The organism is Bordetella tumulicola (genome assembly GCF_965138755.1).
Classification (GTDB): domain Bacteria; phylum Pseudomonadota; class Gammaproteobacteria; order Burkholderiales; family Burkholderiaceae_B; genus Bordetella_A; species Bordetella_A tumulicola.
Window position 1 is genome coordinate 456632 of sequence record NZ_CBCSFP010000001.1, and the last position, 56611, is coordinate 513242.

The 56611-nt window shown below is 59.7% G+C and carries 54 protein-coding genes and 2 pseudogenes (2 of these 56 cut by a window edge); 28 read left to right on the plus strand and 28 right to left on the minus strand.

The genetic code is table 11. The features are described from left to right. On the minus strand, window positions 1-452 hold the 5' portion of the coding sequence (locus tag ACNAZS_RS02155; protein WP_415785680.1) for a ParB N-terminal domain-containing protein. The gene continues 415 nt to the left of window position 1, outside the view; 452 of the gene's 867 nt are visible here — the first part of the coding sequence; its start codon is at window positions 450-452; its stop codon lies off the left edge, out of view. 145 nt (window positions 453-597) lie between these two features. On the opposite strand from ACNAZS_RS02155, the gene ACNAZS_RS02160 reads away from it, so the two are divergent. Then, a complete protein-coding gene (locus tag ACNAZS_RS02160; protein WP_415785682.1) occupies window positions 598-1227 on the plus strand; it encodes a DUF937 domain-containing protein in 630 nt (209 codons plus the stop codon). Between the two features lie 18 nt (window positions 1228-1245). Here the strand turns inward: ACNAZS_RS02160 and ACNAZS_RS02165 are convergent, their stop codons facing one another. After that, a complete protein-coding gene (locus ACNAZS_RS02165) occupies window positions 1246-2922 on the minus strand; it encodes a SulP family inorganic anion transporter (RefSeq protein WP_415785684.1) in 1677 nt (558 codons plus the stop codon). 119 nt (window positions 2923-3041) lie between these two features. Here ACNAZS_RS02165 and ACNAZS_RS02170 point away from each other — a divergent pair, with 119 nt between their 5' ends. The 4 genes from ACNAZS_RS02170 (at window position 3042) to ACNAZS_RS02185 (ending at window position 5788) form a co-directional block, all read left to right on the plus strand. After that, window positions 3042-3395, plus strand: a complete 354-nt coding sequence (locus tag ACNAZS_RS02170; protein WP_415785686.1) for a YciI family protein — start codon at window positions 3042-3044, stop codon at window positions 3393-3395. Window positions 3396-3540: 145 nt separating this feature from the next. Continuing rightward, window positions 3541-3951 carry a VOC family protein gene (locus ACNAZS_RS02175; protein ID WP_415785688.1) on the plus strand — a complete coding sequence of 137 codons (411 nt, stop codon included), beginning with the start codon at window positions 3541-3543 and terminating at the stop codon, window positions 3949-3951. Next, window positions 3948-5225, plus strand: coding sequence for an RNA polymerase sigma factor (locus ACNAZS_RS02180; RefSeq protein ID WP_415785690.1), 1278 nt, complete (start codon window positions 3948-3950; stop codon window positions 5223-5225). Before ACNAZS_RS02175 ends, ACNAZS_RS02180 begins: the two co-directional genes overlap by 4 nt. A 134-nt stretch (window positions 5226-5359) precedes the next feature. Continuing rightward, the gene (locus ACNAZS_RS02185) at window positions 5360-5788 is read left to right on the plus strand and encodes a DUF4168 domain-containing protein (RefSeq protein WP_415785692.1); all 429 of its coding nucleotides are present in this window, start codon (window positions 5360-5362) and stop codon (window positions 5786-5788) included. 49 nt (window positions 5789-5837) lie between these two features. On the opposite strand, the gene ACNAZS_RS02190 is transcribed toward ACNAZS_RS02185, so the two are convergent. The 3 genes from ACNAZS_RS02190 to ACNAZS_RS02200 form a co-directional block, all read right to left on the minus strand. Further along, window positions 5838-7595, minus strand: a complete 1758-nt coding sequence (locus ACNAZS_RS02190; protein WP_415787027.1) for an ABC transporter ATP-binding protein — start codon at window positions 7593-7595, stop codon at window positions 5838-5840. A 4-nt stretch (window positions 7596-7599) separates the two neighbouring features. Next, entirely contained in the window at window positions 7600-7818 is a 219-nt protein-coding gene (locus tag ACNAZS_RS02195; RefSeq protein WP_415785694.1) for a SlyX family protein, read from the minus strand. 177 nt (window positions 7819-7995) lie between these two features. Continuing rightward, a complete protein-coding gene (locus ACNAZS_RS02200) occupies window positions 7996-8574 on the minus strand; it encodes a TetR/AcrR family transcriptional regulator (RefSeq protein WP_415785696.1) in 579 nt (192 codons plus the stop codon). Window positions 8575-8696: 122 nt separating this feature from the next. Here ACNAZS_RS02200 and ACNAZS_RS02205 point away from each other — a divergent pair. The 5 genes and pseudogenes from ACNAZS_RS02205 to ACNAZS_RS02225 form a co-directional block, all read left to right on the plus strand. Continuing rightward, a partial coding sequence (locus ACNAZS_RS02205) for an SDR family NAD(P)-dependent oxidoreductase (RefSeq protein WP_415785698.1) occupies window positions 8697-8898 on the plus strand: 202 nt, incomplete at its 3' end. A gap of 1 nt (window position 8899) precedes the next feature. Beyond that, window positions 8900-9431: pseudogene (locus ACNAZS_RS02210) on the plus strand (SDR family NAD(P)-dependent oxidoreductase); the annotation flags it as partial. A gap of 64 nt (window positions 9432-9495) precedes the next feature. Further along, window positions 9496-10263: an SDR family NAD(P)-dependent oxidoreductase gene (locus ACNAZS_RS02215; protein ID WP_415785700.1), complete on the plus strand. Its 768-nt coding sequence runs from the start codon at window positions 9496-9498 to the stop codon at window positions 10261-10263. Window positions 10264-10290: 27 nt separating this feature from the next. Continuing rightward, window positions 10291-10887, plus strand: a complete 597-nt coding sequence (locus tag ACNAZS_RS02220; RefSeq protein ID WP_415785702.1) for an NADPH-dependent F420 reductase — start codon at window positions 10291-10293, stop codon at window positions 10885-10887. 121 nt (window positions 10888-11008) lie between these two features. Continuing rightward, window positions 11009-12856: a choice-of-anchor I family protein gene (locus ACNAZS_RS02225; protein ID WP_415785704.1), complete on the plus strand. Its 1848-nt coding sequence runs from the start codon at window positions 11009-11011 to the stop codon at window positions 12854-12856. 30 nt (window positions 12857-12886) lie between these two features. Here ACNAZS_RS02225 and ACNAZS_RS02230 read toward each other — a convergent pair whose 3' ends face one another. From ACNAZS_RS02230 to ACNAZS_RS02240, 3 genes are all read right to left on the minus strand, one after another. After that, window positions 12887-14146: a multidrug effflux MFS transporter gene (locus ACNAZS_RS02230; RefSeq protein WP_415785706.1), complete on the minus strand. Its 1260-nt coding sequence runs from the start codon at window positions 14144-14146 to the stop codon at window positions 12887-12889. A gap of 237 nt (window positions 14147-14383) precedes the next feature. Next, the gene (locus ACNAZS_RS02235; RefSeq protein ID WP_415785708.1) at window positions 14384-14791 is read right to left on the minus strand and encodes a YbaN family protein; all 408 of its coding nucleotides are present in this window, start codon (window positions 14789-14791) and stop codon (window positions 14384-14386) included. Window positions 14792-15188: 397 nt separating this feature from the next. Continuing rightward, a complete protein-coding gene (locus tag ACNAZS_RS02240; protein WP_415785710.1) occupies window positions 15189-16589 on the minus strand; it encodes an aminotransferase-like domain-containing protein in 1401 nt (466 codons plus the stop codon). Window positions 16590-16746: 157 nt separating this feature from the next. On the opposite strand from ACNAZS_RS02240, the gene ACNAZS_RS02245 reads away from it, so the two are divergent. From ACNAZS_RS02245 to ACNAZS_RS02265, 5 genes are all read left to right on the plus strand, one after another. Continuing rightward, entirely contained in the window at window positions 16747-18033 is a 1287-nt protein-coding gene (locus ACNAZS_RS02245; protein ID WP_415785712.1) for a hydroxymethylglutaryl-CoA reductase, degradative, read from the plus strand. A gap of 66 nt (window positions 18034-18099) precedes the next feature. Next, on the plus strand, window positions 18100-18552 hold the full coding sequence (locus tag ACNAZS_RS02250) for a hypothetical protein (protein WP_415785714.1): 453 nt from the start codon (window positions 18100-18102) through the stop codon (window positions 18550-18552). A 14-nt stretch (window positions 18553-18566) separates the two neighbouring features. Then, a complete protein-coding gene (locus ACNAZS_RS02255) occupies window positions 18567-19949 on the plus strand; it encodes a tripartite tricarboxylate transporter permease (protein WP_415785716.1) in 1383 nt (460 codons plus the stop codon). A 145-nt stretch (window positions 19950-20094) separates the two neighbouring features. Further along, on the plus strand, window positions 20095-22212 hold the full coding sequence (locus tag ACNAZS_RS02260) for a TonB-dependent receptor domain-containing protein (protein ID WP_415785718.1): 2118 nt from the start codon (window positions 20095-20097) through the stop codon (window positions 22210-22212). Window positions 22213-22252: 40 nt separating this feature from the next. Continuing rightward, window positions 22253-22474, plus strand: coding sequence for a TonB-dependent receptor domain-containing protein (locus ACNAZS_RS02265; RefSeq protein WP_415787029.1), 222 nt, complete (start codon window positions 22253-22255; stop codon window positions 22472-22474). A gap of 55 nt (window positions 22475-22529) precedes the next feature. On the opposite strand, the gene ACNAZS_RS02270 is transcribed toward ACNAZS_RS02265, so the two are convergent. From ACNAZS_RS02270 to ACNAZS_RS02290, 5 genes are all read right to left on the minus strand, one after another. Next, window positions 22530-23855: an ankyrin repeat domain-containing protein gene (locus ACNAZS_RS02270; RefSeq protein ID WP_415785720.1), complete on the minus strand. Its 1326-nt coding sequence runs from the start codon at window positions 23853-23855 to the stop codon at window positions 22530-22532. Window positions 23856-24093: 238 nt separating this feature from the next. Beyond that, entirely contained in the window at window positions 24094-25692 is a 1599-nt protein-coding gene (locus ACNAZS_RS02275) for a GMC family oxidoreductase (RefSeq protein ID WP_415785722.1), read from the minus strand. After that, a complete protein-coding gene (locus tag ACNAZS_RS02280; RefSeq protein WP_415785724.1) occupies window positions 25692-26498 on the minus strand; it encodes a shikimate dehydrogenase family protein in 807 nt (268 codons plus the stop codon). Before ACNAZS_RS02280 ends, ACNAZS_RS02275 begins: the two co-directional genes overlap by 1 nt. A gap of 81 nt (window positions 26499-26579) precedes the next feature. Then, a complete protein-coding gene (locus ACNAZS_RS02285) occupies window positions 26580-27560 on the minus strand; it encodes a transketolase family protein (RefSeq protein ID WP_415785726.1) in 981 nt (326 codons plus the stop codon). Between the two features lie 2 nt (window positions 27561-27562). Further along, window positions 27563-28378, minus strand: coding sequence for a transketolase (locus ACNAZS_RS02290; protein ID WP_415787031.1), 816 nt, complete (start codon window positions 28376-28378; stop codon window positions 27563-27565). Between the two features lie 155 nt (window positions 28379-28533). Between ACNAZS_RS02290 and ACNAZS_RS02295 the strand changes: the two genes are divergently transcribed. Both ACNAZS_RS02295 and ACNAZS_RS02300 read left to right on the plus strand, forming a co-directional pair. After that, the gene (locus tag ACNAZS_RS02295) at window positions 28534-29238 is read left to right on the plus strand and encodes a GntR family transcriptional regulator (RefSeq protein WP_415785728.1); all 705 of its coding nucleotides are present in this window, start codon (window positions 28534-28536) and stop codon (window positions 29236-29238) included. A 9-nt stretch (window positions 29239-29247) separates the two neighbouring features. Then, complete coding sequence (locus ACNAZS_RS02300; protein WP_415785730.1) at window positions 29248-30315, plus strand: glycerol dehydrogenase; 1068 nt, start codon at window positions 29248-29250, stop codon at window positions 30313-30315. Between the two features lie 148 nt (window positions 30316-30463). Here ACNAZS_RS02300 and kce read toward each other — a convergent pair whose 3' ends face one another. The 4 genes and pseudogenes from kce to ACNAZS_RS02320 all read right to left on the minus strand — a co-directional run bounded on the left by kce (window position 30464) and on the right by ACNAZS_RS02320 (window position 33128). Next, a complete protein-coding gene (gene kce / locus ACNAZS_RS02305) occupies window positions 30464-31399 on the minus strand; it encodes a 3,5-dioxohexanoate:acetyl-CoA acetone transferase (protein ID WP_415785732.1) in 936 nt (311 codons plus the stop codon). Beyond that, on the minus strand, window positions 31386-32100 hold a 715-nt coding region (locus ACNAZS_RS02310), incomplete at its 5' end, for a 3-hydroxyacyl-CoA dehydrogenase (RefSeq protein ID WP_415785734.1). The genes ACNAZS_RS02310 and kce, both read right to left, overlap by 14 nt. A 1-nt stretch (window position 32101) precedes the next feature. After that, window positions 32102-32330, minus strand: a pseudogene (locus ACNAZS_RS02315) (3-hydroxyacyl-CoA dehydrogenase NAD-binding domain-containing protein); the annotation flags it as partial. Between the two features lie 15 nt (window positions 32331-32345). Then, window positions 32346-33128 (minus strand): SDR family oxidoreductase, encoded by a 783-nt coding sequence (locus ACNAZS_RS02320; protein ID WP_415785736.1) that lies wholly within the window; start codon window positions 33126-33128, stop codon window positions 32346-32348. A 334-nt stretch (window positions 33129-33462) separates the two neighbouring features. Here ACNAZS_RS02320 and ACNAZS_RS02325 point away from each other — a divergent pair, with 334 nt between their 5' ends. The 6 genes from ACNAZS_RS02325 (at window position 33463) to ACNAZS_RS02350 (ending at window position 39924) form a co-directional block, all read left to right on the plus strand. Beyond that, on the plus strand, window positions 33463-34662 hold the full coding sequence (locus ACNAZS_RS02325; RefSeq protein WP_415785738.1) for an ABC transporter substrate-binding protein: 1200 nt from the start codon (window positions 33463-33465) through the stop codon (window positions 34660-34662). Between the two features lie 100 nt (window positions 34663-34762). Beyond that, a complete protein-coding gene (locus ACNAZS_RS02330; RefSeq protein WP_415785740.1) occupies window positions 34763-35629 on the plus strand; it encodes a branched-chain amino acid ABC transporter permease in 867 nt (288 codons plus the stop codon). 13 nt (window positions 35630-35642) lie between these two features. Further along, window positions 35643-37424: a branched-chain amino acid ABC transporter ATP-binding protein/permease gene (locus tag ACNAZS_RS02335; protein WP_415785743.1), complete on the plus strand. Its 1782-nt coding sequence runs from the start codon at window positions 35643-35645 to the stop codon at window positions 37422-37424. Next, entirely contained in the window at window positions 37417-38121 is a 705-nt protein-coding gene (locus ACNAZS_RS02340) for an ABC transporter ATP-binding protein (RefSeq protein ID WP_415785745.1), read from the plus strand. The genes ACNAZS_RS02335 and ACNAZS_RS02340 overlap by 8 nt, the downstream gene beginning before the upstream one ends. A gap of 40 nt (window positions 38122-38161) precedes the next feature. Beyond that, entirely contained in the window at window positions 38162-39157 is a 996-nt protein-coding gene (locus tag ACNAZS_RS02345; protein ID WP_415785747.1) for an NAD(P)H-quinone oxidoreductase, read from the plus strand. A gap of 5 nt (window positions 39158-39162) precedes the next feature. Then, window positions 39163-39924: an SDR family oxidoreductase gene (locus ACNAZS_RS02350; protein WP_415785749.1), complete on the plus strand. Its 762-nt coding sequence runs from the start codon at window positions 39163-39165 to the stop codon at window positions 39922-39924. A 157-nt stretch (window positions 39925-40081) separates the two neighbouring features. On the opposite strand, the gene ACNAZS_RS02355 is transcribed toward ACNAZS_RS02350, so the two are convergent. From ACNAZS_RS02355 to ACNAZS_RS02380, 6 genes are all read right to left on the minus strand, one after another. Continuing rightward, on the minus strand, window positions 40082-40825 hold the full coding sequence (locus ACNAZS_RS02355) for a FadR/GntR family transcriptional regulator (protein ID WP_415785751.1): 744 nt from the start codon (window positions 40823-40825) through the stop codon (window positions 40082-40084). Further along, window positions 40812-41573 carry an SDR family NAD(P)-dependent oxidoreductase gene (locus ACNAZS_RS02360; RefSeq protein ID WP_415785753.1) on the minus strand — a complete coding sequence of 254 codons (762 nt, stop codon included), beginning with the start codon at window positions 41571-41573 and terminating at the stop codon, window positions 40812-40814. The genes ACNAZS_RS02355 and ACNAZS_RS02360 overlap by 14 nt, the downstream gene beginning before the upstream one ends. Window positions 41574-41595: 22 nt before the next feature. Further along, complete coding sequence (locus ACNAZS_RS02365) at window positions 41596-43026, minus strand: dihydrolipoamide acetyltransferase family protein (protein WP_415785755.1); 1431 nt, start codon at window positions 43024-43026, stop codon at window positions 41596-41598. Continuing rightward, a complete protein-coding gene (locus ACNAZS_RS02370) occupies window positions 43026-45290 on the minus strand; it encodes an alpha-ketoacid dehydrogenase subunit alpha/beta (protein WP_415785757.1) in 2265 nt (754 codons plus the stop codon). The genes ACNAZS_RS02365 and ACNAZS_RS02370 overlap by 1 nt, the downstream gene beginning before the upstream one ends. Window positions 45291-45316: 26 nt before the next feature. After that, window positions 45317-46123, minus strand: coding sequence for an SDR family NAD(P)-dependent oxidoreductase (locus ACNAZS_RS02375; protein ID WP_415785759.1), 807 nt, complete (start codon window positions 46121-46123; stop codon window positions 45317-45319). Between the two features lie 245 nt (window positions 46124-46368). After that, on the minus strand, window positions 46369-47577 hold the full coding sequence (locus ACNAZS_RS02380; RefSeq protein ID WP_415785761.1) for an RNA-guided endonuclease InsQ/TnpB family protein: 1209 nt from the start codon (window positions 47575-47577) through the stop codon (window positions 46369-46371). Between the two features lie 137 nt (window positions 47578-47714). Between ACNAZS_RS02380 and ACNAZS_RS02385 the strand changes: the two genes are divergently transcribed. The 4 genes from ACNAZS_RS02385 to sorU all read left to right on the plus strand — a co-directional run bounded on the left by ACNAZS_RS02385 (window position 47715) and on the right by sorU (window position 52269). Then, complete coding sequence (locus ACNAZS_RS02385; protein ID WP_415787034.1) at window positions 47715-49199, plus strand: SulP family inorganic anion transporter; 1485 nt, start codon at window positions 47715-47717, stop codon at window positions 49197-49199. A 178-nt stretch (window positions 49200-49377) separates the two neighbouring features. Beyond that, window positions 49378-50439 carry an NAD(P)H-dependent flavin oxidoreductase gene (locus ACNAZS_RS02390; protein WP_415785763.1) on the plus strand — a complete coding sequence of 354 codons (1062 nt, stop codon included), beginning with the start codon at window positions 49378-49380 and terminating at the stop codon, window positions 50437-50439. Between the two features lie 193 nt (window positions 50440-50632). Beyond that, window positions 50633-51874: a SorT family sulfite dehydrogenase catalytic subunit gene (gene sorT, locus ACNAZS_RS02395; RefSeq protein ID WP_415785765.1), complete on the plus strand. Its 1242-nt coding sequence runs from the start codon at window positions 50633-50635 to the stop codon at window positions 51872-51874. A 14-nt stretch (window positions 51875-51888) separates the two neighbouring features. Continuing rightward, the gene (sorU, locus tag ACNAZS_RS02400) at window positions 51889-52269 is read left to right on the plus strand and encodes a SorU family sulfite dehydrogenase c-type cytochrome subunit (RefSeq protein ID WP_415785767.1); all 381 of its coding nucleotides are present in this window, start codon (window positions 51889-51891) and stop codon (window positions 52267-52269) included. Here sorU and ACNAZS_RS02405 read toward each other — a convergent pair. From ACNAZS_RS02405 to ACNAZS_RS02425, 5 genes are all read right to left on the minus strand, one after another. Then, a complete protein-coding gene (locus tag ACNAZS_RS02405) occupies window positions 52250-53068 on the minus strand; it encodes an HpcH/HpaI aldolase family protein (protein WP_415785769.1) in 819 nt (272 codons plus the stop codon). The genes sorU and ACNAZS_RS02405 overlap by 20 nt on opposite strands. Window positions 53069-53076: 8 nt before the next feature. After that, entirely contained in the window at window positions 53077-53394 is a 318-nt protein-coding gene (locus ACNAZS_RS02410; protein ID WP_415785773.1) for an NIPSNAP family protein, read from the minus strand. Then, window positions 53391-54359: a Bug family tripartite tricarboxylate transporter substrate binding protein gene (locus ACNAZS_RS02415; protein WP_415785779.1), complete on the minus strand. Its 969-nt coding sequence runs from the start codon at window positions 54357-54359 to the stop codon at window positions 53391-53393. Before ACNAZS_RS02415 ends, ACNAZS_RS02410 begins: the two co-directional genes overlap by 4 nt. A gap of 62 nt (window positions 54360-54421) precedes the next feature. Continuing rightward, window positions 54422-55315 carry an SMP-30/gluconolactonase/LRE family protein gene (locus ACNAZS_RS02420; protein WP_415785781.1) on the minus strand — a complete coding sequence of 298 codons (894 nt, stop codon included), beginning with the start codon at window positions 55313-55315 and terminating at the stop codon, window positions 54422-54424. A 32-nt stretch (window positions 55316-55347) separates the two neighbouring features. Then, window positions 55348-56079: an RraA family protein gene (locus ACNAZS_RS02425; RefSeq protein WP_415785783.1), complete on the minus strand. Its 732-nt coding sequence runs from the start codon at window positions 56077-56079 to the stop codon at window positions 55348-55350. A 167-nt stretch (window positions 56080-56246) separates the two neighbouring features. Here ACNAZS_RS02425 and ACNAZS_RS02430 point away from each other — a divergent pair, with 167 nt between their 5' ends. Then, a protein-coding gene (locus ACNAZS_RS02430) for an IclR family transcriptional regulator (RefSeq protein ID WP_415785785.1) crosses the window boundary here: on the plus strand, window positions 56247-56611 show its 5' portion. Its footprint extends 433 nt past the window's final position; 365 of the gene's 798 nt are visible here — the first part of the coding sequence; it begins with the start codon at window positions 56247-56249; its stop codon lies beyond the right edge, outside the window.

Consider the following 56611-nt stretch of genomic DNA (forward strand, 5'->3'; position numbering starts at 1 on the left):
GCCGCACGGGCCAATGCCTGACGATTGGGGATGACCACCGGCTGCGCGGGTGCGGGCCCGTCGCTCGCCTGATCCGTCTCGGCCTGCTGTGCCTGACGAGCTTGCAATGCCTGCTGCCGCTGCTGCAGGATTTCCTTTTTTCGCAACGCCAGCACGCCCCGCTGGAAATCCGACACGCTGCGGCGGCCGAGGTGATTTTCAATCATCCACAGCCGTACATCATCCATCGAGGTAAAACGGGTATTTTGAATCGTCTTGAACTCAATGCCATGTTTGGTGCATAACGCATAGCGATTATGCCCATCCACCAGGACATCCCCCCACAGCACCAGCGCATCGCGGCACCCTTCGGCCAGCAGGCTGTGCTCTAGTGCCTCGTATTCCTCCGCACTCAGGGGGTCAATATAGGTTCGTAATTCTTCGTTAATCTGGATAGTCATCGTGACGATCATTTGTCGGTCAACTGCGCGACCGCTATTAGAACACCGAGCGCCTGCTCACGCTGCGCCCGGACCATATGTCAACAAGTGTTAATAACGCCCACATGACGCGGCCCGGTGGTACGCTTTCCGTACCTTTACCCAGGAAGAACACACCATGAACTCCCCTGCTACCCTTTCCGACGAATTGCTGGCGCAGCTGCAAGGCGGACCGATGCAGCAAATCTCTCAACAACTGGGCACCGATACCGCCCAGACGCAGGATGCCGTCAGTGCAGCCATCCCGATGCTGTTGGGCACGCTGGGCCAAAACGCATCACAGCCCCAAGGCGCTCAAGCTTTATTCGGCGCCCTCGAGCGTGATCATGCTGGTGGTGGCGCCGACCTGGGCGGCCTGCTGGGTTCATTGCTGGGCGGCGGCGCGGGCGCAGGCGCCAATGCCGCGCAAGTTGACGGTGCCAGCATTCTGGGCAACATCTTTGGCGGTAACCAACAACGCGCCGAAGAAAATCTAGGCCAGGCCACCGGCCTGGGCGGCGGCAACGCCTCGAACCTGCTGCAGATCCTCGCCCCTATCGTCATGGCCTTCTTGGCCAAGCGCATGCAGGGCAACAACATGGATGCCGGCAGCCTCGGCTCCGAGCTGGGCCAGGAACGTGATGCCGTTCAACAGCAAGGCGGCCTGGGTGGCGGCCTGCTGGGCTCGATGCTGGATCAGGACGGCGACGGTCAAGTCGGCCTGGGCGATCTGCTGAAGATGGGCGGCGGACTGTTCGGCAAGCGTTAACTCCGCACGACACGCAGACTATGCCGTGGCCGCCCGCGGCGTAGTCTGTGACGATTGGCCTGCCACCAGAGCCTGCGCCAGCGTCTCAAATATCGCCTGCGGGCCGATCAGCTCCGCAATCATGGCCTTGCGCAACTTGCCTTGCACCCGCGGATTCGCCTCGGCCAGCAACACGCGTACACCGCGGGCACGCAGACGCACGATGACGTCCTCCAGGACCTGCAATCCAGTCACATCCACAAACGGTACCCGACGCAAGCAAATGACGAGTACTCTGGGTTCCGTTTTGCTAAACGCCAGCGTCTGCTCGAAATTCTCCACCGCCGCAAAAAACAGCGGCCCCTCGACGATATAGACCATCACATCGTCGGGCAGATCGTCCATACTGTGCGTCGTCAATTCACGCCGCAGTTCATCGTGACCCATTTGCCGCACCCCCACGCTGGATGCCATGCGACGCAGAAAATGCAGTGTCGCCAGAATCACGCCGATATTCACCGCCACGACCAGATCGGCAAACACCGTCAAGGCAAAGGTCACCAGCAAAATCACCACGTCGGCACGCGGGGCGCGTCGCAGCATTTTGACGACGTGCCGTAAATCACTCATGTTCCAGGCGACCATAAACAGAATAGCCGCCAAGGCCGCCAACGGCACATTCTCCGCTAATGGCGCCAGCACCACGATGATGGCAATCAGTGTGACGGCATGCATGATACCGGCCAGCGGGCTGGTTCCCCCGTTACGAATATTCGTCGCCGTCCGGGCGATCGCACCCGTGGCCGCAATGCCGCCAAACAGCGGCGCGGCGATATTCGCAATCCCCTGGCCGATCAATTCCTGATTAGAGTTGTGGCGAGTCCCCGCCATACTATCGGCGACCACCGCCGACAGGAGCGATTCGATCGCACCCAGCATGGCAATCGCAAAGGCGGGGCCGATCAACTCGATCACCCTGGACAGGGTCACCTCCGGCCATTCCCAGGTCGGCAGCCCCTGAGGTACCCCGCCAAATGCCGAACCGATCGTCGCCACGCCGTCAAAACCGAACACTGCCTGCAGCGTCGTGGCCACGATCAGGGCAATCATTGGGGCAGGCACGCGTTTCAGATAGGCAATCTTGGTAGACACGATCAACAACGCCAGACTCAGCACGGCAAGCGCCGTCGTCGCCACATGCAAGTTCGGAAAGGCCTGCAGTAATTGCCAAAATTTCTCGTGAAAGTGTGTCCCGGTAACGTTGGACAGTCCAAAGAAGTCTTTCCACTGCCCGACCCAGATAATGACGCCGATACCGGCCGTAAAACCCACAATCACAGGTGCGGGGATGAACTTGATCACCGCTCCCATGCGTGCCACACCCAACAACATCAGGATCACGCCCGCCATCATGGTCGCAATCTGTAGCCCGCCCACGCCATGCTCGGCGACGATCGCCGCCAGAATCACGATGAATGCACCCGTTGGGCCGGCGATCTGCAGTCGACTGCCCCCAAAGATAGACACCGCCAAGCCCGCCACAATCGCGGTATACAGACCTTGTTCCGGCTTTACCCCTGAGGCAATGGCAAATGCCATCGCCAACGGCAAGGCCACCACCCCCACAATCACCCCTGACACAATATTCGGCAGCCAATGCTGACGTTGAAACAGACCCGCCCTGTAAGCTTCACGCAACGCAATCACGTCGTCCATCCTTGGATACGAATATGCCGCCCGGCCCGGGCTTCAGTACAGAATGTCACAGTCTACCGCTACGCAGCACTGAATTCTCCCGGATAGACTTCAGCTTTCTACTCGCCCCGGAGATTTCCATGTCTTATATGCTGCTTATTGTCGAACCCATCGGCCAACGCGCGCAGCGTACACCCGAGGCGGGCCAGGCCGCCTACGACAGCATGCTGCAATACGCCGCCGATCTGAAATCCCGCGGTTTGCTGCAAGACGCACAATCCCTCAAATCGGAAACCGACGGCGTCAAACTACAGGTCCGTGACGGCCGGCAACGCCTGCTGGACGGCCCGTATGCCGAAGCCAAAGAAATGATCGGCGGTTTTTTTCTGCTGAATTGCGAGACGCGCGAACAGGCCGTCGCCATCGCGGCCGAATGCCCCGCTGCCCAGTGGTGCACGGTCGAAATACGCGAACTCGGTCCCTGCTTTGCCTAGGCCGGCGGGCATCACATTGTCATATATCGGGTTTTCCCTATTAATTCCATTTTGATGTCGTTCTTGAGAAGGTTGCTTCGTCGTAGACATAACAGCCGCCCTTGATGGGCAGTTGCCCTGAACCCTACTTTACGAGCCATCCATCATGCATAAACAAATCTTCGTGAATCTGGCCGTGGTTGATCTACCCGCCGCCATGGATTTTTTCCGGAAACTGGGGTTGGACTTCAATCTCCAGTTCACCGATAAAAATGCCGCTTGCCTGGTGCTCGGCGAAAACCTGTACGCCATGCTCCTCACGCGGGAATATTTCAAGACCTTTGTCAACAAACCCCTGTGCGACCCCAAGGAAAGTACCGAGGTCCTTGTGTGCCTGTCTTGCGAAAGCCGCGCCGAGGTTGACGATCTGGTGGCACGCGCCGTTGCGGCAGGCGGTACCGTGCCGCGAGAGGCCCAAGACTATGGCTTCATGTATGGGCATGCTTTCGAAGACCTGGACGGCCATATCTGGGAACTCATGTACATGGATCCCAACGCCGAAATGCCGACCGAATGACATCACGTGACGCCGTCCACCAGGCTATCGAAACCGTCTGGCGCAGCGAGTCCGCCAAGGTCATCGCCAGTGTCGCGCGCGTCGTGCGTGACATTGGCCTGGCCGAAGAACTGGCACAAGACGCGCTGGTCGCGGCACTCGAACATTGGCCTCGCGACGGCATTCCGCACAAACCAGGCGCCTGGCTGATGACCACGGCTAAAAACCGCGCCCTTGACCGGTTACGGCAACATGCGCTGCACGAACGCAAACATGAGCAATTGGGTTATGAAATGGATGCCTTGCAAACCCATGTCGAACCCGATTTTGTCGACGCGCTGGACGACGCTCGGCAAGACGAGATCGGCAACGATCTGCTGCGGCTGATATTTACGGCATGCCACCCCATGCTATCGGCCGAAGCGCGGGTGGCGCTGACGCTGCGTCTGCTGGGCGGCTTGCGCACCGACGAAATCGCGCGCGCCTTCCTGGTGCCCGAAGCCACAATCGCCCAACGTATCGTTCGTGCCAAGCGTGTGCTGCGTGACGCTCGGATCCCATTCGAGGTCCCCCGAGGCCAGGCACTCACCGCGCGCTTGGCCTCAGTACTCGAAGTCGTTTACCTCATTTTCAACGAAGGCTATGCAGCGACGGCAGGAGACGACTGGATACGTCCGGGACTATGCGACGAGGCATTGCGACTCGCACGTGTCCTCGCGGAACTGGCCCCACAAGAAGGCGAGGTACATGGACTGCTCGCATTAATGGAGCTGCAGGCTTCGCGGCTGGCCGCCAGAACGGATGCACAAGGTCAACCCATCCTGCTGATGGAACAAGACCGCGGCCGCTGGGATCCACAGCAGATCCGCCGTGGTCTGGCCGCACTGCAACGCGCCCAAGCACAACAAGAGCCCTTAGGTCCGTATACGCTACAAGCCGCGCTTGCCGCCTGCCATGCGCGCGCGGCGCACCCCGACGACACGGACTGGCCGCAGATCGTCGCCTGGTATGACGCCCTGATACAAGTCGCCCCTTCCCCTATCGTCGAGTTAAATCGCGCCGTAGCAGTGGGGTTTGCCGTTGGCCCACAAGCCGGGCTGGCACTGGCGGATGCGCTGACCACCGACCCCGCGTTAGCCCACTATCACTTACTGCCCAGCGTACGAGCCGATTTTCTAGAACGCCTCGGCCGCCGCGCCGAAGCCCGCGCCGAGTTCCAACGCGCTGCCGATCTCACACGGAACGCCCGTGAAAAAGAGTTTCTACTGGCTCGCGCCCGGAAACTCAACTCCTGATCCCCCTTGAAACGCCCTGTAATATTGCTCCCCCTGTAGGCAGACACATGCGTAAACATCCGAAAGCTTGAACCCAAGCGGGTGAACTTGTCATCATGGACCTCTACGAAGTTTACTTAACGAAGGAGGTCTCAATGCCGCGTTCGACCCACGCTTTCTTTGCCGCTGCTGCCATTGTTGCTGCGAGCTTTTCGCCCGCTATCGCTTTGGCTCAAACGGCACCGGCTGCGCAGCCCCCTGCCCAAGCACCCGCAGCAGCACAGCCGATCCTCAAACCGACCGATAGCCAACTGGAAAAATTTGCCAGTGCCTCACAAAAGGTCGCGATGGTCGCCGATGAATACCGGCCCAAGCTGCAAGCCGCCAAAGACGATCCCGCTCGCGAACAGGTTTATCGCGAAGCCGATGAAAAAATGGTCAAAATGGTCCAAGCCGATGGCTTGACCGTGGATGAGTTCAACGGCATCGGACAAGCTGTCGAACAGGATCCGGCACTGCGCAAGCGTGTCATCGACATCGCACAGAAAAATGCCCCCGCAGGCGGCGCAACGACACCGCAATAAACGCATCGCTTAGCGATATCAGGGTCGCCCCGGTGGCGACCTTTTTTTATTACTGTTGCGGCACCGCTGGCCGTTCGCCAATCTGCTGACGCCACATGGCGTAGTACAAGCCGGTTTGCGCCAAGAGCTCGGCGTGCGTCCCGCTTTCGATGATGCGGCCCTTTTCCAGTACAAAGATCGTATCGGCATGCATGATCGTCGAGAGTCGATGCGCGATCAACAACGTGATCTGCCGCCGACTGGCCGAGATGCCACGCACCGTATCGGATATTTGCTCTTCCGTCAGCGAATCCAGTGCCGAGGTAGCCTCGTCGAAAATCAGCAATCTCGGTTGACGTATCAAGGCGCGTGCGATGGATAGCCGTTGCTTTTCGCCTCCCGAGAGCTTCAACCCCATCTCGCCTATCGTGGTATCGAGGCCGTCGGGAGACTTGTTCAGCAGATACGCACAGGCGGCCTGCTCCATCGCATGCGTGATTTCCTCATCGGTCGCATCAGCGCGCACCAGGCGAATGTTGTCGCGCAGTGTCCCGGCAAATAAATAAGGCTCTTGTGTCACCAGTCCTACCTGGCGACGCGCCCGGTTATAGCGCAGCACACGCGTGGAAATATCGTTGTAGAACACCTCGCCTTGCGCGGGCGTATAAAGCCCCAGCAGCAGCTTGACCAACGTCGACTTACCCGAGCCCGATGGTCCCACAAACGCGACGGTATCTCCCAGTGCCACCGAGAATGACACGCTATCCAGGGCATTATCGCGTGCGCCCTTGTGGCGAAAGGTCACCTTGTCAAAACGCAATTGCGTGATGGGCCCGCAATCTTGCGCCGCCTCCGGGCGTCGATCGATGGGCGTTTTCATCAACGCCTCAAAATTCGACAACGAGGCCTCGGCCTCTCGATACGCCAGAATGATATTGCCCAACTCCTGCAAAGGCGCAAAGATCGCCACAGAGATGAATTGCATGGCGATCAATTCACCGGTACTCAGCACATTGCGAAAAATCAGCCACAACAAGGCAAACAGAATGGCCAGCTTCAACAGGCTGAGCGTCACGCCCTGCAAAAACGACAGCAACCGAATTCGTTTGACCTTCTGCATCTCGAGTTCAAAGATGCGGACGGTCTGCGCCTGCAAGCGCCGGATTTCGGGAAAAGTCAGACCCAGACTCTTGATCAATTCGATATTGCGCAGCGACTCGGAAATGAACCCGGCGCTGCGATTGGTCTCGCGCACAATGGAACGCTGCTGCGTCTTGATCTCGCGGCTTAATAACCCCGTCAAACCACCCAACACCAGCACGCCAATCAGAAATACCGGGACCAGCAGCCAATGCCGTGCGACGGCATACCACACCAGAAACCCCACCCCCACCAGCGCGGCAAACACCGTATTAATGAACGTATTGATAAGGCGCTCGCAATCACTGCGTACCTTTTGCAGGAGCGACAGCGTCTCACCGCTGCGAAGGTCTTCGAATTCCTGGAATTTCAGGCGCATGGCCTGCCTCAGGCCGTCATTGAATAATTGCGTACCAAATTTCTGCACGACCAGCCGCGTCGTGTATTCCTGCAAGGCTTTGGCCAACCGCGACAACACGGCAATCAACACCGCCAACCCCAACAGCATCAACACACCCGACACCAGTTCGTCGTCGGTCTTGCCTGCACGATTAATCGCGTAATCGTCGATGATCTTGCCAAAAATGATCGGATCGATCAGTGCCAATACCTGGCTAGCGGCTGCCAGCAGTAAGGCCAGTATCGCTAGGCGCCCGTGGGGCCGCAGATAAGACCACAGAATGCGCATCGGATCAGTAGTGCGGCGGAATTTCGTCACGCAAGCTACGGAAACTGCCTCCTGCGCCCTCGGGTACTTGTTGCCGCAACTCGCCCAGCTCGCGGGCCAAGCGCTCGATCAATTGTTGCTGACGAAACAGCGCCTGATTCAGTTGGTCCAGCATATCGTCGGCCAAGCCGAGCTTGATCTCGAGATCCGCCAAGCGACGATCCGTATCAGAAGACGCATCCATAGCAATTCCACCCTAAGACAATCCGAGGCGTGCAACCCCGCTGCCGCCATCGCAGGCATTATCGCAGCTTGTCAAAAAAACCGCGCCGACGAAAAATGTCCGCCATCAAGCTCCGAGCGCATCGGCCTTTTTTCGTGTGGCCGAGGGCGACCATCAAGCATCCGATGCTGATCTGATTCAGCCCGTTGCCTTCTTTGCATCGTTGCCAGGCCGGCTTGTCAGGATGGCGCTCGTAATGAGGTGGACGAGATGATCCGCCCGCGACGCGAATGACGGTTGGTCAACCGTCCAGCCGAGAGCCGTTATCAAGGCGAACAGGTCGTCCCCATTCATATCGGCGCGCGCCGTTCCCTCGCCTTGCGCACGGACCAGTAGTCGCGCGCCAGCTGAGTGCACCGCTGCACACGACGCATAAAGAGCAGAGTCCGGGTTCGAGTGAGCGGCCGCCATCATAGCGACAACGCCTCTGTAGCTTTGGGTAAATACGACCAATTCTCGAAACCAAGCAAGAAGGGCTTCGTCAGCCGAAGTCGATGTTTCGAGTTCGGCTGCCTTCTGCGTCAGTGCGTCCAGATTGGTACACAGCAACGCTTCGAATAGGGCTTCTCGCGTCGGGAAATGACGAAGCAGCGTCGCCAACCCAACGCCGGCTCGGCGAGCAATATCGCGCATCGACGCGTCGGCGCCATGCTCGCTGATGGCGTCGCGCGCGACCGTGAGGATTTGGTTGCGATTTTTTTTGGCGTCGGCTCGCATAGGAATGTTGACAAATGGATCAGTGATCCATATAGTTCACATATGGATCGGTGGTCCACATCATACAACGTCATACAGCATTTCTCCAACTTCCACGTAACTCCCACAACAGGGCACATGACATGAACAGACTTAATGGAAAGACGGCCGTGATTACCGGCGGCGCTACCGGCATCGGCCTTGCCGCGGCAAAGCGTTTCATCGAGGAAGGCGCCTTTGTCTACCTCTTCGGCCGCCGGCAGGAAGCACTCGACGCCGCCGTGGCCGACCTCGGGCCCAATGCCCGCGCAGTGAAGGGCTCGGTCTCCGATCAGGCCGATCTCGNCCGGCTCTACGCGGCGGTGAAGGCCGAACGTGGAACCCTCGACATCGTCTTCGCCAATGCCGGGGCGGGAGGCCCGCTTGTGCTCGGCAAGATCACCGCCGAGCATATTGACGAAACCTTCGACACCAACGTGAAGGGCACGATTTTCACAGTCCAGAAAGCGCTTCCGCTGATGGGTGCGGGCGGCTCGATCATCCTAACCGGATCGAGCGCCGGCACCACGGGCGCCCCGGCATTCAGCGCCTATAGCGCGAGCAAGGCGGCAGTGCGCAACCTCGCGAAGACCTGGGCCGAGGATCTGAAGGGCACGGGCATCCGGGTCAACGTGCTGTCGCCTGGGCCAACTGCGACCGACCTTGCAAAGGCAGCGCTCGGCGAAGAGGGCCAAAAGGCCTTCGCCTCGATGAATCCGCTCCAGCGCATGGCCGATCCAGCGGAGATCGGAGCTGTGGCTACCTTTCTCGCATCGCCGGACAGCAGCTTTATGACCGCCAGCGAGGTCGCCGTTGACGGCGGCCTGGCGCAAATCTGACGCGTGACACTCAGCCGCTCACGCCAGTGATCTGGTTATCACTACACCTACAAAGGAAAATCAAATGGAACAAGCTCTTAAAGGAAAAACTGCTCTCGTCACCGGAGCATCGCGGGGCATTGGTCGCGCCATCGCCGAACGTCTTGCAAAGGATGGTGCGACGGTCGCGCTGACCTACAACACCAGCAAATCTGGCGCAGACGAGGCGGTCACGGCCATCGAAAAGGCGGGCGGCACTGCGTTCGCGATCCACACGGACCTCGTTGACCCGGCGACCATCCCGATCTTGTTCGAAAGACTCGATGAGGAGTTCACCAAGCGGAACGGAAGCAAGGCCCTCGACATTCTTGTCAACAACGCTGGCAATTCCGGCTGGGTCGGCTTCAAAGACGCGACGCCGGACAATTGGGATACTCTGATGGCGGTGTACACCCGCGCGCCCTTCTTCATCGTTCAGGCCTCTCTGGATCGTCTCGCCGATGGCGGACGCATCATCAACATCTCTTCCGCTGCCGCTACGAAGCCCGTGACAGCCGCGCCCATCTACTCGATGGCCAAAGCGGCCATCAACAATCTGACCCATGCACTGGCGTCCGAACTGGGGCCGCGCGGAATTACCGCGAACGCAGTAGCACCGGGTTACACGCGAACGGACGTAAACGCCGCCCTCCGAGAGAATCCCGAACTCGTAAAGGCGGTCGAAGCCGAAATCGCGCTGGGACGCTTTGGCGAGCCTTCGGAAATCGCCGCCGTCGTGGCGTTCCTGGCCTCCGATGAAGGTCGCTGGGTCACCGGCCAGACGATTGAAGCGAGCGGCGGCTACAAGCTCTGATCGCACCTAAAAATTCAAGGAAAATATATGAACTACGCAATTATCGGCTTCGGCAAGATCGGACAAGCCCTTGCCCAAGCGTTTGCCCGCAGTGGCATCGAAGTATCTGTTGCAACCACGCGCGACCCGGAAAGCTTTGCGTCCGAGGCGGCCGCGATCGGGCCCGCGATCATCCCCAAAACCCTCGAGGAAGCCGTCACGGCGGACGTCATCTTTTTGGCTGTCCGTTTCGAGTCGCACCCGGCGGTCGCAAAGGCCCTGCCGAACTGGAAGGGAAAAACCATCATCGACGCGATGAATACGTTAGCCCCGCTTGAGGAACTGGGCGGTCTTCCCTCCTCTGCCGTGGTCGCGAAGGCGTTCACCGGAACTAAGCTGGTGAAAGGCTTCAACCATTTAGTCGCTGGTGTCCTTGACCAAGATCCGGCCGTACACGGTGGCAGGAGAGTCGTGTTTCTGGCGAGCGATGATGACGGTGCCGCAGCGGAGGTCGGTGCGCTTGCAGAAAAGCTCGGTTTCGCGCCGATCAAACTTGGCGGGCTTTTGGAAGGCGGACTGCTTGTGCATGCGCGCGGAAATAGCTGGGGCCACCTGATCTTTAAGGATTTAGTCAAATTCGAATGATGAGTCGTGAGGCAAATTGCCATGCGATTAAATCCCAACAAATATATTGTTGTAACAAAATGGAAACAAACCGCACCTAGTCTGTCGACTCTTACACACTCCATATCAAGCGACAGCAAAAATGAAAAAATGGAAACTGGCTGCGGCAGCTACTCTTTTGCCGCTGATCCTGCTGGGTTGCGGCAGCAGCAATGACGACGACGATGAGGACGATGTGCCGCCGCCCGTATCCGAAACGGCTCGGCACATCGCTTCCGTCGACTTCATCGGCCGCTATGAGACCAAAGAGTATGGTGTCAGTGCCGCCGAAATTCCTGCCTACGACGCCGCCACCAAACGCGTCTTTGTCGTGAATGCCCTGTCCGGCAAGATCGACATCCTGGATCTGCAAACCCCCGCGACACCCAGCCACATCGGCACCCTCGACGCCGAAGCCGTTCTGGCCGGCGCCGAGATCAACAGTGTTGCGGTCAACGGCGGCAAGGTCGCCGTCGCCATTCAGGCGCCGGTCAAGACCGATCCGGGCTATCTGGCCCTCTACGACGCCCAATCGCTCGCGCTGCTGGGCTCCGTCAAGGTCGGCTCGCTGCCCGACATGGTGACCTTCACGCCCGATGGCAAGACGGTCCTGATTGCCAACGAAGGCGAGCCCTCTGACGACTACACCGTCGATCCCGAAGGTTCGATCAGCGTGATCGATATCACCAACCCCGCCGCCCCCACCGCGCGCACGGCCGGCTTTACCGACTGGAACGGTAAAGAGGCGGCGCTGCGCACACAAGGCGTGCGTCTGGTCGGCCCTCGTGCCACGGCCGCACAAGACATCGAGCCTGAATACATTGCCGTGTCCGCCGATGGCGCAACCGCCTGGGTGTCCCTGCAAGAAAGCAACGCACTCGCCAAACTGGACGTCGCCAACGCCCGCGTCACCGACATCCTGCCGCTCGGTGCCAAAGACCACGGCGCCGACGGTAACGGTCTGGACGTCAGCGACACAGATGGCAAAATCAAGATCGCTCCCCTGGCTGGCGTGAAGGGCCTGTATATGCCCGATGCGATTGCGGCCTACACCGCGGGCGGCGCTACGTACATCGTGACTGCCAACGAAGGCGATAGCCGTCCCTGGGGCGAGGACAACGACGACTACTGGAACTGGGGCCGCGACGCCGACGGCAACTGGCTGGGGCTGGATGCATCCAACGCGCCGGGCTTTGTCGACGAGTTCCGCGTCAAACACCTGGTACACAAGAGCGGCTTTGACCGACGCGCGGGTGACGACCTCCCGCCCCAGTTGCGTCAACTGGCGCCCGGCGGACTGCTGGATCCGACGGTCTTTGCCTATTGCGGCGCGACCGAAGGCGATCCAGGTGATTGCCGCGAAGACGACCAGCTAGGTCGCCTGACCGTGACCTGGACCATGGGCTACAAACAAAATGCCGATGGCACGCCGCAATTGAGCGATGACGGTCGACTGGTCTATGACACGCTCTATGCCTACGGCGCGCGCTCGTTCTCGATCCGCGATGCGGACGGCAATCTGGTGTGGGACTCTGGCGATCAGTTCGAAAAGATCACGGCCCAGGCGTATCCCGATTGGTTCAACTCGGGACACGACGAAACCCTGTTTGACGATCGCAGCGATAACAAAGGTCCCGAGCCCGAGGGTGTGGCGTTAGGGTCGATCAGTGACAAGACCTACGCCTTTGTCGGTCTGGAACGCATCGGCGGCGTCATGGTGTACGACATCAGCGACCCGGCGGCCCCGGTATTCACGACCTATATCAATTCGCGTGACTTCAGCGTGGATTCCGACAAGGATCCCGGTGCGGCCGGCGACCTCGGACCGGAAGGCCTGGTCTTTGTGTCCGCCGCCGACTCTCCTAACGGCGAGCCCCTGTTGATTGTGGGCAATGAAGTCAGCGGTACGACGTCGATCTATCGCATTGTTCTGGAAGACGACGCGCTGTAATCCTGGATAGTCAGCGCGGTGTGCGGGCGTTCAGCCCGGCGCCGCGCGCCCGCGCAACGCGATCCGGAATAGCAACTGTCCCGACAATCCCGCGCCTGTCAGCACCAATGCCGTTGACAGTGCGGGCGATGTCCCCAGTCCTGCCAACGCGGCGCAGACCGCCCCGACCCCCATCTGCAACGCACCATACAGGCCCGCTGCAGAACCGATCACCAGGGGATTGAGGCTGACCGCCATGCTCAACGAGATAGGCCCAGCCATGCCGCAGCCAAACATATAAAAAAACATGAGCGCGACAATCGGCACAACCGTCGCATATCCCGCCAGCACCACCACCAGAAACAGTACCGCGGCCAGCGCACTCAACGCACTGCCCGCAACCATCAGGCGACCCATCGGCATTTTGCCAAGCAGCCGCGACGTCAGCATACTGCCCAGCCACACGCCGGACACCAGTATCGCCAGATACACCCCGACCTCTTGCGCCGGCCGATGCAATTGATTCACAAAAATGAATGGAGCCGAGGCGACGAAGGCGAACATGGACGTCGTCGCGCATCCACCGCCGATCGCATAGCCCAGGAACGCCCTGGACGCGAGTAATTGCCGATAGTGGCGCAACAGGGTCGCCATCGAAACGCGGGCCAGCGTGATCCCTGTTTCGGGCAGCATCCGCCACGCCAGAATGAAATTCACGATGCCCAGCACACACAGGCTGAACAACACGGCCCGCCATCCCAGCCACCCTGCCAGCGCGCCCCCCACAACGGGTGCGACCCCCGGCGCTACAGTCACCATCAGGCTCATCAAAGCCAATCGCTTTGCGGCCTCGGTCGAGGTGGCCGTATCACGTACGATCGCGCGGCCCAATACCAGGCCCGCGCAGCCGCCCAGGGCCTGAAACAGGCGCGCGGCAATCAGGGCGTAGACCTGCGGCGCCAACGCCGCCACAAACCCCGCCACGGTATAAAGCACCAACCCCGCCATCAAGACACGGCGGCGCCCATAGCGATCGGAAAGCGGACCATAGATCAATTGCCCCGCCGCCAGCCCGATGATGTACAGGCTGACCGTCATTTGCATGGCGGCATTGCTTGCATTCAGGTCCTGGCCGGCCATCGCCAACGCCGGGACAAAGATATGCATGGCCAGTGTCCCGCTGAACGTAAACAACGCTAGCAGCCAAAGCGGCACATGTTCAACGCGAGGGGGAGATTGCGGCACGTCTGAGGTGGTCTGCGACGTGCGTTGGTCGTTAATAGTGCCTTGCGGCAACGTAGGAGTGTCCATGAGGAATTAAATGACGCATCAATTAATTGTAGCTCAAAGACCCTCCTGCTTAAAATCCTCGTCACGGCGTCGCCAAAGCGCCAACGACGCTCAGCGGACAAAGGGTCACTCAGTTTGGCACCAACGCGAGAGGACAAGCGTGCGCGCGATCGCGACGTTGCGCGCCCTGCTGTTCAGCGCCGGCTACCCATTGCGGCTGCGCCGAACCTGGGCCCAACAGCCGGAGCCATAGCGACCTTAAGAAGTACGCGGCGTGGGGCGAGCTAACAGCCATATTGCGCAGCCCGCCATCCCTATGCTGACCAGTGCTCCCAACCACCATACCGGGTCGACGGTGTACCAAAAAACCGCCAACCCTATTGCGATCCCCAAGACAGCAAACGCCTTGCCACGCGCAGAAATAGCGCCCTGCTCTCGCCACGCCACGATCGGCGGGCCGAACTGCGGGTGCTGCAGCAGATAAGCCTCCCAACGCGGTGAGGCTCGGCCAAAGCACGCCGCAGCCAAAATCAGGAAGATCGTCGTGGGCATCACGGGCAACAGGATACCGATGATCCCTAGCACCAGCATCAATATGCCCAGCGCCCCATACAGTCTGCGCGTCCAGCGGCCGGTGTGCCCGCGGTCTTGCTGCCCATCGGCCATACCCACGTCCTTTCAACCCTCAGTCCGACCGCCAGCCCTGTGCCAGGCAGTTCTGCGCAAATGGTACCCCTTCGGCCCCCTGTCCGGTGGCGCGCCGGTCTCGCGCCAGGTCATGCCGCGTCGTCAATCCTCAATGGCTGCGTACCGTTGCCATCGTGCACGACGCCAGGGCTTACGTGGCCACAAATGCACGCCGCGTCCAACTGCGTGAATCACCGGGTTATCGCCTGCAATTCCGTGACGACTTTGCGAGGGACGCGTCGCTGCTGTTTCGCGACATTAACCTGTAGGGTTATTTTTGCTACGTCGATAACCGGTCCGTCTCGCCGTTTTGGATGCGTTCTGGAGAGTGTATGTATCGCCTGGGACATTTACCACACCAGCCGAGACAAATCCGTCACCTCTCGCGGCTTAACAACCCCTCCACAGCCCGCTGAAAACGCGGGTCCAGCATGGCGGCAACGTTGCAGCGGGACCAGCGTGAGACAGCAGCCGAATCGAGGTGAAACAATCGTCCCGGCGCCATTTTCACGTTACGGGTCAACAGCTCCTGCGCCCATTGCAACGAGTCACGAACGCCCGGAAATGCCACCCAGAGATAGAGCGATTGTCCGCTGCGGACAAAGACCTCGCAGTCATGGTCGTCCAGCCACTGCTGGGCAGAGGCGCAAGCCGCGCTCAGTTTTTGACGCAGCTTGACAAGATGGCGCTCGTAGTGCCCTTCACGCAGCATGATGTCGACCATTCGTTCACAATACTCGGAGCCACTCACGTGAATCAGTGCGCTCAGATCCGCGAGGTCACTGGCCAGGGTGGCATTGCAGGCGATAAAACCTACGCGTAGCGCGGCCGAAAATGATTTGGAAAAGCTCCCGATATAAATCGTGCGCTCGAGCTGATCTAACGTAGAAAGACGCACACTCGATGGGGGTTTGAAATCGGCAAACGGGTCGTCCTCGACGATTAGCAAATTATGGCGTTCTGCCAGTTGCAAAACGCGATAGGCCTTTGCCGCGCTGATATCGGAGCCCGTAGGATTGTGTGCCACTGATTGCGTGAAAAATAGCCTTGGACGTTCACGTATCAAGATAGATTCCAACGCCGCTAAATCCGGACCATCAGGTAATCTCGGCACACCGATGACCCGTGCGCCAGCAAGTTTCAATTTTCCAAACAACAAGTAATAGCCCGGCTCATCCACCAGAACCGTCGCCCCTGGCGGCACAAAATAGCGAATCACCAAATCCAGCGCCTGATTTGCGCCTTGAGTCAGGACCAGTTGATTCACGCTGGTCTCTAGTCCCAACACGCCAAGTTTACGAACCAGACTATCGCGCAGCGGGGCATAACCGTAGCGATGCCCGTAACGAAACAACGAACTCAACCCAGTGCGCACCACCTTTTGGTGATAGCGGTCCATGCGCATATCGGCCAGCCATTCGATAGGCGGAAAGCCATCGCCCACGGCAGTGGTATCGGGATGACTCTTTAGCTGTTCGCGCATTAACCAGACCGTGTCCATCGCCCGATGCAGTTGCCCGGAGTCTTCGTCGGTCCGCACATTGCGCTGCAATTGCGGCAACACGAAAAAGCCCGAGCCCCGACGCGGCTCGATCATGCCGCGCGAAACCAGCATCTCGAACGCAGAGACCACCGTATTCGTTGCATATCGATGCAGACGCGCCAACTCGCGCAGCGATGGCAGCTTGTCGCCGGGTTGATACACCCCGTCGGAGATCTGCTGGCCAATCGCGTCGGCCAGTTTTTGGGCAATGGTGCCGGGACGTTGAACGCCCATGTGTGATGAACTCCCTTCTTACAACGGATACGCGGCAACACCGAAATTGTTGCACCGCAATGATACTGTTTGCACAAACTGTACCTTTTATAAATGGTGCAGCTTCAATACAGTGCGCTCCATTGTTCCGCATTCTCTACGCTTTTGGAGCCTTTCCGTGGTTGCTGATTCCCGTTTGCCCAACTTTCGTGCCCTGACCCCCGCTGAACGCTGGGATGCGCTGGCCACTGCTTGCGATCTGACTGATGACGAACGCGCGCTGGTCGCCCAGCCGGGTGCGCTGCCGACCACGCTGGCCGACGGCATGATCGAAAACGTCTTTGGGACATTTGAACTCCCCATGGGCGTGGCCACCAATTTCCAGATCAATGGCCGCGACGTATTAATTCCCATGGCGGTAGAAGAACCCTCTATCGTCGCGGCGGCTTCGTACATGGCCAAACTGGCCCGTGAGGATGGCGGTTTTCAGACCTCCAGCACCCTGCCCCTGATGCGCGCCCAGGTACAAGTCCTGGGCATGTCCGACCCCTACAGCGCCCGCATCGCCCTGCTCCAGGCCCGTGACCAGATCCTCGAACGCGCCAACAGCCGCGACAAGGTATTGATCGGTTTGGGCGGCGGCTGCAAGGACATCGAAGTCCATGTCTTTGCCGACACCCCCCGCGGTCCGATGATTGTCATGCACCTGATCGTGGACGTGCGCGACGCCATGGGTGCCAATACGGTCAACACCATGGCGGAATCGGTCGCCCCCCTGGTCGAAACGCTGACGGGTGGCTCCGTGCGTCTGCGGATACTCTCCAACCTGGCGGATTTGCGTCTGGCCCGGGCACGCGTGCGCGTCACGCCACAAACCTTGGCCACGCGAGAACGCAGCGGCGAATCCATCATCGAAGGCGTGTTAGATGCCTATACTTTTGCCGCGATTGATCCTTACCGTGCCGCAACGCACAACAAAGGCATCATGAACGGTATCGACCCCATCATCGTCGCGACCGGCAATGATTGGCGGGCCGTCGAGGCAGGCGCCCACGTGTACGCCAGCCAACAAGGTAGCTACACCTCGCTGACCCGTTGGGAAAAAGACAATAGCGGCGCGCTGGTCGGCACCATCGAGCTTCCCATGCCGGTAGGCCTGGTGGGCGGCGCGACCAAGACCCATCCCCTTGCGCGCCTGGCGCTCAAAATTATGCAGGTCAAGAGCGCCCAGGATCTCGGCGAAATCTGCGCTGCCGTGGGCCTGGCGCAAAACCTGGGCGCATTGCGAGCGTTAGCTACCGAAGGAATTCAGCGCGGCCATATGGCCTTGCACGCTCGCAACATCGCCCTGGTCGCGGGTGCCGTCGGTGACGAAGTCGACGCCGTCGCCAAACAACTCGCCGCCGAGCATGACGTGCGGACTGATCGCGCGCTCGAGATTCTGCAAGCCTTGCGCGACAAGTAAAGTCATCCCTCAAAAAAAGCGCCGACCACCTCAACGGCGCATTCAACATCCCTGGAGACACACCACATGACATCCAAGCACAAGGACCCTCGGGCCGGGCAGCTCGCCGAGGTCTGGGGCGATACGGTCGATCTCAGGCACTTGGCCTGGGCGATCGGGATCGGCATCGGGATTAGCGTGCTGGGCTTTTACAGCGCCAGCGAATGGTTGGCGTCGATCGTCGAGTCCCGACAACTTGCACACGCATACGCGATGCTGGCCGGCTTGGCGGGCTGCATCATCGCAGGCGTGATTTGCGCTCGTGCCTTTCCGCCAAAACGCGCCGTGACCGAAACGGAAATCTCCGTCGATCCACAATGGCGACAAGAGGTCCTGGACGAACTCGCCCAGCAATCAGGCGGCATGGGGCGCCTCGCGGACCTGCCGCCTGTCGCGGTCCAGGAACTCAAAGAGCTCAAGCTCTACGATCTGTTCGCCGAAGCCGAGGCAGCCGAGCGTGCCTCGGCCGCCGGCCGTTAACAAGGAGTCATCGCATGGATCCACATCTGATAGAACAGATTGCGGTGGCGGCCGGCATGGGCCTGATAGGCGCCGTGGTCTTCGCTGCCATCGGCCTGGTATCGGGCACCGACGAAACCACCACGCTCGCGCCGTTGACGCTGCTGACCGTCTTGCTGGGCGTGCCGCCCGCCGGGGTATTTACGTTCTTTCTGGCCGGTGCCGTCGCAAAACATATGACGCATGCCGTACCGACCGCGTTGCTGGGGATCCCCGGCGACACCATGGCCATGCCCCTGTTGCAGGATGCCAATCTGCTGCGCAAATTGGGTGTACCGCATATTGCCCTGCGAAAGATGGTCTCCGGCGGTATCATCGCCGCCTTCATCGCCGTCCCGCTGGCCGTCCTGTTCGCCGTCATGCTGGCGCCCTTTGGCGCCTTCATCACCAAAACGGCACCCTGGATTTTCCTGGCTGCCGCCGTGCTGATTGCCTACTTTTCCGCCGGTCGTTGGGCATCGGTCGCGTTACTGGTGCCCTTTGTCGTCCTCATCCTGGGCCTGCAAAGCTTGACAGCCCAATACGATGTGAAACTGAGCATCAGCTATTTTCTGGGCATTGCCATCGGGCCGCTCGTTGCGGACTTATTCACGGTACTGTCTCCCGCTGGCCGTCAGCGCATGTCACGCGATAGCGTACGTCAATTCAATCTGGCGCCCGATGTAAAAGGCTGGTCAGGATATTTCCCCAATCCGTTCAAAGTCCTGGATCGCACCCAGGCACGCTGGACCTTCGCCACCGCGGCCGTCTCCAGCGCCACCTTTGTTTTCAGTCCAGTAGCCATGACCGTTGTGCTAGGCGAGGTCGTCGGCTCGCGCATCAAGCACGCCTACCATCGCCTGACCACCGTGCTGAGCGCCCGTAATGGCGTCACCGAGGCCACCTATATCGCAGAAGCCCTGATCCCACTGATCGCCTTTGGCCTACCGTTAAGCCCAGTCGCGGCTGGCCCCGCTGCCCCCCTGTTCAATGCGCCGCCACGCTTTACCGTGGATGCCGCGACAGGTCAGACCCACAACTTGCACAACCTGTTGAGCCACTGGGAGTTCCTGGGTTACGGCATGCTTTCGGTGATCCTGGCTGCGATTGTGTCTTATCCATTCGCGATGAACTTCGCCCGACGCGCCGCACTGTTTGTCTCGCGCAAGGTGAGTCATGAGGCCATTATCGCCACCTTTGTCGGCCTGATCATTGTCATCAGCGTCTGGGAAGGCCAACTGCTGGGCTTACTGGTGATCCTGACCATGGGTCTGGTGGGCGGCTTGCTATCGCGCATTTTTGCCTTTAACACCGGCGTGCAGTTCATGGGTTACTACACCGCCGTACTGAGCGTGCCCGCCCTGGTCAAACTGCTGTAATAACGAAGGCATCATCTCATCAGGCCGATGGGATGATGCCCTCTTGAAAAATGGAGTTTGAGGGCGAACGCCATCCGAAGCATGCATAATAGGACGGTATATCTGGTCTTGCACAAGACCTCGTCTGAAATTATCTTGCATAGCGATGTCTCCCTTCTTGCCAGACTATCGTCCCACTTGGCGGCGATGGTACGCCACTGTCGCGCTGCTCCTCCTCACGCCCACCGCGTTCGCGCAAATCCGCGCCCTCGAACCGGTCGTCGTCACGAGCACTCGCTCTGACACCAGCCTGCTCGACACGCCGGCCTCGGTCAACATCGTCGATGGGGTCCAGCTGCGCGCGGACAGCCTGCAAATCAATCTGTCGGAAAACATGGGCAGCGTACCAGGCCTGCAGATTCAAAACCGGCAAAACTACGCCCAGGACCTTCAGATTTCAATACGCGGGTTTGGGGCACGCTCCACATTCGGCGTGCGCGGTATCAAGATATTTGTCGACGGCATCCCCGCCACCATGCCGGATGGCCAGGGCCAGACCTCCAACATCGATATTGCCTCGGCGGATCACGTCGAAGTCCTGCGGGGGCCATTTTCGGCCCTGTATGGCAATGCCTCGGGCGGTGTACTCCTGGTCGAATCCGAGACCGGTAGCGGGCCGCCCGCGCTACAAGCCAATTTCGCGGCAGGTAGCTACGACACCTATCACTATGGCGCCAAGGCCAGTGGCGAGGTCGATAATGTTGACTATGTGGTCAGCGCCAACCGGTTTACGACCGGTGGCTACCGCGATCACAGCGGCGCCCGTAAAAACCTGGGCAACGCCAAACTCGGTCTGCAACTGGACGACGACAGCCGATTAACGATCGTCGCCAACAGCGTCGACCTGACCGCGCAAGACCCCTTGGGCCTGACCCGCGAGCAATACGAAGACAACCCTCGCCAGGCCACATCACAGGCCGACCTTTACAACACCCGCAAGACCGTGCGGCAAAGCCAGGGCGGCCTCGTCTACGAACGCCAGATCAACGCCGACAACGAATTGCGCGCGATGGTGTACTACGGTCAGCGTCACACTGTGCAGTATCAATCCATCCCCACGTTCGTCCAGGCCAATCCGCGCCACTCCGGTGGCGTCATTGATCTACGACGCGAATATGCGGGCGCAGATCTGCGCTGGACGTCGCACCTGAGCCTGGCCAACCAGCCTTTGACCTTGATCGGCGGCCTGTCCTATGACACTCTCAGCGAGCGACGCAAAGGTTATGAAAACTTTCTAGGCAGTGCCAGCGCACCGACCGAGCTCGGCGTCAAAGGCAAACTGCGTCGCGACGAAACGAACGACGTCGACAGCCTGGACCCCTACCTCCAGGCATCCTGGCAGTTCGCGCCGGGTTGGAAGCTCGATGCCGGTGTGCGCTATAGCACCGTCAACTTTGACTCTGACGATCATTACGTTGATGCGCCCAACGTCGACGACAGCGGCTCGACGCGCTACCGCAAAGCCCTGCCCGTGGCCGCACTCAGCTACGCGTTCACGCCCCGGACCATGGCCTATCTCTCGTACGGGCGCGGTTTCGAGACCCCGACCACCAGCGAGCTCTCCTACCGTCCTGACGGCGACCCAGGCTTGAATCTGGGCCTGCAACCCGCCCTGAGCGACAACTACGAAGCCGGCGTCAAGACCGAGGTCGGCGATGGGCTGCTGTCCTTTGCGCTGTTCCATATCGATACACACGACGAGATCGTTTCCGCGGGCAGCCTGGATGGACGCACCGCTTATCGCAATGCTGGACGCACCCGCCGCGATGGCGCCGAACTCGGCTGGAGCGGCAATATCGCCTCAAACTGGCGCGCCGACCTCGCCTACACCTGGATCAACGCACGCTATCGGGATACCGTCGCTGACTCGAATATTCGCGCCGGCAACAAGATTCCGGGCATTGCCAGTCAGATGTTGTACGGCGCCCTTGCCTGGGCCCCTTCCGAAGGCTGGCGCGCGGGCATCGAGGGTCGTTACGTCGGCAAAATCTACGTCAACGACGCCAATAACGACACCGCGCCGGGCTACTTTGTCGCCTCCATATCCACCGGCTATCTCTGGCGCCGCGGCCCCTGGGAGTGGAACGCCTATGCGCGTATCGACAACCTATTCGATCGCGAATACATCGGCTCGGCCATCGTCAATGACGGCAACGACCGCTACTTCGAGCCCGCCCCGGGACGCAACTGGAGCGCAGGACTGAGCGTCAGTTATCAGTTTTGATGTCCAGAAACAACCCGGCGACTCCGACAGCGACTACAGCATCGACCGCGAAGTCACCCCCTACGTCGGCGTGATCTATGACCTGGAGGATAACCTCAGCCTCTATGGCAGCTATAGCGAGATCTTCGTTCCACAAAGCGCCTACGATGCCGGCGGCAGCCTGCTGAACCCCATGACGGGCGAAGACTACGACGCCGGCCTGAAAGGGGAATACTACGGCGATCCGCGCAACGTGATGGTGTCGCTAACCGCAAGGATGTAATGCCAGCGGCATAGCGGTGCACGACAGGGCGCCGGATTACATGTCTCGGCAGCCCTTAGTCATCATCGACGACGTCGCTATTGGCGCCATGGTCGTGCAATGCTTGAATCGTATCCAAATCTCCTTGAGCCACCGCCATCTTCAAGGGCGTCACCCGGTCCCAGGCGGAGTGATTGGGATTCGCGCCCTTGGCAAGCAAAGCGTTAATGGCCTGCGGATTCCGCATTTCGATAGCATGCATCAGTGCCGTGCGCGACTGCATCGCACGCTCCTCGATGTTTGCGCCGTACTGGCACAACGCATTGATGGCATCCGGTTTATTCTGCTCCGCCGCAATGAAAAGCGCTGTGCGAAATCCATAAGTCTGGGTCGCGTTGACATTTGCACCGGCCGCACAAAGCACCTTGATCGCCTCGACATTGCCGTCTCTCGAGGCGACGCCCAGCGCCGTAAAACCCTCTTCATCACGGCCCTCTAGATCCCCCACCCCGTGCGCCAGGATCTGCCTGAGGAAGGGCATATCGTTGGCGGCCACCACCCTGAGGGGGAGTGTCTTCATCCGCGTGCCGCCCATCTGTATCAGGCTGTCTAACCGGGCAGCCCCGTTCTCCGACGAAGTCAATGATTTTAATTTTTCCAGACTGCTATTGACGATCAGATCGGCCGGCAGGCGTTCTCCGTCGTCTATCATTGTCCCTACCGAATCCATGTCGCCGTTGTGCCATGCCGTCAACAAGGAGTTACTTCCCTCTGCCCCTTGCTTGACGACGTGTTCGCCCTCCTTTACGGAGGCAAGCGAGTTCGCCGCAAACAACAAGGTAACCATATCGAGGCCAGCCCCGTCCAGTAGCTTTTTGCAGTCTTGTGTCACGCTCGCGGGCGGATTCGCCGCTTCGTCACTGTTACGTCCAAAGCTCATGGGATTGACGCCCGCAGAAATCAGGACTTTGGTTGCCTCCACATTGCGATCGCTGACCGTACGCTCAAGTGCGTCCAGTCCGGACAGCCCAGCATCAATCAGCGATTTCACGACGTTGATATTGCCCCCTTCGGCGGCAGACAGCAATGCGTTGCAGCTATTTTGATCTTTGGCATTCAGGCGATCAGGCTGCTTCACAAAGCTCGGCAGCAATGCCAGAACGGCATCCTCGTCACCCAACGCAGCCGCAACATGAAGCAACGTTTTTCCGTCCCTGCCCGAGTCGGCATCCATCACTACCGGCGCATCTGGGCTGAGCTGCTTAAGCATATGGACGAGCCTGCCCAGATCGTGTTTTTCCACAGCATCGCGTAGCGCCTGCAGTGTGGATGGCTCATGGGCAAGGTTAGCGTAATGGTAGATAGACGTACCGGCAGCTGGGGAAATTGAGGAACGATACATGTTCGGTGTACTCCGTTGGCTAAACAGGGAGAAGACCTCTGAACAGAAGCAGTCACAACATCCGACAGCGATACGCTATCGATACAGCGTCCATTCGAGACGACGTAAGACGTACAGCGGTAGTAACGAAACGAACGGATGTAGTTCCATATTTCTATGGAATGTCACTTCACATTTCATTACGCGCCCGCTGACATCGGCCGCCGATCACCCCAAAGCCCTGCCAGGCCGTTTCGTCTTACACCACGCCTGCGTCCTCCAAAATCAAATCGGCCGCCTTTTCCGCCACCATCATCACCGCGGCCTGGGTGTTGCCCGACACCATGCGCGGCATGACGGAAGCATCCACGACGCGTAGACCGGCTACCCCGCGCACCCGCAAACGGGGATCCGTCACTGCGCGGTCATCACTTCCCATGCGGCAGGTGCCAATGGGGTGATAAATGGTCTGTCCGTTTCGACGCGCGAAATCCAGCCATTCATCATCGGACTGAACGGCATCGCCCGGACTGATCTCCTGTGCAACATAAGACCGTAGACTGGGTTGGCCGACGATGCGCCGCGCCAACTGCATCCCCCGCACCAGGCTGATGCCATCGCCCTCCTCGTTCAGAAAATTCGGGCGGATGACAGGTGGTTCAAATGGATCGGCCGTCTTAAGGTGGATACTGCCCACCGATTGAGGACGCAATTGCGCCACACCGATCGTCATTCCCGGATGGCGATCCAGAATGCGCTCGGCGGCATTCGCATAGCTGGCGTGGACAAAAAAGTACTGCACATCCGGTGCGGGCAGATCAGGCGATGATTTCACAAAACCATGTATCAGGCCTGTGCCCAGGGTCAGTATCCCTTTGTGCGCGGCGTAGTACGTCAGGACTTGTTTCGCTAAACGCCAGCCGCGCGACATCTCGTTCAGGGTCACTGTCCCCTGAACGCGCCAGTTCATCCGCGTGGCGAAATGATCGATATAGTTTTCGCCGACTTGGGGCTGGGCATGCACGAGCGGTATGCCCAACGCCTGCAGGCGCTGGGGGTCACCCACGCCCGACAACTCCAGCACCTGCGGCGTCTGGATCGCACCCATGCACAGCAGCGTTTCGCGTATCGCGCGCACCGTGTGTGGTTTGCCGTCCTTGTGATAGACGACGCCCACACAGCGTTGACCCTCAAACAACGTACGCAGCACATGCGCGTCGCAGATCACATCCAGATTTTTCCGTCCGAGGGCGGGCTTAAGGTAGCCATCCACCACACTCCAGCGACGCCCGCGGTGCTGCGCCACTTGGTAGTAGCCGAATCCCTCTTGATCGGCGCCGTTGTAATCCGGGTTGATAGGCTGGCCGTCTTCGCGAGCCGCGTCCAGGAGCGCCTGGGCGATGGGATAGCGTTCGGCCACTTGTTCGATATGCATGGGGCCGGAGGTGCCACGCCCCGTTCCGCCTGGTGCATAGTTTTCGATCTTGCGAAAATATGGCTCGACGTCTGCCGCGCCCCACCCGGTCGCCCCGCCATCGCGCCAGCCATCGTAATCGGCGGGTTGGCCCCGCACATAAATCATGCCGTTGATCAAGGTAGAGCCGCCCACGCCCTTGCCACGCGGCACCGCAATCGTGCGGCCCAGCACATTGTCTTCGGGCTCGGTGTGGAATCGCCAGTTATATACCGGATTAACCAGCAATTTGCTAAAGCCCGCCGGGATCGAAATCCACATGCTCTTTGCGGTGGTGCCGGCCTCGATCATCAAGACGCGATACTTGCCGTTGGCGGTCAGGCGATTGGCCAGTATGCAACCCGCCGTGCCGCCACCGGCAATGACGTAGTCGTATTGATCCATCAGTCACCGGCCCCCGGAACACCCAGCGCTTTCGCCATGAGCGGAATCTGGCTGGCCAGCATGGGCGCACCGTCATGCACGCGGCATCCTCGCGCCTGTGCAGCTTGCAACAAGGCCGTTTCCCTGGGCTGCATGATGATCTCGCACACCAGTTGATCTGGTGTCAGGCGACTCACGTCCAACGGCAACGCATCCCCGACCGCTAAACCCAGAGACGTCGCATTCACCACGACGTCATGCCCCGAGGGGTCCGGCGTGCCCACGTGGATTTGCGCATCCGGGATCAAGGTCAGGATGCGAGTTTTCAGATCTTGGGCTTTGGCTTGGGTACGATTCGCGATGGTCAGGCTGGCCACGCCGGCCTGCGCCAAGGCAAAGCCAATCGCGTTTGCCGCACCGCCGGCCCCGGCCAGATAGGCCGTCTTGCCTTTTAGTTCATGCCCATTGCCAAGTACACCGCGTACGAAGCCCTCTCCGTCCAGCATCGTCGCGATCAATCGTCCATCGGCCTCGCGGCGCACCACATTGGCCGCGCCGATCAGCTTCGTGGCATCCGAAGCCTCGTCCACCAGAGCCAATATGGCAGTCTTATGCGGCACCGTGACGATGAATCCGCCCAGATTGCGTAGCGCCCGAAGTCCCGCCACGACGGTCGCCAGCGTGTCTGGTGTTGCATGAAAGGGAACGCACACGCCATCGTGTCCGATCTGGTCGAAGTATTCATTCAAACGCTGCGGCGTTTTTACATGATGAATGGGATCGGCCACAATGCCGTACATGCGCGTAGCGCCGGTGATTTCTTTCATGTCACGAACTCCTGTTCTGGTGAGGCCTACGCCGCGCCGGCGACGCCACGGCCTTCTATTGCGTCATCCATACCGCGGGGTTCAGGCCCCCAATTGCTCCAATGCCACCGCCTCAATGCCGGCGGCATCCAGCTGGTAATGCTGATATAGCGTGGTCGGCGGCGCGATCAAACTATATTCATCGTAGATCCCGTGACGACGCAGGCGAGTACCCGAGCCCACATCGGTAAGGACTTCCGCCACTGCGGAACCCAATCCGCCCAAGACGTTGTGCTCTTCGACGGTCAACAATTGCGGGGCCGAGCGCGCGGCTTTCAGCACTGCGTCGCGATCCAGCGGTTTGATCGTGGGCATATCGATGACCCCCACGGAAATCCCCTGCTCCCGGAGCGCCTCGGCCGCCTGCAGTGCCCCACTCACGGTAATGCCGCAAGCGACGATGTTCAGATCATTCCCGATGCTGTGTTCAATCGCGCGGCCAAACTCAAACGACACGCCGTCTTCGTATACCTTCGGATCACGCCCGCGGCCTATCCGAAAGTAAATCGGCTCCGGCCAATGCACCGACGCCTTGATCGCGGCCGCCAATTGCGCGCCATCGGCCGGCGACACGATCGTCAATCCGGCGATGGCACGCATGGTCGAGATGTCTTCGGTGGCGTGATGCGAGGTTCCGTAAAAGCCCAGACTGATCCCCGTATGATGGCCAATCAGGCGCACCGGTAGTTTGGTATAGGCCACATCCATGCGTATCTGTTCGCAGCACAGCAACCCCATAAACGACGCAAATGTCGCCACGAAGGGCATGTAGCCCGTCGTCGCCAGCCCCGCCGCGGTGGACACCATGTTCTGCTCGGAGATACCGAATTGCACGTATCGTTCGGGGTACGCTTCGGCGAAACGATTCAGGCCGTTCGAATACTGCAAGTCGGCAGAGCCCGCTACTATCGGATGACCGTCTTTGACCAATTCGATCAGCGCATCGGACAGATAACTCAGCCCTGGGTTGACCGCATTCAGCGCGCGGTACTGCCAGGAGTCGGGCGTCAAGGTTTGCGTCATGCTCAAATCTCCCTGGACTGGATTTCGTTGATTGCGATCTGCGCATCGACGGGCGCCAGATAGCCCAAGTGCCAACCTGGCTCGGTTTCCATGAACGAGACGCCTTTGCCTTTCACGGTCCGGGCAATCAGGCATGCGGGTTTGTCTCGTGTATCGTCCGACTTCAGCTTGCGCAGGGTGTGCGTCAACGCATGGAGATCATGGCCGTCGACTTCGTGGACCTCCCATCCAAACGCGGTCCATTTGTCACTCAAAGATTCCACGCCCATCACGTCGTCGACCTTGCCATCCAGTTGATAGCCGTTGCGATCGACAATGGCAATCAACTTTGAGAGCTTGTTATGACCGGCAAACAGAGCGGCCTCCCATACCTGCCCCTCTTGCATTTCACCATCGCCCAGCATCACAAACACGTTGTAGGAACGCTGGCTCATACGGCCGCCCAGTGCCATGCCGATGCCGTTGGACAAAGCATGCCCGATAGACCCCGAACTGAAATCGATACCGGGCACCTTGGTCATATCCGGATGATCGCCCAAGGGGCTGCCCAAACGCGTATAGCCGTCGAGCAACTCGCGCGAAATGAAGCCATGGTCCGCCAATACAGGAAACAAGCCGACGGCAGCGTGGCCCTTGCCCATCAAAAAACGGTCACGATCGGGCCAGGCCGGCTCGCCTGCCCGTAGCCGCATCACGTCGTAATACAACGCGGCGAATATCTCGGCGCACGAAAACACCGAGCTGTAGTGCCCGGTCTTCGCGATTTCGATCAACCTGACGGTTTCCAGGCGGATATAGCGGGCCTTTTCACGCAACATCGCAATCTGCCGCGGGGTGGGAGGCTGAACGTTTAGTGTCATCGGCGTCTCCATTCTTCTTCAGGATATATGATATATAATATACCTGAATCGAGTTTATGGTCTATGCCGGGCTAGAATTCACCCGTCCTGTCATCTGCAAGCCTATTCACGTCATGTCCAGCCTGAAACCTGTCAAAAAAGAAAACCTCTCCGTCAGGGTCTACAACGAAATTCGTAATGCCCTGATCAACGGGCAATACGAACCCGGCGAGCGGCTGATCATCGGTGAACTGGCAGCAGAAATGGGCGTGTCCATCACGCCCGTTCGTGAGGCAATCTTTCGGCTGATCAGCGAACAGGGCCTGGAGATGCAGGCTGCGACCGCGGTGTATGTTCCCTATGTCAATTCGGAAAAATTGCGCGAAATTCAGCAAATCCGCTTTCACCTCGAGGGCATGGGCGCGGCCGAGGCCGCCAAGAACATTACCCGCAAGCAACTGGACAGCCTGGTCGCGCTGCAAAAGGAATTCATTTCCTGCACTTCGACAGACCCCAAGCGCGCCAGCGCCCTGAACCGCAAATTCCACTTCTCTATTCTCGAGGCCAGCAACAAACCCATCTTGCGCGCGACGGTGGAATCGTTCTGGGTCATCACCGGTCCCATTCTCAAGGTCTTTCATATCAAGACGGCGGGGTTGGACTACGCAACCGATGAACATCGCCACGAAGCGGTGATCGCGGCACTGCAGGCGCGCGACCCCGAGGCTGCCACCAAAGCGCTGCAGGCCGACCTCGTCTGGGGCGGACAGATCATGATCGACTGGCTGGTCGAAAAAGAAAAAGAGCAGAAATTCCTCAGTACGCCGCCACGCAAATAGGGAGACACCATGCTTAAGGTTTTCGGGGGGCCGAGCCGCTACGTCCAAGGACCGGGCGCCTTGCTTACCCTGGGTGAATCGGCCGCGTTGTTTGGCCGACGCGCGGCGCTGGTCATCGATCGCTATGTGCACGGTGTGCTTGGCGACCGGTTGGTCGATCTCTGCCGCGCCACCCAAGTGCAGTTGACCCCCTTGATCGTCGAAGGGGAAATGACGCCTGAAACGATCGCGTTGCTGCGCGAGCAAGCCCTGGCACTGGCGCCGGACATGACGATTGCGGTGGGCGGCGGAAAGGCTCTCGATGCGGGCAAGGCCGTCGCAAAAGCCCTGCACCAGCACTTGATCACCGTCCCCACCGTCGCGTCCAACGATGCGCCGACCAGCAAAAACTTCGTGCTGTATGACGCCGATCACCATCTGCTGGCGGTCGAGCATATGCTGTTCAACCCTACGCTCGTATTGGTCGATACCGAGGTCATCAGCACGGCCCCCGCCCTGTTTTTTCGCGCGGGGATGGGCGATGCCATTTCGAAAAAATTCGAGGCGGAACAGTGTTGGCGCAACGGCGGACAAAACATGTTCAATGCCTCGTCGACCCTCACGGCGCAACTGATCGCCGATGGCTGTTTGCGCATCTTGCTCGCCGATGGCGCCGCCGCCCTGGATGCCGCCGGCACGGGCAAACCGACACCGGCTTTCGAACGGGTTGTCGAGGCCATGATCCTGATGAGTGGCCTGGGCTTTGAAAGCGGTGGTCTGTCGATTGCCCATGCCTTGACGCGCGGACTGCCCCGGATTGCGGGGGTGGGTCAGGCATTGCACGGCCTGCAAGTCGCCGTAGGGCTGTTGGTGCAATTGGATCTGGAACATCGTTCGGATGGCATGCTGGAGGAACTGGAGACTTGGTATGCGAGAGTCGGCCTGCCTGCCCGATTAAGTGAACTTGGCGCCACCGCCATCGATGAGGCGGCGTTGCGCGAGGCCGCCACGTTGACTCTGGCTGCGCGGCACGCCCGTCATTTCGACCGCACCTTGACCGAGCAAGAACTCACCGACGCGCTACGGCGGCGCCGCTAACACAAGTGGCTTTGGCCAGAGGGCGCTTCGGCGAAACGCCCTCCTCCCACGGGCCACACGCGACTCGAGCAAAACCGATACGCGCCTGATTCTGCGTAGCCTGCGCAACCGCGTCAACGCTATCGGCGGCCCTGTTTCGCGGCTACGTTTAAAACGCCACCTGATCCGCGCCCTTCAGACCGAGTTTTTCACGGGCTTCGTCCGGCGTGGCGATATCCAGGTTCAACGCTTCGGCGATAGTACGGATGCGCTCGACCTGCACACGATTCGATTCCGCCAGTTGCCCCGGCCCTATCCACAACGAGTCTTCCAGGCCCACGCGGACGTTCGATCCCATCGCCGCGCCGATAGTCGCCAGCGGAATCTGATTGCGTCCGGCGCCGAGGATCGACCATTGATAGTCGTTGCCGAACAATCGATCCGCCGTACGCTTCATATGCATCAAGTCTTCGGGGTGCGGGCCAATGCCGCCCAACAGACCAAACACCGACTGAATAAAGGGCGGCGACTTGACCAGGCCACGATCCACGAAATGCGCCAGGTTGTACAGGTGGCTGATGTCGTAGCACTCGAACTCGAAGCGCGTGCCGTTTTGATTGCCGACCGTCAGGATGGACTCGATGTCCTCATAGGTATTGCGAAAAACCACCGCCCGGCTTTTCTCCAGATGCTCGCGCTCCCAGTCATGCTTGAATTCCTTGAAGCGATCAAGCATGGGATACAAGCCGAAATTCATCGAGCCCATGTTCAGCGACGCCAACTCCGGCTTGAACGTCGCAGCCGGCCGCATACGCTCCTCTACGGTCATATGCGGGCTGCCGCCCGTCGTAATGTTGATGACGGCGTTGGTGCGTTCCTTGATCTTCTGCAGGAACGGGCGAAACAATTCGGGATCCTGCGACGGCTTGCCGGTTTGCGGATCGCGCGCATGCAGATGCAGCACAGCCGCGCCGGCCTCGGCGGCCCCAATGGCCGCCTCGGCGATTTCGTCAGCCGTGACCGGCAGGTGCGGCGACATGCTCGGGGTATGAATCCCGCCCGTCACGGCGCAAGTGATGACAATCTTCGGTTTAGCGCGGGCCATTCTTGTCTCCAGTTTGAGTTTTATGGCGTATCAGTTTCATCAATTGCTCGTCGCGCCAGAATCGGCGCGCGTGCAGCTCACTAGCGGGTAATTGCTCTCGGCGCTGCTGATGCAGACTGCCCACCAGCGCCTCATCCCAAGGCACGGGTTCGGCCTGCGTCGCGCCTATAGAGTGATACAAGGGGCCGTACCGGGCGCAATAATCGGCCAATCCGGCGGGCGCATTCAGGTCGATCGTTTCGAACGGCCCCATAAACGACCAGCGTAACCCCAAGCCGTCTTTAATGGTAGTGTCGATGTCCTCGGCACTAGCCACCCCCGCCGCCGCCAGACGAAACGCTTCGTGCAGCAACGCGCCTTGCAAGCGATTGAGCACAAAGCCTTCGATCTCGTGACGAACCGTGATGGGCTTCTGACCCAGTTCCTGCATGATCTGTCGCGCCGTCTCAATCGCCTGCGGCGAGGTCCAGGGCGCACCGCAAAGCTCGACAAGCGGCACCAGGTACGGTGGATTCACGGGATGCACCACCAGGCAGCGATGCCGTCCAGCCAAGTGTTCCGTGTATTCGCTGGCGGGCAGACTCGATGTGGAACTGCCTATCACCGCGTGCGGCTCGGCATATTGATCCAACTCGGCAAACACCACGCGCTTGATTTCCAGACGTTCGGGTGAGTTTTCCTGGATATAGTCGGCGCCGGCCNGCGCCGCCGGCAGCGAGTCCACGATACTGACATGGCTGGCTGCCGCCTGAGCATCGTCAAGCAGCCCATAGCGCTGCAGCTCAGCCAGTTGCTGGACAACCAAGTCGCGCGCCTGGCCCAGGCTATCGGTCTGCACGTCGTAGAGCCGTACGTTCCATCCCTTGCGAGCAAACACAATCGCCCAGCCCTGACCTATCAAACCCGCGCCGATAATTGCAACGGTACGCATCGTGGTCTCTCCTGATCAGTAAAGTTTCTGGGTGAAGCCATCGATCACAATGGCTTGTCCGGTCACACTGCGGGCGGCCTCACTGGCATTGAACAACACCATATTGGCAATATCCCGCGCCGTCACCATACGACCCAGCGCCGCCTGGCTCTCGTATTGCTCGGCGATCTCGTCCACCGGACGCCCCAGGGTCTTTGCCTTGGCGGCGATCACCGCCCGGATACGCGGTCCTTCGACCGCCCCGGGCAGAATGGCGTTCACGCGAATGCCATGCGGGCCCAACTCGATCGCCAATGTTTTGGTAAAGCCGATGACCGCCCACTTCGAGGCAGAATAGGCGGACCGTCCCGCAAAACCCAAGTGGCCCGCCGCGGACGACAGGTTGATCATGACGCCGGCCTTGGACTGCTTGAGCATAGGCACCGCCTGGCGCGCGCAAAGAAACTGCCCGGTAATATTGACGGCCAGCGTCCGGTCCCAGTCGACCTTGGCCAGGGTTTCGACGTAGCCCGTCGGCCCTGCCACCCCGGCGTTATTGATCAGAATGTCCAGGCCGCCGAGCTCTGTATGGACCTGCCGGAACAAACGCTCCACACTGAACTCGTCCGACACATCTGCGTGCGCCGCATGCAAGCCCGGCATGCTCGCGGCAGCCTCAGCCAATCGGGTGTCGTTCACATCGCAGATGAACACGGTGGCGCCGGCACCATGAAATACCTTGGCCATTTCCAGGCCCAAGCCGTCGGCACCTGCCGTAATGAGGACCTTTTTATCCGCGTAGTTCACTTCCTCGAACATGATCGTTGTCTCCGTATGGTTATGGGCGCGGTGAGCCGTTTACGATATACGATATATGAGTATTTTGATCAACGGCGCGCAAATTTTTATCGTTTTTCAGACTCTCGAGCGCTCGCTACGCGCGCAACGAAATGTGACAAAAGAATGAAATAATTGCCCCAAAACCCTGTATTCATGCGGGTTTAGGGAAATCCCCGATTCATGACATCGCCCTGACCACTAGAATCAAACAGGGCTTATGGCAGCCCAAAATTACATATATCATATATCATCATAAAGCAGGCTGACACGACAAGCCCGCGTGAACTCCCACATCAACAACAGGAGCGAGACAGTGTTCAAAATCAAGAAAGTTGCAGTGGCGCTAGGGATATGCGGCGCACTATCGGCGACCAGCGTGTGGGCAGACATAAAGGTCGGCGCCCTGTTCCCCTTCAGCGGCGCACTGGCGCTACTGGGCCAGGAAAGCTATCGCGGCCTGGAGTTGGCGGTCAATGAAATCAACGCGGCGGGCGGCGTCAATGGCGAAAAAATCGAGCTCATCAAAGCCGATGCCGTCGATCCGACCCAGGCCGTGTCCGAAACCAAGCGTCTGACCTCGTCGGGTGTGGTGGCCGTGTTTGGCAGCTATGCATCCGGCATTTCCTATGCGGCATCGCCAGTGGCCGAATTGGCGGGGATTCCGTACTTTGAGCTGGGCGCGACCGCCCACAAGATCACCACGCGCGGCTACAAGTATCTGTTCCGCAGCAATCCCAACACCTCACTGTATGGGGTGGCCGTGGTCGATGCCCTGCACGACATCGTCGCCCCGGGCATGGGACTGGATCCGAAAGACATCGTCATCGGCATCATCCACGAAGACGGCCCTTATGGCACCGACGTCGCGGCTACCGAGCAAAAACGCGCCAAGGAACTGGGCTATACCGTCGCGGAAGTCCTGCCCTATTCGGCCAAGACCGTGGACTTGTCGTCCTTGATCCTGCGTCTGAAGGGCGCCAAGGTCAATGTGGTCTTGCAAACGGCCTATCAAAACGACGCGATCCTGTATTTCCGGCAGGCCCGCGCGGGCGGCTTTACCCCCAAGGTGGTCATCGGTGCGGGAGGAGGCTATTCGCTGGCTGACACCGCCAAGGCGGTGGGCGCCGACATGAACGGCGTCTTCGATCTGGACTTCCCGCAGGCGTCGATCAATCCGGCAGGCGCACCCGGGTTGGACAAGTTCCTGCAAGCCTATAAAACCACCTACAAGAGCGATCCGCAATCCGGCCATAGTCTGACCAACTATGTCGGCGCCAAGGCCTTCTTTGCGGCCATCGGCAATGCCAAATCCACCGATGCGGACAAAATCCGCGAAGCAGTGCTGGCCTACAAGAAGCCTGCTGGCGAAACGGCGAACGGTTGGGGCTTTGACTTTGGAGAGGATGGCCAGAACACTGCCTCGTCGTTCTATGTCATGCAGTGGCAAGGCGACGACCTCGTCACGATCGCCCCGTCGAATCTCGCTCAAGGCAAGCCTGTCTTCAAGAAATAGGCGACGTGCCCCGCGGGCCGCCCGGCAGAGACGGCCCGCGGTTCAAAGCGTTCTGGCCCACGCGGGCGCCGGGACGCTTTTTCATCATTGAGGTTGCACAATGGACATATTTGTTCAACTGGTCATCAACGGCTTGTTGCTGGGCGGCGCCTACACCATCATCAGCCTGGGGTTGACGCTGATTTTTGGTGTCGTGCGCGTCGTGAACTTTGCACATGGCGAGTTCCTGATGATAGGCATGTATCTGGTCTATCTGGTCGCGACACATTTAGGCGTGCACCCCTATGCCGGGTTGATTCCCGTCGCGGTTGTGCTGTTTGCGCTAGGCGCTCTGACGCAAAAAGCCATTATCCAGCCCCTGCTGAATGCCGATGAGCATATTCAGATTTTTGCGACAGTCGGCGTCTCGACGATCTTGCTGAATCTGGCGCTGGTGATCTTTGGCGCCAACGTCTATCGCGCGCCCGTCGAACTGGGCACCAACGTCTTCAACGTGGGTGCTTACACCGTGGTCACCGGCCAGTTGATCACCTTTGTGGTCGGCATCGGCTTGGCCATCCTGCTGCATTTGTTCATGCATCGCACCTATCTGGGCCGCGCGCTGCGCGCCGTCGCCCAACACCGTTATGCCGCCATGTTGATGGGCGTGAACGTCAATAACGTTTATGTCATTGCCTTTGGCCTGGGAACGGCATTTGTCGGGGTTGCCGCCGGATTACTGGCGCCGCAGTATCCCGTGTTTCCGACCGTGGGCACGTACTTTGTGCTCACGGCGTTTGTCATCGTCGTGCTCGGCGGACTGGGCAGCCTGTACGGCGCCGTCGCCGGATCGATGATCATCGGTGTGGTCGACACGCTAGCGGGCTATTACATTGCCCCCGACCTGAAAGAAGTCGTGTATTTCGTGATCTTTTTGCTGATCCTTGTCCTGCGTCCTACCGGCCTGTTTGGCATCGGCACAGAATAACAAGGAGTCTGCCGTGTTTCCCGATATCCGTCACCCCAAAACCTATATCAGCCTGCTGCTATTCCTGGTCATGTTCCTGGTGCCCGCCATCATGGGCACGGCATTCTGGACCAATTTGTTTGTCCTGTTGTTTGTGTTTGCCTCACTGTCGGTCGCCTGGAACATCGTGGGCGGTTATGCCGGCCAGTTGTCATTGGGCCACGCCGTGTTCTACGGCATAGGCGGCTATACGGCCACGCTGCTGACGCAAAACTTCGGCATCACACCCTGGATCGGCATGTTTGTCGGCGCCCTCATTTCTGCCGCGGTCGCCATCGTCATCGCCTACCCTACGCTGCGGTTACGCGGTCCGTTCTTTGCCCTGGCGACGATCGCCATCCTCGAAGTAGTGCGTCTGCTGGTCATCCACGAAGAAAGCTGGACGGGCGGATCCAGCGGCATCAGTTTGCCGTTGAACATAGGCTGGACCTGGATCGTCTTCCGGGAAAAAATCAATTACGTCATCATTGCCTTTGCGTTGTTCTTGTTCGTCGTGTGGGTCTCATGGTTTGTACGCAAGTCGCGCGCGGGCCATTATCTGATCGCCATCCGTGAACGCGAAGACGCAGCACTGGCCGTCGGTATTCATACGGTACGCGTAAAGATCCTGGCGGCGGTTGTGTCGGCGATGTTGACCAGCGTCATTGGCACCTTTCACATCACGTATCTGACCTTTGTCGATCCGAGCTCGGCATTTTCGCTGGACTTGTCGATCCAGATCGCCATGTTTGCCTTGATTGGTGGGCTGGGCACCGTCGGTGGTCCCATCGCCGGCACATTTCTGGTTCTGCCGGTCGCTGAACTGGCACGCGGCTGGCTCAGTAGCGTGGGCAACGGGATGCACGGGCTGATCTATGGCCTGATCCTGGTGATCGTCGTATTGACGATTCCCCGCGGCCTGGCCGGCGCGTTCGGCCCCACGATTGAACGCCTGCTAGCGCGCCTGCCGTATTTAGGTACGCGTAAACCCACGCCGGCAATGCAGCACGGACTGGTCACCACTCAGACCCCGCATCGTGGGGAACCGGTATTGCGTGCAGAAAATCTGTTCAAGAGCTTTGGGGGCTTGCGCGCCACGGATGATGTGTCGTTGCAACTGAATGAGCGCGAGATTCTGGGCATGATCGGCCCCAACGGTGCGGGCAAAACGACGGTTTTTAATCTACTGTCCGGATTTTTATCGCCAGACAAAGGTTCCGTCACATTACGGGACAAGGACGGCAACTGGGTCTCGTGCAGCACGCCCGATGCCTTCGCCCACAAGGGGCTAGGCCGGACGTTCCAGACCGCCAAGCCTTTCACCGGCCTGACCGTGTTGGAAAACATCATGCTGGGCGCGTTCATCAACACCCGCGACCCCGAACAGGCCAGGCAAATTGCGTTGTCGGTCGCCGAGCAAACGGATCTGCTGAAGTCGCTGAACACGGAAGCGCGCAGCCTGACCGTGGGCGGCATGAAGCGCCTGGAAATCGCCCGCGCCCTGGCGACGCAGCCACGCATTTTGCTGCTGGATGAGGTCATGGCCGGCTTGAACCCGACTGATATCCAGAAAGCGATTGAGATGATCCGGCGTATCCGTGATTCGGGTGTGTCCGTGCTGTTGATCGAACACATGATGCAGGCCACCATGGCTCTGTCGGATCGGATTATCGTGCTCAACGAAGGCGCTGTGCTGGTGACGGGATCTCCTAAGGAAGTGGTCGAAAATCCCGCGGTGATCGAAGCCTATCTGGGCAAGGAGTACCAAAATGCTTAAGGTATCGAATCTGAGCTCGGGATATGGCAAGACGCAAGTGCTCAACGGACTGGACTTTGAAGTCAATGCGGGGGAAATCGTCACCTTGATCGGTGCCAACGGCGCGGGCAAGACCACCACGCTGAAGACTTTGTGCGGCGTCATCGGCAGCACGACCGGCAAGGTGGAATTCGAAGGCCGGGATCTGACTAACCGCACCCCTTACGATGTCGTTGATGCGGGGATCACCATGGTCCCGGAAGGCCGCCAGTTATTTCCGCACTTCACCGTGCGCGACAACCTGCTGATGGGATCGTACAAGCGTGCCGCGCGACCGATGGTAAGCCGCAAACTGGACGAAGTACTGGCCATTTTTCCGCGTGTACGGGAACGCCTGACCCAATATGCAGGATCGTTGTCCGGTGGCGAACAGCAAATGGTCGCGATTGCGCGCGGCATGATGGCAGATCCAAAGCTGCTGGTATTTGATGAGCCTTCGCTGGGCCTCTCGCCGCTGCTGGTGCAGCAGATGTTCGACATCATCCGCAATGTGACGGAGCACGGCATGACGGTCTTGCTGGTCGAACAGAACGTCTTTCGCACGCTGCGCCTCGCGGACCGCGGTTATGTCCTCGAAAATGGGGCAATCGTGCTCACGGGCACCGGTGCCGAATTGCTAAGCAACCCTCATGTCAAAAAGGCCTACCTGGGCCATTGATGATTCACAATATTTTCTCTGCTTTATAAGGACTGGCGCCATGCCGCTGACTTGCACATTTATCGATCACGGCCCGGGAGGATCCCCCGACTGCATGAAAGTAGCTACGCGCCTGATGGAGGCGCCTCTGGGTCGGCAAGTACTGATCGAAGTGGCTTACGCCGGCGTCAATCGCCCCGACGTGCTGCAGCGTGCGGGGGCTTATCCTCCGCCTCCCGGCGCGTCTCCCTATCTGGGCCTCGAAGTCTCCGGCCACGTCATCGCCGTCGGTCCCGATGTTCATCATCAGAAAGTCGGCGACGCCGTTTGCGCCTTGACGCCGGGCGGGGGTTACGCCCAATACTGTCTGGCCGATGAACGACATTGCCTGCCTGTGCCGAAGGGGCTGGACATGCTGCAAGCGGCGGCCATCCCGGAAAACTACTACACGGTATGGACCAATGTCTTTGAACGCGCCGCCTTGCAATCCGGCGAAACGCTGCTCGTGCATGGCGGCTCGAGCGGCATTGGCCTGACAACGATTCAGTTGGCGCATGCGTTCGGATCCCGGGTGTGGACCACCGTCGGTAACTCGGCCAAAGCTGCCGCTTGCACGCAGGCAGGCGCGGATCACACGATTCAATATCGCGAGCAGGATTTTGAAGAAGTGCTGCGCGAGGCCACCAATGGCAAAGGCGTCGACGTCATTCTGGATATGGTGGGCGGCGATTACATCAACAAAAACCTGCGCAGCCTGGCGCTGAACGGCCGGTTGGTGCAGATCGCTTTTCTCGAGGGCAGCAAGACACAGATCGATGCCATGCCCATCATGCTCAAGCGTCTGTCGTTCACCGGATCGACGCTGCGCCCGCGATCCGACGATGACAAGGCGGCCATCGGCCAGGCGTTACAACAGCACGTCTTTCCGCTAATGGAGTCGGGGCGTTGCCTGCCACTGATCGATCAAGTGTTCTCCCTGGATCAAGCCAGCGAGGCCCACGCACTGATGGAAAGCAGCAAGCACATCGGCAAAATCATGCTCAAAGTCAAGGACTAACCTACATGCGCTTTCAGAATCAAGTCGCTATCGTGACCGGCGCCGCGGGCGGCATCGGCAGCGCCATCGTCGAAGGCCTGTTGGCCGAAGGGGCGTACGTGGGCTTGATCGATGCCAATGCGACGGCCGGCGCAGCCTATGCGGACCGTTTGCGGGCCGCGGGGCATCGCGTTCATTTTGTACCCACGGACGTGTCTCAATTCGATGCGTGCCAGACAGCCTACGACGCGATGACAGACGCGCTCGGCCCGGCCACGATTCTGGTCAATAACGTCGGCATTTCCCCCAAGACCGACGGCCGCGCACTCAACGTCTGGGAAATGCCGCCGCAGGAATGGGATAAGGTCGTAGACGTAAATCTGAATAGCGTGTTCTACATGACACGCTTGGCCACGCCCCATATGGTCAAACAGAACACGGGCCGCATCATCAACATGTCGTCCGTCGCCGGGCGAGCGTACTGCGACATTGTGGCGGCACACTATGCCGCGACCAAAGCCGCATTGATTGGGCTGACCCGGCATTGGGCTGCGGAGCTGGGGCCGCATCAGATCACCGTAAACGCCCTGGCGCCAGGCCGCATTGCGACGCCGCTTTTAAAAAGCGTGCCCCAGGAAATCAACGACGCCGTCGTTAATGTCACTGCGCTGAGACGCTTGGGCACCCCGGAGGAAGTCGCGGACGCGTGTTTATATTTCGCTTCGGATCAGGCGCGGTTCGTCACTGGCCAAGTGCTGGACGTCGCCGGCGGCTGGCTAATGACCTGACGGTGAGCGGGTCGTGGCCGCAGCGGGTGGGTCGCACTTGCTGCAGATCGATCATGCTCACTACAGATGGACTGTACTCGCCGCAGATCGACCATGGTCGCACCGCTCTGGTTATGATCCCGACGGATCGATCGTGCTAACCGCCCTCGCCCATGTCCTATTCCCGGTACGAGGCGAGCCGGGCGGCCGCATTGTGCAGATGCGTGGTGGCCGCTCGCGCCGCCAGTTCAGGGTCTCCCGCCTCGATCGCATCCAGGATGGCCTTGTGCTCGGCCTGCACCTGCCACACGAGATCCATCGACCGATTGCGCGTGTTTTTACGCGCGGTACGTATCAGTCGCCGTACGCGTGCATCCAGGAATTCCGCAAAGGCGATGAAGTGCTGATTGTGGCTGGCGCGTACGATGGATTGGTGAAACTGCTCGTCTTCGGCGGTGCCATCGGCCAACTCGCGCGTGGCATCATACAGGCGCGCATAGCTGTCGCGAATCTGCCGCAGCTCGTCTGCGGTACGGCGTTGCGCGGCCAGCCGGGTGGCCGAGACCTCGACGGATAGCAAAAACTCAAACAATTCAGCCAGGTTATCGCCATCGTCCATGCCCGTGTCCAGGCGAAAGACACTACTGCCATGCGGATTAACGAATTGACCTCTACCTTGTTGAGAAATAATCAGGCCATCCGACTTCAGCATGAAGATGGCTTCGCGGATGACGGGTCGACTGACTCCGTAGCTCGTCGCGAGACTCGCCTCGGAGGGAAGTTTCTGGTTTTGATCGACGATATCGCCCTGCAAAATCGCCTGACGCAGACGCTCGGCGACCTCGCCCGGCAATGTCGTAGGCCGGGGAATCAGGCTGGCGCGCAACGGATCTTGGACCCTTATGCGATCATCCGCAGACATAGAGCCCCCCGTTGACCTGCAGGACTTCGGCAGTGATGAAGCTGGCGTCGTCGCTGCACAAAAACGCCACCGCCGCGGCCACCTCGTGCGCCTGTCCCAGGCGCTTGACAATGGACTGATCGATGGACTCCGCAGCGCGTGTCTTGAGTAGTTCCGATGTCATAGGGGTTTCGATGATGCCGGGCGAGACGGCGTTAACGCGCGTGCGCGGCCCCAACTCTCGGGCGATACTGCGCGTAAAGCTCAATAGCGCGCCTTTGGACGCGCTGTAATGCGCATTACAAAACGCGCCCCGATGCGCGGCCATGGAGCTCAGGTTCACGATGGCGCTGCCCTCGCGTAACAAGGGCACGAGTCGTCGCGTCAGATAAAACACACCATCCAGGTTCACGGACAAGGTACGCCGCCACTGCTCATCGCTCATCCCGGCCAATGGCTCGGCCAAATAGATGCCGGCGCAGGACACCAGGAAATCCACACCGCCAAAGGCTTGCTCGATCAGTCGGGCTGCGTGTGTCGCGGCCTCGGGATCCGCCAGATCCGCCGCCATTGTGGCGATGCGGGCTCGACGGGTTGGGTCGCTGCCGCCTTGCAGCGTCGTGGCCAGCGTGTCCAACGCGTCCTGGTCCAGATCCAGCAAGAACACATTTGCGCCGTCGCGAAAAAATCGCTCTGCCACGGCACGCCCGATGCCGCCTGCGGCGCCCGTCACCACCAACGTGCGTCCGGAAAAATCATAAGTCGCCATGATGCCGCCTTCACAGATAAATTCAGACCAGCATGGCCCAGGGGTGCTCGATGTAATGGGCATAACGAGACAACCATTGTGCCGCCAACGCACCATCAATCGCGCGATGATCGACTGACAGAGTGCACTTCAATACTGGCTCGACACGGACCCGGTCGTCCACGGCGATGGGAATACGCTGCACCGCGCCAACCGCCAGAATCGCCGATTGAGGGGGGTTGATGATGGCGCCGAAACGCGCCACCCCGAACATCCCCAGATTGCTGATACTCAAGACACCGCCCTGATAATCGTGCGGCGCCAGTTGACCGGCGCGAGCGCGCCTCGCCAGCTCCGCCATGGTCCGACTGACCTCGGTCAGGGACATCGCGGCGACGTCTCGCAGCACCGGCGTGTATAGGCCTCCCTCCGTGGACACCGCGACACCGATATCCACGTCGCGATAACGCAGTAACGCGTCGTCCGTCCACGTCACGTTCATCTCTGGCATATCGCGCAACGCGCAGGCAACCGCCTTGATCACAAAATCGTTGATCGAGATTTTTCCTTCGACCGAATGGTTAATTTGATTGCGTAGTGTCAGCAACGCCTCCACTCGACAATCGACGTCCAGATAAAAATGGGGAATCGTGGATTTGCTCTGCGCCAGTCGACGCGCAATGGTCTTGCGCATATTGGAATGTGGGATACGGGTGATAGTGTCTGGATTACCGGCATCCTCGGGGACTGAACGCTGATGCTGCGCGTCAGCAAATTGGGCGTGCGCCAGTCGTGCTGACTGCAACGCTGGCTGCGATATCGACGACGATGCGAACGCCGTCTGGCTGGCATCGACGACATCGCGCTTGACGATGCGGCCATTGGGCCCCGAGCCCGGCAGATCGCGCAAATCGATCCCATGCTCGGCAGCCATGCGACGCGCCAGGGGACTGGCGAAGACTCGCCCTTGCTCACGCGTGGACTCGGGTGTCGAGCCCGCGCCGGGATCGGTGTCCATGGTCCGCACCTGGGTCGCACTCGCGTCGCTGGCCGCGCCTGTTTCCGCTGGCATTATTGCGACCGGCATCCTGTCGGCCCGAAACGATGACGATTTTGCCTCCTGAGACGATGTTTCCTCAGACGACGTTTCCCGAGACGATGCGGTCTGGGACGATGATGACGGTCCCGCTATCCGCACGGAATCCAGCAACGATTGTGCTTGGGCATCCGTTTCACCCGCCATGAGGAGCACGGCAACGGGCGCGCCTACGTTGACCGCCTGTCCGGCCGCTACCAACGTCCGGGACAACGTGCCATCGTGCTCGGCGAGCAGATCGACGGTTGCCTTGTCGGTCTCGATCAGCGCCAGCGTGTCTCCCTCGCGTACCGATGCACCGGGCTCGACCTCCCACGACAGCAGGGTAGCCGACTCCGCATTCGCCGCGATTTCGGGCATGCGTACCAGACTGGCCATCACGCCGCTCCTTTGTGTTGCATGACAAGCCGCAAACCGGCAACGACCTCCTCGGTACGCGCCGCGGCAGCGCGCTCGAGTACCTTGGAAATGCTGGGTGCGGCCTCACCGCCAGTGACACGCTGCACCGGTTGATCCAGCCAATCGAAAAAGCGTCGCTGAATTTCATCGGCCAGCCACGCACCATATGACGTCCCGCGCGCGCCCTGCTCTACGATCAACACGTTGTTGGTCTTGCGCAGGCTTTGTCCTACGGTGTCCCAATCCAGACTCGCACGATCCAGCCAACGCAAATCAATCAGATCCGCCGAGATGCCGGTCTCGTCCAATGCGTGTTCCGCGTGCTGCACCATCGAGAGATACGTGATCACCGTCAACTCAGATCCCGTCCGGCGCAAGCAGGCACGTCCCACAGGCAGGCAATAGTCATAGTCATCCACCGGGCCTATCGCCGTGGCGTTGTAGAGATCCACATGCTCGATCACCAATACCGGATCCTTGCAGCGCAAGGCCGTATTCATCAAGCCCACGTAATCGAACGGCGTAGAGGGCGCGACGATACGCCAGCCGGGACTCGTCGCGAAAATGCCCGCGGGGTCCATGGAATGCTGCGAGCCGTAACCCGTGCCCATGGCAACCTTGGTACGCAGCACCAGAGGTACATCGCTATCACCGCCAAACATATGACGAACCTTACCGATCTGATTGAACACCTGATCCGCTGCGACCCACATGAAATCGGGGTACATAAATTCGACAACCGGCTTGTAGCGCCCATCGACCGCCATGCCTGCCGCCAGGCCGATAAAGGCGTTCTCACTGATCGGTGTGCCCAGGCACCGCCCGGGATACAACTGACTAAGGCCACGTGTCGCGCCGTTCGTACCGCCCTTTAAGCGATGGACATCTTCGCCCATCACGATCACGGATTCGTCCTGCGCCATGCGGCGTTGCATCACATCGGCCACCACGTCGATAAACTTGCGCGAGGTCGTTGCGATCGAAGTGCCAGACTGCGCCTGGGTCTCGCCGGGTTCCTCGGCATAACGCGCGCCCAGCATTTCGGACAAATCACCCAGGATGCCAACATCGCGAAAATCCGGACTGGGCCAGAGCGCCGCCCGGATCTGGCGCTTGCCCGCTTGAGGGGATTGCGCATTCACCGTGACGCTGCCCTGTGCTGATTGCCCGCCCCCCGCGTCGGCCCCTTCTACGATTGTCAGCGCATGCACGGCCTGCGCCATGGCGGCGCGCACGCGATCATGCAACGCCTGGATCTCTTGCGCCGTGAGCAACCCTCGCGCCGTCATGCGATCCGCCAGCAGCAGCAGGGGATCGCGTGCGCGCCACGCGGCCTCTTCTTCTTTGGTGCGATAACCGAAGGCGCTGCCCGCAAAGGGGCCGTTTTGATGAAAAAACCGATACACATCGGCCTCGATCAAGGTCGGTCCCTGCCCCGAACGCATATGCGCCAACGCTTGTTGCATCGCCAGATGCACGGCCAGTGGATCCATCCCGTCCACTTTCCAACTGGGGATGTTGAACGCCCCGCCACGTGACGACAAGCGCGTCTCCGATGTGCTCTCCTCGACGCCCGTCGAGACGGCATAGCGATTATTCTCGATGAAAAAACACAATGGCAATTTCCATGCGGCAGCCAGGTTCATCGTCTCGAGCACCGAGCCAATATTGACGGCCCCGTCGCCAAAGTACGTGACCATCACTGCGTCGGTCCCCGCTTGGCGGTTGGCCCAAGCCTGGCCCGCCGCCATCGGCACACCACCGCCCACGATGGCGTTCGTGCCAAGCGCACCCGCCTGCGTCCAGCGCAGATGCATGGACCCGCCACGCCCGTTGCAATAGCCCTGTGCCAAGCCCAGAATTTCGGCCAGGGTTTTTTGGAGCACCTCTTGCACTGTTGCATCGATCTCTGCCGTAGGGTCCATCCCCTCGGGATGGACATACGCCAGGGCCTTGGACAAAAACTGATGATGCCCTCGATGCGAGCCGTTGACGCCGTCGGCCGCCGTCAGCCCCACAATCGACCCCGCGGCCCCACCCTCCTGACCGATACTGGAATGCGCCGGTCCATGCACTAGGCCCTGGGCGGCCAGATCGAGCACGGTCTCCTCAAAACCACGTATCAACGCGCAGTGTGTCAGCAAGGACCCCAGTAACCGCGGATCGGCATGCGCCCAGTCCTGATCGGTGGTCGTGAGTTGCAACCAGGGTGATTGAGGGGCCAAAGGATGAAGTATGGACATAAATTATGTGTGATCGCAAAGGTGATTCAGAGATAGCCGTTGGCCGTCCAGCCGCCATCGGCCACGAAAGCATGACCCGTCACAAAGCTCGCCGCGTCCGAAGCCAGAAACAGCGCCGCCTCGGCAATCTCCTGCGGCGACCCCAATCGCCGCATGGGCGTGTGCGCCGCCAGACGATCCGCATCCAGTGCGCCACGCGCCACCAGATCGTTAACCAGATCGGTGCGAATGTAGCCCGGGCAAATCGCATTGACGCGTATTCCCCGCGGCGCCCACTCCACCGCCAGGGACTTGCTCAACGCCACGACAGCGGCCTTGGATGCACAGTACGCCGCCCTTTCCGGCGCGGCCACGATGCCATACATGGATGCGGTATTCAGCACGACGCCGCTGGCCGTGCGCACCATCCGTTGTGCGGCTTGCTGGCAACAATAAAACAGCCCGTTCAGATTGACGTCGATCGCCCGTCGCCATTCGGCCGGCGCCAGCTCCAGCGTGGGGCGATTCATCGAGATCCCTGCATTGTTCAACAGCACATCGACCCGGCCGTAGCGCTCGTCGACGTCTCGAAATGCCCGCTCGACGGCCTCGTCGTCGGTGACCGATGCACAGATCGCCTGAGAATCGGCAGCGGGATATTGTGTTGTCAACGCGGATTGCGCCGCGGCCAGCGTGTCGGCATTCACATCCAGCAAGACTACCCGTGCATCATGTCGCGCAAAGGCGTGCGCCATCGCCAGCCCAATGCCGGACCCCGCGCCCGTACACACGACGACTTTGCCCGTTAACCCCGGGAACTGGGTCCGGGGGTTATCGGATTCAGGCAAGTGCATGTTTGTCTCTCACTGTTATGGCAGTGATGGAACGTCGAGCCCTTCCTGGCCCGCCACCCTGCGATGTTGAACAGACAGGATACGGCGCGATATGCTTATCTTACAACTAGGTATAAACCCTTTAATTGGACGATAACGACGCAATCTCCTACACTGCCGCACCGCAGCAATTCCCCAGCGCACGATAGGTCAGGCGAAACGATATTTCTCGCCGTCTTTTGTCGGCCGCCCATTCATTTGCTCTCTCAGATTTCTTGACTGCTCCCTTCCCTAAAGGAAAGGGATTCCCACTTCACAGAACCGAGCCGTTGCGCATCAACACTCATGCACTTAGGTCTTACCGTTTCTCCATGGGCTAACACCGCCAGCCCGGCGGCTAATACGTTATGCGCCGCGTTGATGTCACGGTCGTGGTCTGTGCCGCATCCCGGGCAGGACCAACGTCGCGCGCTCAACGGCAGCTTAGGTAACACGTGCCCGCAATGGCTGCAACGCTTGCTGGAGGGGTACCAGCGATCCACCCGCACGAGTTCACGTCCACACCAACGCGCTTTGTACTCAAGCTGTCTCACGAACTCCGCCCACCCGGCATCGCCGATCGATTTAGCAAGGCAGCGGTTTTTCTGCATGGCTGACACAGACAAGCTTTCTACGGCGGTCACTTGGTTCTCGTGGATCGACCGGGTAGAGAGCTGGTGCGGGAAATCCCTGCGGGTGTCTGCGATCTTGGCATGCAATTTGGCAACTTTTAGTCTCGCCTTGGCACGGCGAGCCGAGCCGCGTTGTTTCCTGGCCAAGCGGCGTTGCAACTTGGCCAACTTGGCTTCATGCTGTCGAAAGACCTGCGGCGCATTGATTTTTTCTCCTGTTGAGAGGGTCGCAAAATGAGTCAGTCCCAGGTCAATGCCGATACAATTCAACGTCGGAGGTTTCTGCGCCACAACGTCATCGCACAGCAGGCTGACAAAGTATCGTCCTGCCGGGTCTTTGCTGACGGTGACGGTAGTGACCTTGGCGGTCTTGGGAATCTGACGGGACCAACGAATCGGGAGCGCCTCGCGCATCTTCGCCAATTTGAGCGACCGACCATCCCACCGAAAGGCACTGGCGGTGTATTCCGCGGATTGCGGGCCGTCTTTGCGTTTGAATCGCGCGTATCCCGTGCGTTTCGCGAAGAAATTAACGAACGCCGTTTGCAGATGGCGCAGCGTTTGTTGCAGGGGAACACTACTGACCTCGTTCAACCAGATGTGGTCCGGCATCTTTTTCAGCACCGTCAGCGCCGCCGAAGTGGCGTGATACCCCAGACGCTCTTGTCGCTCGGCCCAAGCCGTCGAACGAAGATTAAGCATGTGGTTGTAGACCACGCGTACGCACCCAACCGTGCGAGCCAGCGTCATCGCTTGCTCGGGCGTGGGATAGAACCGGAATCGATAGGCACGTTTGGTTTGCATGCCCAAGATACTATCCGCGCCAAACCACATAACTGGATATGCATCCAGACAACAGCTCACATAAGACCAATCCTGCAGCCTGACGGCTGCGCTCCTTTCCTCCCCGGCATGAATGCCGAGGTTTCTCGGAGCAAATGATGAAAACAACCCGCTTACGCGAAGAGTGGTTCTCTAACATCCGCGGCGACATCTTGTCCGGCATCGTGGTCGCACTGGCTCTCATCCCCGAAGCCCTGGCGTTTTCCATCATTGCTGGCGTGGATCCCAAAGTCGGTTTGTATGCCGCATTCAGCATCGCGGTCGTCTCGTCCATCGCCGGCGGTCGGCCCGGCATGATCTCGGCCGCCACCGGCGCGATCGCGTTGCTCATTGGCTCACTCGTCAAGACGCACGGTGTGGAGTACGTGTTGGCAGCCGGCATTCTCGCGGGCGTGCTGCAGATCGCGGCGGGCTATCTCAGGCTCGGCGCCTTGATGCGTTTTGTCTCACGCTCCGTCATCACAGGGTTTGTGAATGCGCTGGCCATCTTGATCTTCTTGGCCCAACTGCCGCAGTTGCAAAACGTAGCGCCGGTCGTCTATGCCATGGTGGCGGCCGGACTGGCCATCATCTACCTATTGCCTGGCGTGACCAAGTCGGTGCCTTCACCATTGGTCTGCATCGTCGTCCTGACGGCGATATCGCTGGCGATGGGCCTGGAGCTACCGACTGTCGGCGACATGGGCGCTTTTCCCGATGAGCTGCCAGTCTTTGCCCTGCCCCAGGTGCCGTTCTCGCTGGACACGCTGAGCATCATTTTTCCCTATTCTGTCAGCATCGCTCTCGTGGGGTTACTCGAGTCGCTGATGACCGCTAGCATCGTTGACGATTTCACCGACACGCCCAGCAATAAAAATCGCGAGTGTCGCGGCCAAGGTTGCGCCAACGTTGTTGCGGGCTTTCTGGGTGGCATGCCCGGCTGCGCCATGATCGGCCAGACGGTGATCAACCTGAAATCCGGTGGCCGGGGCCGTCTGTCCACCTTTGTCGCTGGTGCCCTGCTGCTGGTGCTGGTCGTATTTCTGGGACCCTGGGTACGCCAAATCCCCATGGCCGCATTAGTTGCCGTGATGATTATGGTTTCGATCAGTACCTTCGATTGGCAGTCGTTGATCAGGCTGAGAACCAACCCCAAGAGCTCATCAATCGTCATGCTGGCCACCGTCGCCACTGTGGTGTCGACGCATAATCTGGCGATTGGCGTGGGTCTGGGCGTGCTGTTGAGCGCCATCTTCTTCACCGAAAAGGCCCGGCGTATTTTGGTAGTGGAATCGTCGCTGGATGAAAACACCCGCGAACGCCATTACGTGGTGCGCGGCCAAGTATTCTTTGCCTCGTCAGAAGCACTGGTGTCCGAGTTTGATTTCAAAGAGCCGATCCACTCGATCCGTCTCGATCTGTCGCACGCGCATTTCTGGGATATCACCGCGATTGAGGCACTCGATCGCATCGTCCACAAATTCCGCCGTAACGGCATGACTGTTGCGGTCACGGGCCTGAACCGAGCGAGCGCAACAATGATCGAAAAGTACGCTACACACGATAAACTCAGGGAAAACACCGCCGCGCCGCTATCGCACTAGGGACGTGCAGTGAGCCGTGCTGGTGATGGGATGACTTGAGTCCAGTCACCAGCACGCCTATGCTTCGGCAATCAGAACGCACTATCATCATTGTCACGCTGCAAAAAAACCCACGCTGCGCCTTCGGCTTGCTGCCCACCTCGCGGCGAGCCGCCCTACGGCAAAAATAGGAGATATCATGAGTGCGTCTGAACAGTTGCTTTCTCGACTGGGCCTTTCCCATCCGATCATTCAGGCACCGATGGCGGGTACCGCGACACCCGAGCTCGCAGCGGCTGTCTCGAATGCTGGCGCACTGGGTTCGCTGGGTATTGGCGGCAGCACGGTTGCCCAGGCGCGCCAGATGATCCAGGACACCTACGCGCTCACAAACAAACCTATTAACGTGAATGTGTTCTGCCACACGCCCGCCGCGCCGGATCCGAAGCGCGATGCCGCGTGGGTAAACTATCTCACCCCGCTGTTCGCGGAAATGGACTTGCCGCTACCCAAAGCGCTATCCGAAATCTATCGCTCATTTCTGCAGGGAGATGAGGCCTTTGACATGCTGATGGAACAACGCCCAGCGGTCGTCAGCTTTCACTTTGGACTGCCGGCGGCCGATCGCGTCCAGGCGCTACGCCAGGCCGGTATCTACACCCTGGCCTGCGCCACCAACTTGCACGAAGCCGCTCTGATCGAACAGGCTGGCGTGGACGCCATCGTCGCGCAAGGCATCGAGGCCGGTGGCCATCGCGGCATGTTCAACCCCGAGGCGATTGACGAGCGCTTGAGTACTGCCGTACTCGTGCGACTGCTGGTACGGCGAACCCAACTGCCCATCATCGCCGCCGGCGGCATCATGGACGGCGCCGGTATCAAAGCCATGCTGGACCTCGGCGCGGCCGCCGCACAGCTTGGCACCGCGTTCGTAGTCTGCCCCGAATCCGCCGCCAATGACGGCTATCGTGCCAATCTCCAAAGCGCGCGTGCCTCGTCCACCCGATTGACGAGCGTACTGTCGGGCCGCCCGGCACGAGGGCTGCTCAATCGCTATATCGCCTATGGCGAAGCGGACGGCAGCCCCTCCCCCGCGGCCTATCCCTATGCCTATGATGCCGCCAAGCAGTTAATCGCCGCTGCTACCAAGCGAGGCAATCATGAATTTGCCGCGCACTGGGCAGGTCAAGGCGCGCCGCTGGCCCGCGCATTACCCGCCGCCGAGTTGGTCGCGACGCTGGCGGCTGAATTGGCGAAGTAGCGGATACCAGAGTGCAAATGGGTTTATATATTTTTTGACTAAAAACCCAGATGCTTACAACCGATTGACATATAGGCACGCATTGCCGATCATGGCAAGCATGCGTCGTCACGGCGGCACGCCGCCAGGCGGCGCAGCATAATCACAATACCGCGCCCGCCCCCGCAATGCGCGGCAAACGGAGAGCCACGCCATGGAGACTACACCCCTCAATCCCGCACGTCGCCGCCTGCTGGCCGGTAGCGCCGGCGCGTTGGCCGCGGCCGGCCTGGGCGCCACCGGCGTCGTGCGCGCCAGCGAACCAGCGACCAGCAAGGCCGCTGTCCCCGCCGCGACGACAGCAGCCAAACCGCTACCGCCGTATGCCGCCTGGAAAGATGCCGATAGCGTCATCGTCCACAGCGCCAATACCATCGAGACCCGACGCAGCGCATTCGGCGACGGCGTCATCACGCCGACGCGCGAACTGTACGTGCGCAACAATCTGCCACCGCCCGATGCCTCCATACTCGATGACCGCGATGCCTGGTCGGTCGAGATCCAGGGCGTGAAGAATCCACGCACGCTAACTCTGGGCGAGCTCAAGACACTGGGCGTGGACACCATGGCCACGGTGCTGCAATGTTCGGGCAACGGCCGTGGATTCTTTCCCCACAAGCCCAGCGGCACGCAATGGCAGGTTGGCGCGGCCGGCTGCGTATTGTGGACGGGCATTCCAGTGCGCACCCTAGTTGAATACCTGGGCGGCATCGAGGGCGACCCCACCTACATGACGGGCACCGGCGGCGAACAACTGCCTGAAGGCCTGGATCCGAATACCCTGACGGTAGAACGTTCGGTGCCGCGCGACACGCTGCAAGATGCCATGCTGGCCTGGGAAATGAACAACGAACCTTTGTCGCTGGCGCACGGCGGGCCGTTGCGGCTGATCGTGCCAGGCTATACGGGCGTCAACAACGTCAAGTACATCAAGCGCCTGGCGTTCACGGCCGAGCAAAGCCCCGCCAAGATCCAGCAAACCAGCTACCGTCTGGCGCCCATGGATGCCAAACCCGGCCCCGACCAGCCGTCGGCTTGGGCCATGGGTCCCAAATCCTGGATCACCGCGCCCGGTGCCGAAGGCGCACCTGTCAAGGCAGGCCGCGCGCTGGTGCGCGGCGTGGCGTTTGGCGGCATTCATGCGGTCAAACGCGTGGACGTGTCCATCGATGGCGGCAAGACCTGGAAGCAGGCCGCGCTGGTAGGCCCTGACCTGGGCAAGTACGCCTGGCGCCAGTTTGCCCTGGCCGTCGACTTGCCCGCCGGCCAGCACACCCTGGCCAGCCGTGTCGAAGACACCGAAGGCAATGTACAGGTCGAGAACCGCGTCGAGAATGTGCGCGGCTACTTGAATTCCAGCTGGCGCGACCATGCGCTGACGGTCAACGTGTCATAAACATGGCGGCATCGATGCAGCACCCAATTGCGCAGTCTCTTCACGACCGCTGCCGCGCTCGCGGCTGGCGGTTTTTCCTGCCCTCACTCACCGTTGGCCTGGTCGGTCTGTATGCCACCTGTGCCGGCGCGGCCGAACCCGCCAATGCCGAAGCCGGCCGCGCGCTCTTTACCAAAAACACCACGCCCGCCTGTGCCGTCTGCCATACGCTGGCCGACGCGGGCGCGGTAGGCGCCATCGGCCCCAACCTCGATGAACTGAAACCCGATGCCAACCGCGTCGCCCAGGCGCTGCGCAATGGCATTGGTGTCATGCCCGCTTTTGAATCGCTCAGCGATGCGGAGGTGGACGTGTTGGCGCAGTACGTCTCCAGCGCTACAGGCGCGACCCAATAGGCAGCCTGGCCGCTTGCCTGACAACGCTCAGTTGCTGAACCGCCCCTGCCATCATGAAGCTCATATCTGTGCCAACCGAAAAATACTGTACTCCCATATCGAGTAGTCGGCGCATGAGTTGAGGACGATTCGTTACCCCTCCGGCCCCTACAAACTTGCCGTGACGCTTGGCTGCAGCCAGCACCTTGGCAAAGGCAGCCGCCACGACCTCGTCGTCGTCGGCCTGCCACCCTAATTCGGCGCCTAGATCCCCCGATCCTACAAACAGCATGTCGACACCCTCGACTGCGGCCATTGCATCTGCCGCCGCAAGACCTGACGCGCTTTCTACCATAACAACGATAAACACAGCGTCGTTCAGCGCGCGACAAGCCTGCGCTGCCGGAAAGCTTTGGTAGTGCAACAGGGGTTGTCCGGTGCCCACCGACCGTGAGCCCCGAGGCGGGTATAAGGCGGCATCGACCGCGGCGCGCGCCTGACTCGCGTTTTCCAAATGTGGAAGAATCAAACCCATTGCTCCGCCATCAAGCACGCGGCCTATCAACGAGGCATCAACCGCTGGCAGACGTACCAAAGGTACGACCCCCGCCTCGCGCGCCGCATGGCACAACAAAGCCGTCGTTTCCAGTGACAAGACGCTGTGCTCCAGATCCACATACAGCGTATCAAAGCCTGCACTGGCCGCGATACGCCCGATCTCGTGGCTACGCATGATACGCAAGCTCATCGAGGCAACGACGGCGCCGCTAGCCAAGCGGTCCTTGAGTGGATTACGGGCAAGGTCAACCAGGGTGCTCATGATTCATCTCAAATATGAATGGGACAAAATGAAGCCGGCGTAAGAATTTTGACCTCCTGTGCCACAAAAGTACCCCGGTTACTCACCTTGAAAGCCTGCCATGCTTGGTCAGCTTCCAACGCCAGGCGTCGCTGCTCACGGTCCGAAAAACTGTCATAAACCCAAATATGTACAACCTGATTAAGCGGGCCGATTTCGCTTAAGAAAAATCCCAGCAGACGTCCCAAATATTTACGTTGCAGCGGTAGCGCGTCCCGCTCGTAACGTTCGAGATAATCTTCCATGCGACCATGGGTGATGGTGTAGGTGCGTTGCTCGAATATCATTCAGTCCGTATCCCCGCCTCTTTCAACCATGGCAACCAACGTTCGAAATCCGCGTCCCACCGAGCCTTAAAAGCAGCGGCATTCTGCGGATTGCTAAACCCGGCATCTGCCAATTTCGCAGCCACCTCAGGCCTGTGAACCGTTTCATCCAGAGCCCGCTCGAGTTCCTGGCGCGCTGCGACCGGCATACCTTTAGGCACCAGCACGCCGTACCAATTCGTCAGTTGCAATTCCGGCATACCTGCTTCCTCGGCGGTTGGAATATCCGGCAATAAGGGCGAACGTCGCTTGTCGAAAATCACCAGCCCTTGAATGCGTCCATCCTGGATATACGGTTTGAGGACTGGCACGTCAGCATTCACCAAGTCGATATTGCCGGCCATCAAATCCACCAACGCCGGCGCGGCGCCACGATACGGAATATGCACGAGAGGTACCTCGGCCGTACGGGCCAAAAGTTCGGCCCCCACGTGCATCGTGCCGCCCACGCCAGTCGAGCCGTAATTGAGGTTCTTTGGACCCTTGGCCTTGGCAATCAACGCCTGCAACGACTCCACGTTCAAGCCAGGGCGCACCGCCAGCATCGTCTGCACTTCGCCCAGCAGGTAGACCGGATCAAGATCATGACGCGCGTCATAGGGCAGATTGGACGTCGTCCCCGCACTCAGTACCAAGCTGGATGTGCTCAACAGAATCGTGCTGCCGTCCGGTTTGGCCTTAGCCGCGTAGGCGGCTCCCACCGTACCGCCCGCCCCTCCTCGATTCTCGACGATAACGGTCTTGCCTAATGCTTCACTCAATCCCGGTGCTACGATCCGGGCGATCTGATCCGTTGGCCCGCCAGCGGAAAAGGGCACAACGATCTTCACTACATCCGTCGACTGAGCCGGCATGGCGGCGGCACCTGCGATCACAAGCAGAAAAATGCGTGATACACGGGCGAAATGCGTAAGTGTCAATAACACAATGAGGTCTCCTCGGATCTTGTGTCCATTTCTCGTTGAGGCACGCAACGCTCAGAGAGCCTTCAACCACCGTAGCGTGGCTCCGGTAGTCCGTGCACGCCGATATTCAGCGCTAACAATGCACCGGCCAAAGGTTCTGCCGCCTGTTGCGCAGGCGTAAAACGTTGAGAATGGCTAGTGATAAATAGCGTGCCCAGGTCGTCGCCGCCAAAGGCTGGGCAGGTGGGATTGGTCACCGGCAATTGGATAATGCGATCCACCCGACCATCCGGCGCCAAACGCACGAGTTGCCCCGTTGCGACCATGCAGTTCCATACAAACCCGTCGGCGTCTACGGTCGCTCCATCGGGCCGCCCCTCTTGGTGTGTCCAGTCCTTAAAGATGCGTCGATTAGAAATCTCGCCCGCGTCAATGTCGTAATCGAAAACCCAGATCATCTGGTTATGTGTGTCCGCAAAATACATGCAGCGGTCATCGGGGCTAAAACTGATGGCATTAGGTAATACAAAACCATCCAGCTTGGCGGTACACCGACCATCGGGATCCAGCCGATATAAGGTACCCAGTGGATCCCGCTTGGTATCGTGCATACTGCCCACCCAAAAACGGCCGCGACGATCACATTTCCCGTCGTTCAGCCGCATTCCCGGCGCACCCTGCAACGGATCGGCGATCAACTGCTCGGGCTCGCCGCTAGCCGGGTCAAAAATAAACAAGCCCCCCGGAGCCGCCAACAAAAACCCGCCTTTTTCGCGCAAGGCCATTGATCCGGTGACAAGCGCTGGATGCAGGCGTTGAGCGGAGTGCATGCCGCTATGAGGCTCGTACGACTGTAACGCCGGCCGACGAACATCCACCCACCACAGACGCTGACTGCGCGCGCACCAAAGTGGTACCTCCCCCAGGATGTCGCCCGCGTGTACGGCAACATGAATGGGAACCTGAGTCTCAATCATGAAATCTCCTCGCTTCTTTCTTCGGTATCGAATTATTTGTATTTAGTCGCCGCCAGCGTGGCCAGGTCTATTCCCGCCGCGATGTCGGCCTTCTGCCGGTTATCGCCAGCGTCAATCTTCTCTGCCTGCAGCAACACACTCTCGGCATGTGCATAGGGGATAAACACCACGCCGGCCTCATCGGCCAAGACCAGATCCCCAGCCTCAACGGACACCCCGCCGATGCGTACAGATCCATTGATTTCTACGGTCTGCAGTCTCCATTTGCCTGTGATAGGCGTCACGCCGCGCGACCAGATCGGAAAATCACGTTCACGGCTGCTGTCGGGGTCGCGAAAAGAACCGTCGATAATGGCACCGGCGCAGCCCGCACGATGAGCGACGGCAGCAGATTGCCCTCCCATGTTCGACACGCCGATCAAACCCTCGATAACCACGACATCGCCGGGCTCGGCCTGGTTGTACGCCTCGTGCTCACCCATTGAGCTCTTGCCAGTCGCAGCCGCCGTGGTGGGGCTATCTCGACGCGCTACGTTCCGTACCGTGACGGCCTGCCCAATCATCCGACGCGATGCTAACGTGGGTTGCAACACCGACGCCGGGATTGCGCCGCACAGCCCCAGGATATCCATGGCGTCGGACACCGTACCTGTCAGATCCTCAAGCGCGGCATATCGTGCCAGCACGTCCGAATCCAGGCGCGGCAGTGTCGTATAACGAATCGCTTCGGGCGGAACACGCCCCGTTAGTGGCTTATCAATCATTTCGGGTCGAAGGCGTCAATGAACTCGCGGCAAGGAACACGTTGAAGCCACGAAGCGTAGCGCCAGACTTAAGAAACCCATAGATTTCAAATGCTGGGATTTTTCCGTTTTCCCAACATCTCAAACTATCGCCGCGCTATGCTGCCGCCATGAGATACGGATCCCTCATGACGAATCACAACGACCGAGGGTCAAGCTTGGGGCGCGCTTTTGCCATTCTTGACTTGTTTACGCTCGAGCACCCGGTCTTGACCGTTGAGATCGTTACAGAGCATCTGAAGTACACGCGGTCGATGGCCTATCGTTATCTGCGAGAGTTAGCCTGCGCCGGACTGGTGACACCCACCGCACCCGGCGTTTTTAGTCTAGGGCCGAGAATTATCGAGCTGGAACGTTTGATGGCGCTGACCGATCCGCTGTATCGGGCCGGTCTTGAAGTCCTGCACGAGGCGCCAAGCAACTCTGCCCTGCTGCTGCACAATCTGTACGAAGACAAGGTGCTGTGTATCCTCAATGCAGGTCCGGACACACT

Excerpts from the sequence above, each read along its gene's own strand:
- ACNAZS_RS02300 (WP_415785730.1), top strand. The coding sequence starts at position 29,248 with ATGCTTAAGGTTTTCGGGGGGCCGAGCCGCTACGTCCAAGGACCGGGC.
- ACNAZS_RS02340 (WP_415785745.1), top strand. The coding sequence starts at position 37,417 with ATGCTTAAGGTATCGAATCTGAGCTCGGGATATGGCAAGACGCAAGTG.
- ACNAZS_RS02240 (WP_415785710.1), bottom strand. The coding sequence starts at position 16,589 with ATGGGCGTTCAACGTCCCGGCACCATTGCCCAAAAACTGGCCGACGCG.
- ACNAZS_RS02320 (WP_415785736.1), bottom strand. The coding sequence starts at position 33,128 with ATGTTCGAGGAAGTGAACTACGCGGATAAAAAGGTCCTCATTACGGCA.
- ACNAZS_RS02200 (WP_415785696.1), bottom strand. The coding sequence starts at position 8,574 with ATGCGAGCCGACGCCAAAAAAAATCGCAACCAAATCCTCACGGTCGCG.
- ACNAZS_RS02355 (WP_415785751.1), bottom strand. The coding sequence starts at position 40,825 with ATGTCTGCGGATGATCGCATAAGGGTCCAAGATCCGTTGCGCGCCAGC.
- ACNAZS_RS02280 (WP_415785724.1), bottom strand. The coding sequence starts at position 26,498 with ATGAAAGAAATCACCGGCGCTACGCGCATGTACGGCATTGTGGCCGAT.
- ACNAZS_RS02190 (WP_415787027.1), bottom strand. The coding sequence starts at position 7,595 with ATGCGCATTCTGTGGTCTTATCTGCGGCCCCACGGGCGCCTAGCGATA.
- ACNAZS_RS02375 (WP_415785759.1), bottom strand. The coding sequence starts at position 46,123 with ATGCACTTGCCTGAATCCGATAACCCCCGGACCCAGTTCCCGGGGTTA.
- ACNAZS_RS02275 (WP_415785722.1), bottom strand. The coding sequence starts at position 25,692 with ATGGATCAATACGACTACGTCATTGCCGGTGGCGGCACGGCGGGTTGC.
- ACNAZS_RS02295 (WP_415785728.1), top strand. The coding sequence starts at position 28,534 with ATGTCCAGCCTGAAACCTGTCAAAAAAGAAAACCTCTCCGTCAGGGTC.
- ACNAZS_RS02250 (WP_415785714.1), top strand. The coding sequence starts at position 18,100 with ATGACATCCAAGCACAAGGACCCTCGGGCCGGGCAGCTCGCCGAGGTC.
- ACNAZS_RS02270 (WP_415785720.1), bottom strand. The coding sequence starts at position 23,855 with ATGTATCGTTCCTCAATTTCCCCAGCTGCCGGTACGTCTATCTACCAT.
- sorT (WP_415785765.1), top strand. The coding sequence starts at position 50,633 with ATGGAGACTACACCCCTCAATCCCGCACGTCGCCGCCTGCTGGCCGGT.
- ACNAZS_RS02260 (WP_415785718.1), top strand. The coding sequence starts at position 20,095 with ATGTCTCCCTTCTTGCCAGACTATCGTCCCACTTGGCGGCGATGGTAC.
- ACNAZS_RS02285 (WP_415785726.1), bottom strand. The coding sequence starts at position 27,560 with ATGACGCAAACCTTGACGCCCGACTCCTGGCAGTACCGCGCGCTGAAT.
- ACNAZS_RS02165 (WP_415785684.1), bottom strand. The coding sequence starts at position 2,922 with ATGGACGACGTGATTGCGTTGCGTGAAGCTTACAGGGCGGGTCTGTTT.
- ACNAZS_RS02360 (WP_415785753.1), bottom strand. The coding sequence starts at position 41,573 with ATGGCGACTTATGATTTTTCCGGACGCACGTTGGTGGTGACGGGCGCC.
- ACNAZS_RS02365 (WP_415785755.1), bottom strand. The coding sequence starts at position 43,026 with ATGGCCAGTCTGGTACGCATGCCCGAAATCGCGGCGAATGCGGAGTCG.
- ACNAZS_RS02180 (WP_415785690.1), top strand. The coding sequence starts at position 3,948 with ATGACATCACGTGACGCCGTCCACCAGGCTATCGAAACCGTCTGGCGC.
- ACNAZS_RS02405 (WP_415785769.1), bottom strand. The coding sequence starts at position 53,068 with ATGAGCACCCTGGTTGACCTTGCCCGTAATCCACTCAAGGACCGCTTG.
- ACNAZS_RS02330 (WP_415785740.1), top strand. The coding sequence starts at position 34,763 with ATGGACATATTTGTTCAACTGGTCATCAACGGCTTGTTGCTGGGCGGC.
- ACNAZS_RS02220 (WP_415785702.1), top strand. The coding sequence starts at position 10,291 with ATGAACTACGCAATTATCGGCTTCGGCAAGATCGGACAAGCCCTTGCC.
- ACNAZS_RS02215 (WP_415785700.1), top strand. The coding sequence starts at position 9,496 with ATGGAACAAGCTCTTAAAGGAAAAACTGCTCTCGTCACCGGAGCATCG.
- kce (WP_415785732.1), bottom strand. The coding sequence starts at position 31,399 with ATGGCCCGCGCTAAACCGAAGATTGTCATCACTTGCGCCGTGACGGGC.
- ACNAZS_RS02370 (WP_415785757.1), bottom strand. The coding sequence starts at position 45,290 with ATGTCCATACTTCATCCTTTGGCCCCTCAATCACCCTGGTTGCAACTC.
- ACNAZS_RS02420 (WP_415785781.1), bottom strand. The coding sequence starts at position 55,315 with ATGATTGAGACTCAGGTTCCCATTCATGTTGCCGTACACGCGGGCGAC.
- ACNAZS_RS02170 (WP_415785686.1), top strand. The coding sequence starts at position 3,042 with ATGTCTTATATGCTGCTTATTGTCGAACCCATCGGCCAACGCGCGCAG.
- ACNAZS_RS02380 (WP_415785761.1), bottom strand. The coding sequence starts at position 47,577 with ATGCAAACCAAACGTGCCTATCGATTCCGGTTCTATCCCACGCCCGAG.
- ACNAZS_RS02160 (WP_415785682.1), top strand. The coding sequence starts at position 598 with ATGAACTCCCCTGCTACCCTTTCCGACGAATTGCTGGCGCAGCTGCAA.
- ACNAZS_RS02345 (WP_415785747.1), top strand. The coding sequence starts at position 38,162 with ATGCCGCTGACTTGCACATTTATCGATCACGGCCCGGGAGGATCCCCC.
- ACNAZS_RS02425 (WP_415785783.1), bottom strand. The coding sequence starts at position 56,079 with ATGATTGATAAGCCACTAACGGGGCGTGTTCCGCCCGAAGCGATTCGT.
- ACNAZS_RS02225 (WP_415785704.1), top strand. The coding sequence starts at position 11,009 with ATGAAAAAATGGAAACTGGCTGCGGCAGCTACTCTTTTGCCGCTGATC.
- ACNAZS_RS02195 (WP_415785694.1), bottom strand. The coding sequence starts at position 7,818 with ATGGATGCGTCTTCTGATACGGATCGTCGCTTGGCGGATCTCGAGATC.
- ACNAZS_RS02290 (WP_415787031.1), bottom strand. The coding sequence starts at position 28,378 with ATGTTGCGTGAAAAGGCCCGCTATATCCGCCTGGAAACCGTCAGGTTG.
- ACNAZS_RS02230 (WP_415785706.1), bottom strand. The coding sequence starts at position 14,146 with ATGGACACTCCTACGTTGCCGCAAGGCACTATTAACGACCAACGCACG.
- ACNAZS_RS02390 (WP_415785763.1), top strand. The coding sequence starts at position 49,378 with ATGAGTGCGTCTGAACAGTTGCTTTCTCGACTGGGCCTTTCCCATCCG.
- ACNAZS_RS02185 (WP_415785692.1), top strand. The coding sequence starts at position 5,360 with ATGCCGCGTTCGACCCACGCTTTCTTTGCCGCTGCTGCCATTGTTGCT.
- ACNAZS_RS02255 (WP_415785716.1), top strand. The coding sequence starts at position 18,567 with ATGGATCCACATCTGATAGAACAGATTGCGGTGGCGGCCGGCATGGGC.
- ACNAZS_RS02175 (WP_415785688.1), top strand. The coding sequence starts at position 3,541 with ATGCATAAACAAATCTTCGTGAATCTGGCCGTGGTTGATCTACCCGCC.
- sorU (WP_415785767.1), top strand. The coding sequence starts at position 51,889 with ATGCAGCACCCAATTGCGCAGTCTCTTCACGACCGCTGCCGCGCTCGC.
- ACNAZS_RS02410 (WP_415785773.1), bottom strand. The coding sequence starts at position 53,394 with ATGATATTCGAGCAACGCACCTACACCATCACCCATGGTCGCATGGAA.
- ACNAZS_RS02235 (WP_415785708.1), bottom strand. The coding sequence starts at position 14,791 with ATGGCCGATGGGCAGCAAGACCGCGGGCACACCGGCCGCTGGACGCGC.
- ACNAZS_RS02350 (WP_415785749.1), top strand. The coding sequence starts at position 39,163 with ATGCGCTTTCAGAATCAAGTCGCTATCGTGACCGGCGCCGCGGGCGGC.
- ACNAZS_RS02385 (WP_415787034.1), top strand. The coding sequence starts at position 47,715 with ATGAAAACAACCCGCTTACGCGAAGAGTGGTTCTCTAACATCCGCGGC.